At 38.9% G+C, this 57,671-nt stretch carries 43 protein-coding genes (1 of these 43 only partly in view); 15 read left to right on the forward strand and 28 right to left on the reverse strand.

Going from position 1 to position 57,671, the window contains the following annotated elements; translation table 11 throughout:
* Positions 1–149: 149 nt before the first annotated feature.
* Entirely contained in the window at positions 150–731 is a 582-nt protein-coding gene (locus ACFSR0_RS07135; protein WP_379981319.1) for an IS1634 family transposase, read from the forward strand.
* Between the two features lie 208 nt (positions 732–939).
* Here the strand turns inward: ACFSR0_RS07135 and ACFSR0_RS07140 are convergent, their stop codons facing one another.
* The 6 genes from ACFSR0_RS07140 to ACFSR0_RS07165 all read right to left on the reverse strand — a co-directional run bounded on the left by ACFSR0_RS07140 (position 940) and on the right by ACFSR0_RS07165 (position 8,162).
* Entirely contained in the window at positions 940–1,908 is a 969-nt protein-coding gene (locus ACFSR0_RS07140) for a DHH family phosphoesterase (RefSeq protein ID WP_379981321.1), read from the reverse strand.
* A 14-nt stretch (positions 1,909–1,922) separates the two neighbouring features.
* On the reverse strand, positions 1,923–3,254 hold the full coding sequence (locus ACFSR0_RS07145; RefSeq protein WP_379981323.1) for a DRTGG domain-containing protein: 1,332 nt from the start codon (positions 3,252–3,254) through the stop codon (positions 1,923–1,925).
* A 2-nt stretch (positions 3,255–3,256) separates the two neighbouring features.
* The gene (locus tag ACFSR0_RS07150) at positions 3,257–3,940 is read right to left on the reverse strand and encodes a metal-dependent hydrolase (protein ID WP_379981325.1); all 684 of its coding nucleotides are present in this window, start codon (positions 3,938–3,940) and stop codon (positions 3,257–3,259) included.
* Positions 3,941–4,082: 142 nt separating this feature from the next.
* A complete protein-coding gene (locus ACFSR0_RS07155; RefSeq protein WP_379981327.1) occupies positions 4,083–5,762 on the reverse strand; it encodes a ribonuclease J in 1,680 nt (559 codons plus the stop codon).
* Positions 5,763–5,981: 219 nt separating this feature from the next.
* Positions 5,982–7,034, reverse strand: a complete 1,053-nt coding sequence (locus ACFSR0_RS07160; protein ID WP_379981329.1) for an aspartate-semialdehyde dehydrogenase — start codon at positions 7,032–7,034, stop codon at positions 5,982–5,984.
* A gap of 93 nt (positions 7,035–7,127) precedes the next feature.
* Positions 7,128–8,162 (reverse strand): LacI family DNA-binding transcriptional regulator, encoded by a 1,035-nt coding sequence (locus ACFSR0_RS07165; protein WP_379981331.1) that lies wholly within the window; start codon positions 8,160–8,162, stop codon positions 7,128–7,130.
* A gap of 308 nt (positions 8,163–8,470) precedes the next feature.
* Between ACFSR0_RS07165 and ACFSR0_RS07170 the strand changes: the two genes are divergently transcribed.
* Together ACFSR0_RS07170 and pgmB are read left to right on the forward strand one after the other, a co-directional pair.
* Entirely contained in the window at positions 8,471–10,768 is a 2,298-nt protein-coding gene (locus ACFSR0_RS07170; RefSeq protein ID WP_379981333.1) for a glycoside hydrolase family 65 protein, read from the forward strand.
* Positions 10,761–11,441 (forward strand): beta-phosphoglucomutase, encoded by a 681-nt coding sequence (gene pgmB / locus ACFSR0_RS07175; protein ID WP_379981335.1) that lies wholly within the window; start codon positions 10,761–10,763, stop codon positions 11,439–11,441. Before ACFSR0_RS07170 ends, pgmB begins: the two co-directional genes overlap by 8 nt.
* 53 nt (positions 11,442–11,494) lie before the next feature.
* On the opposite strand, the gene ACFSR0_RS07180 is transcribed toward pgmB, so the two are convergent.
* Both ACFSR0_RS07180 and ACFSR0_RS07185 read right to left on the reverse strand, forming a co-directional pair.
* A complete protein-coding gene (locus ACFSR0_RS07180) occupies positions 11,495–13,135 on the reverse strand; it encodes a glycoside hydrolase family 13 protein (protein WP_379981337.1) in 1,641 nt (546 codons plus the stop codon).
* Between the two features lie 108 nt (positions 13,136–13,243).
* Positions 13,244–15,022: a glycoside hydrolase family 13 protein gene (locus ACFSR0_RS07185; protein ID WP_379981339.1), complete on the reverse strand. Its 1,779-nt coding sequence runs from the start codon at positions 15,020–15,022 to the stop codon at positions 13,244–13,246.
* Between the two features lie 289 nt (positions 15,023–15,311).
* On the opposite strand from ACFSR0_RS07185, the gene ACFSR0_RS07190 reads away from it, so the two are divergent.
* The 4 genes from ACFSR0_RS07190 to ACFSR0_RS07205 all read left to right on the forward strand — a co-directional run bounded on the left by ACFSR0_RS07190 (position 15,312) and on the right by ACFSR0_RS07205 (position 21,397).
* Positions 15,312–16,580 carry an extracellular solute-binding protein gene (locus ACFSR0_RS07190; protein WP_379981341.1) on the forward strand — a complete coding sequence of 423 codons (1,269 nt, stop codon included), beginning with the start codon at positions 15,312–15,314 and terminating at the stop codon, positions 16,578–16,580.
* Positions 16,581–16,681: 101 nt separating this feature from the next.
* Entirely contained in the window at positions 16,682–18,031 is a 1,350-nt protein-coding gene (locus tag ACFSR0_RS07195) for a carbohydrate ABC transporter permease (protein ID WP_379981343.1), read from the forward strand.
* 5 nt (positions 18,032–18,036) lie between these two features.
* The gene (locus tag ACFSR0_RS07200) at positions 18,037–18,900 is read left to right on the forward strand and encodes a sugar ABC transporter permease (RefSeq protein WP_379981345.1); all 864 of its coding nucleotides are present in this window, start codon (positions 18,037–18,039) and stop codon (positions 18,898–18,900) included.
* 166 nt (positions 18,901–19,066) lie between these two features.
* A complete protein-coding gene (locus ACFSR0_RS07205; protein WP_379981347.1) occupies positions 19,067–21,397 on the forward strand; it encodes an ABC transporter ATP-binding protein/permease in 2,331 nt (776 codons plus the stop codon).
* Positions 21,398–21,589: 192 nt separating this feature from the next.
* On the opposite strand, the gene ACFSR0_RS07210 is transcribed toward ACFSR0_RS07205, so the two are convergent.
* From ACFSR0_RS07210 to ACFSR0_RS07230, 5 genes are all read right to left on the reverse strand, one after another.
* Positions 21,590–22,816, reverse strand: a complete 1,227-nt coding sequence (locus ACFSR0_RS07210) for a DUF1015 domain-containing protein (RefSeq protein ID WP_379981349.1) — start codon at positions 22,814–22,816, stop codon at positions 21,590–21,592.
* A complete protein-coding gene (locus ACFSR0_RS07215) occupies positions 22,816–24,000 on the reverse strand; it encodes a phosphoglycerate dehydrogenase (RefSeq protein WP_379981351.1) in 1,185 nt (394 codons plus the stop codon). The genes ACFSR0_RS07210 and ACFSR0_RS07215 overlap by 1 nt, the downstream gene beginning before the upstream one ends.
* Entirely contained in the window at positions 24,001–25,086 is a 1,086-nt protein-coding gene (gene serC / locus ACFSR0_RS07220) for a 3-phosphoserine/phosphohydroxythreonine transaminase (RefSeq protein ID WP_379981353.1), read from the reverse strand. It lies immediately after the preceding gene.
* Between the two features lie 112 nt (positions 25,087–25,198).
* Positions 25,199–26,077, reverse strand: coding sequence for a fructokinase ScrK (scrK, locus tag ACFSR0_RS07225; protein WP_379981355.1), 879 nt, complete (start codon positions 26,075–26,077; stop codon positions 25,199–25,201).
* A 33-nt stretch (positions 26,078–26,110) separates the two neighbouring features.
* On the reverse strand, positions 26,111–28,060 hold the full coding sequence (locus ACFSR0_RS07230) for a sucrose-specific PTS transporter subunit IIBC (RefSeq protein WP_379981357.1): 1,950 nt from the start codon (positions 28,058–28,060) through the stop codon (positions 26,111–26,113).
* Between the two features lie 222 nt (positions 28,061–28,282).
* Between ACFSR0_RS07230 and ACFSR0_RS07235 the strand changes: the two genes are divergently transcribed.
* Entirely contained in the window at positions 28,283–29,773 is a 1,491-nt protein-coding gene (locus tag ACFSR0_RS07235) for a sucrose-6-phosphate hydrolase (protein WP_379981359.1), read from the forward strand.
* A 6-nt stretch (positions 29,774–29,779) separates the two neighbouring features.
* The gene (locus ACFSR0_RS07240; RefSeq protein ID WP_379981662.1) at positions 29,780–30,763 is read left to right on the forward strand and encodes a LacI family DNA-binding transcriptional regulator; all 984 of its coding nucleotides are present in this window, start codon (positions 29,780–29,782) and stop codon (positions 30,761–30,763) included.
* Between the two features lie 145 nt (positions 30,764–30,908).
* On the opposite strand, the gene ACFSR0_RS07245 is transcribed toward ACFSR0_RS07240, so the two are convergent.
* The 11 genes from ACFSR0_RS07245 to ACFSR0_RS07295 form a co-directional block, all read right to left on the reverse strand.
* Positions 30,909–31,391, reverse strand: a complete 483-nt coding sequence (locus ACFSR0_RS07245) for an LURP-one-related/scramblase family protein (RefSeq protein ID WP_379981361.1) — start codon at positions 31,389–31,391, stop codon at positions 30,909–30,911.
* Entirely contained in the window at positions 31,388–32,272 is an 885-nt protein-coding gene (locus ACFSR0_RS07250) for an SPFH domain-containing protein (protein ID WP_379981363.1), read from the reverse strand. Before ACFSR0_RS07250 ends, ACFSR0_RS07245 begins: the two co-directional genes overlap by 4 nt.
* Before the next feature lie 195 nt (positions 32,273–32,467).
* Positions 32,468–33,421 (reverse strand): oxygen-dependent tRNA uridine(34) hydroxylase TrhO, encoded by a 954-nt coding sequence (trhO, locus tag ACFSR0_RS07255; RefSeq protein ID WP_379981365.1) that lies wholly within the window; start codon positions 33,419–33,421, stop codon positions 32,468–32,470.
* A gap of 102 nt (positions 33,422–33,523) precedes the next feature.
* On the reverse strand, positions 33,524–34,273 hold the full coding sequence (locus tag ACFSR0_RS07260; protein WP_379981367.1) for an alpha/beta fold hydrolase: 750 nt from the start codon (positions 34,271–34,273) through the stop codon (positions 33,524–33,526).
* Positions 34,245–34,895, reverse strand: a complete 651-nt coding sequence (locus tag ACFSR0_RS07265) for an NAD(P)H-binding protein (RefSeq protein ID WP_379981369.1) — start codon at positions 34,893–34,895, stop codon at positions 34,245–34,247. Before ACFSR0_RS07265 ends, ACFSR0_RS07260 begins: the two co-directional genes overlap by 29 nt.
* A gap of 332 nt (positions 34,896–35,227) precedes the next feature.
* Positions 35,228–36,277: a 2,3-butanediol dehydrogenase gene (locus ACFSR0_RS07270; protein WP_379981371.1), complete on the reverse strand. Its 1,050-nt coding sequence runs from the start codon at positions 36,275–36,277 to the stop codon at positions 35,228–35,230.
* A 423-nt stretch (positions 36,278–36,700) separates the two neighbouring features.
* Positions 36,701–37,930, reverse strand: a complete 1,230-nt coding sequence (locus ACFSR0_RS07275) for a dihydrolipoamide acetyltransferase family protein (protein WP_379981373.1) — start codon at positions 37,928–37,930, stop codon at positions 36,701–36,703.
* 17 nt (positions 37,931–37,947) lie between these two features.
* Positions 37,948–38,979: an alpha-ketoacid dehydrogenase subunit beta gene (locus ACFSR0_RS07280; protein WP_379981375.1), complete on the reverse strand. Its 1,032-nt coding sequence runs from the start codon at positions 38,977–38,979 to the stop codon at positions 37,948–37,950.
* A gap of 24 nt (positions 38,980–39,003) precedes the next feature.
* Positions 39,004–39,996: a thiamine pyrophosphate-dependent dehydrogenase E1 component subunit alpha gene (locus ACFSR0_RS07285; protein WP_379981664.1), complete on the reverse strand. Its 993-nt coding sequence runs from the start codon at positions 39,994–39,996 to the stop codon at positions 39,004–39,006.
* The gene (gene lpdA, locus ACFSR0_RS07290; protein WP_379981377.1) at positions 39,989–41,341 is read right to left on the reverse strand and encodes a dihydrolipoyl dehydrogenase; all 1,353 of its coding nucleotides are present in this window, start codon (positions 41,339–41,341) and stop codon (positions 39,989–39,991) included. The genes ACFSR0_RS07285 and lpdA overlap by 8 nt, the downstream gene beginning before the upstream one ends.
* Before the next feature lie 390 nt (positions 41,342–41,731).
* The gene (locus ACFSR0_RS07295) at positions 41,732–43,525 is read right to left on the reverse strand and encodes a sigma-54-dependent Fis family transcriptional regulator (RefSeq protein WP_379981379.1); all 1,794 of its coding nucleotides are present in this window, start codon (positions 43,523–43,525) and stop codon (positions 41,732–41,734) included.
* Positions 43,526–43,927: 402 nt separating this feature from the next.
* Between ACFSR0_RS07295 and ACFSR0_RS07300 the strand changes: the two genes are divergently transcribed.
* A complete protein-coding gene (locus tag ACFSR0_RS07300; protein ID WP_379981381.1) occupies positions 43,928–45,100 on the forward strand; it encodes an AI-2E family transporter in 1,173 nt (390 codons plus the stop codon).
* Positions 45,101–45,173: 73 nt separating this feature from the next.
* Here the strand turns inward: ACFSR0_RS07300 and ACFSR0_RS07305 are convergent, their stop codons facing one another.
* Positions 45,174–46,973: a heavy metal translocating P-type ATPase gene (locus tag ACFSR0_RS07305; RefSeq protein WP_379981383.1), complete on the reverse strand. Its 1,800-nt coding sequence runs from the start codon at positions 46,971–46,973 to the stop codon at positions 45,174–45,176.
* Positions 46,974–47,297: 324 nt separating this feature from the next.
* Between ACFSR0_RS07305 and ACFSR0_RS07310 the strand changes: the two genes are divergently transcribed.
* Positions 47,298–48,842 carry an Nramp family divalent metal transporter gene (locus ACFSR0_RS07310; RefSeq protein ID WP_379981666.1) on the forward strand — a complete coding sequence of 515 codons (1,545 nt, stop codon included), beginning with the start codon at positions 47,298–47,300 and terminating at the stop codon, positions 48,840–48,842.
* Positions 48,843–48,853: 11 nt separating this feature from the next.
* Positions 48,854–49,291 carry a universal stress protein gene (locus ACFSR0_RS07315; protein WP_379981385.1) on the forward strand — a complete coding sequence of 146 codons (438 nt, stop codon included), beginning with the start codon at positions 48,854–48,856 and terminating at the stop codon, positions 49,289–49,291.
* A gap of 67 nt (positions 49,292–49,358) precedes the next feature.
* Here the strand turns inward: ACFSR0_RS07315 and ACFSR0_RS07320 are convergent, their stop codons facing one another.
* Positions 49,359–49,613 carry a hypothetical protein gene (locus ACFSR0_RS07320; protein ID WP_379981387.1) on the reverse strand — a complete coding sequence of 85 codons (255 nt, stop codon included), beginning with the start codon at positions 49,611–49,613 and terminating at the stop codon, positions 49,359–49,361.
* A gap of 126 nt (positions 49,614–49,739) precedes the next feature.
* On the opposite strand from ACFSR0_RS07320, the gene ACFSR0_RS07325 reads away from it, so the two are divergent.
* A complete protein-coding gene (locus ACFSR0_RS07325; RefSeq protein WP_379981389.1) occupies positions 49,740–50,213 on the forward strand; it encodes an Rrf2 family transcriptional regulator in 474 nt (157 codons plus the stop codon).
* Between the two features lie 16 nt (positions 50,214–50,229).
* A complete protein-coding gene (locus tag ACFSR0_RS07330; protein ID WP_379981391.1) occupies positions 50,230–53,229 on the forward strand; it encodes a YhgE/Pip family protein in 3,000 nt (999 codons plus the stop codon).
* Positions 53,230–53,279: 50 nt separating this feature from the next.
* Here ACFSR0_RS07330 and ACFSR0_RS07335 read toward each other — a convergent pair whose 3' ends face one another.
* Together ACFSR0_RS07335 and ACFSR0_RS07340 are read right to left on the reverse strand one after the other, a co-directional pair.
* Positions 53,280–54,539: a CapA family protein gene (locus ACFSR0_RS07335; protein WP_379981393.1), complete on the reverse strand. Its 1,260-nt coding sequence runs from the start codon at positions 54,537–54,539 to the stop codon at positions 53,280–53,282.
* 189 nt (positions 54,540–54,728) lie between these two features.
* Positions 54,729–56,303: a flavocytochrome c gene (locus tag ACFSR0_RS07340; RefSeq protein WP_379981395.1), complete on the reverse strand. Its 1,575-nt coding sequence runs from the start codon at positions 56,301–56,303 to the stop codon at positions 54,729–54,731.
* Positions 56,304–56,658: 355 nt separating this feature from the next.
* Here ACFSR0_RS07340 and ACFSR0_RS07345 point away from each other — a divergent pair, with 355 nt between their 5' ends.
* Positions 56,659–57,671: the 5' portion of an APC family permease gene (locus ACFSR0_RS07345; protein ID WP_379981397.1), read on the forward strand. Its footprint extends 811 nt past the window's final position; 1,013 of the gene's 1,824 nt are visible here — the first part of the coding sequence; its start codon is at positions 56,659–56,661; its stop codon lies off the right edge, out of view.

The following is a 57,671-nucleotide window of genomic DNA, read 5'->3' on the forward strand; positions in this document are numbered from 1 at the left end:
TAAACGTATTGAAAATTGGCTGAATCAATTACCAAGGAAAGTCTTAGGCTATAAAACACCAAGGCAAGCTTTCCTTGACGAAACCGCTAGTCTATTAGCTGATTGACATCGAGCCTCTCGCGGTGTGTTCACTGTCTGGGAAGCCTGGCATGAGCCAGCCTGTCCAGTTCAGACTAACACACCACGCTCAATGTCAATCAGCACGAAGCTTTATCAATAACATGCTTTATTTCGCTAGGTGGCTAACTTGTACTTGCAATTTGTCTGAGGGAGAAATAGCTGAAACAGAACATTTATCTATAAATGAAACGGTCATTGAATCAGAGGCTATGTATGACGGCTTTTACGCAGTATGTACAAATCTCGAAGACTCTGTTGAAACAATCGTTTCAATTAATCACAAACGATGGGAAATTGAGGAAACCTTTCGGATTATGAAAAGCGAATTTAAAGCACGGCTTGTGCATCTTAGTCGTGATGATAGGATAAAAGCTCATTTCATTACTTGTTTTCTATCGATTACTATTTTTAGAATACTAGAAAAGCTTTTACAAGAGGAATTTACTACACACGAAATCATAACAACTCTTAAAGGAATGAACTTTAACAAAATAAACGGAGAAGGCTTTATACCAACGTATACTCGCACAGAGTTAACAGATAAGTTGCATGCGCAAGCGGGATTCAATACGGACTATCAATTACTATCACAAAAAAAAAAAAGATATTAAAACTGATTGAATGAGAAAAAAGTACGCAGTTTTCCCAATAAGAAGAAGCCCAATAAACGTTAATATGTCAACGTTTATTGGACTTTTTTGTTTTTAAACTGTCAAACTTGGGATAAACAATCGGCACTTTAAGCACCTTTCTGACATCCAACGCGGAAAATTAGAACAAAAGGCGAAATGTGGCACCTTTAGGAAGTCACACCTTTAACTACAGCATCTTCCCATTTTCTGCCATGTAACTTTGACACAATGCTTGAATTTCTTGATAAATCTCTTGGACTTCAGCTAAATCAGCCGCATTGGCTCCGCTAGCTAATGGATGACCGCCTCCATGATGTTGTTTGGCCAATTCATTAATAATTGGTCCTTTTGACCGTAATCGAACTCGATAGGAGCCATCAGGTTGTTGGACGAAAATAGCCCAAGCCAGTATTTCTTCAATATTTCCAGGTAAGGAAACCACACTAGCTGTTTCTGAATCACTCACTCCATATTGCGCCATCAATTCCTTGCTAAAAATGACTTTGGCCGCACCATTTTTATCTGCGTCAATTTGTTGATAGACATAACCAGATAAACGAGCAACTTTTAACGGCATTTGTGAAATTTGACGATTCAATTTTGATGCATCAAAATTGAATGTTCGTAATTTTGCTGCTAAAGAAAGAGTTGTCGAAGAAGTTGCTGGATACAAAAAGCGCCCCGTATCACCTACAATCCCGCCATAAAGCAAACGGGCTGCATTGGAAGTCATTTGCAAACGATTGGGAAATAATTGCCAAAATGCGGCAATCATTTCACTACAACTGCTGGCATTCGTATCTACCCATACAAGATCCCCATACGGTTCATCATTCGGATGATGATCGATTTTAATTACTTTTTGCCCTGTTGAGAAGCGTTGATCACTTACACGTGGTGCATTGGCCGTGTCCGTCACAATGACTAAAGCACCTTGATACATGTCATTGCTCACTTCTTGCATCTCTGCTAGAAAATCCAACCCTTCGACTGGACCACCCACTTGATAAATTTCTTTTTCTGGATAAGAAGCACGCAATAACTCCGCTAAACCGACTTGTGAGCCAAGCGCATCTGGATCAGGTCGCATATGACGGTGAATAATAATTTTTGAATACGTTTCAATCGTTTCGATAATTTCTAACTGGATATTCATTTCTTTTCCTCTTCCTAAGGTCGTTCCATTAATTGACAAACCACCATTGCTTTGGCAACAAGTGAGTTTTCAATATAGACTTCCATATCAATTTTGGCAGATCGACGGCCAAGTTCTAAGATGCGTGTTTTTAGCACAAATTCACTTTCCAATTGAATCAAGCGGAAATAGTGGGTACTTACTTGTTCAATCCACACATTTTTTCGTTGGTTCACTTTCATCGTTTGCTTGGCCGCATGCGCAATCACTTCGCTCAATACACCAAATGAAATCGTCCCCATTTCATCCACCATTTGTGGTGAAACAGAAAAACGAAATGTTGGCTCTTCAAAACGACCATCAATTGATTGGTTTTCACTCATTTGAATTTGTCCGGAAATTTGATCTGAAATCGTATCTGAAACTTGTGGCTGTCTTTGGACAAGCTGCATAGCTTTCATAATATCCTGACGCGTCACAATGCCAATCAAGGTCAAATCATCTGCAACAACTGGCATGACTTCTAAGCCATCCCAGATCATTTGATGACTAACAGAAGCCACACTCATTTCCTTTTTGACCACTCTTGGTTCTTTTGTCATCATGCGTTCGATGGATTGTGTCTCGCTTTTGCCTAAGATATCTTTCGCGGTAACAATGCCAACCACCCGCATATTTTTATTGACTACCGGAAAACGCGAATGTTTGGTTTCTTCAGCGATTCGGTTATAATCCGCAACCGTTGCAGCAATGGTTAAGTAGCGTGTTTTTTCAAGCGACATATAAATATCACTTACTAATAAAATATCTTTTTTAATTAATTGATCACTCAATGCGCGGTTAATCATGGTTGCGACCGTGAACGTGTCATACGTTGTTCGTAATACCGGCAAGGACAATTGATCAGCCAATTCCGCAATTTCGGGCACAGTATCGAAGCCACCAGTGATGAGCACTGCAGCGCCATCTTCCAAAGCTAACTTTTGAGCATTGACACGATTCCCAACAATCATTAAGGAACCTGGAGTAACGTACCGCTCCATCGCACTGACTTGCATGGCACCAATCACAAATTTATTCAGATCTTTGTCCAATCCACTTGCCCCACCAAGCACGTCAGCTTCAGTGATTTGGACGACTTCGCTAAAGGTCAGTCGCTCAATATGTTTTTTAAGTTTACGTTCAATACGAATCGTTCCAACACGTTGAATCGTTGAGACCAAACCAATATTTTCGGCATCTTTAATCGCTCGATAGGCGGTGCCTTCACTAACGGATAAATCTTTGGCAATTCCTCGAACAGAGATTCGATCGCCCACTGGTAAACTCTCAATATGCGATAAGATTAAATCATGTTTCGTTGCCATCCTTACACCTCAATTGTTTCCCCAACAGTCATGACTTTTCCCACTCCTTCTGGAAGAAGCGCGACAAAAGCTGCTGGATCTTGTTTAATTTGTGGAAAAGTATTGTAATGAATTGGGATCACTTTTTTTGCCTGTAAGCGAGCAGCGGCTTTGGCTGCATCTTGGGGTCCCATGGTGAAATTGTCACCGATTGGTAAAAAGGCCACATCTAGTTGGTACTTCTCACCAATTAACGCTAAATCACTAAAATCGGCTGTATCACCAGCATGGTAAATTGTTTTTCCCTCTGCTTCAATGGCGACTCCAGCTGGTTCACCCAAATAAATCGTTTGCCCATTTTCCTGAATACTGGAACTATGTATGGCAGGAGTCAATGATACTCGTCCAAATGGGAAAGTGTAACCACCACCAATATTTAAACCGTGGGTATTGGCCACACCTTTTCTTGCCAGGTATTGAGCAATTTCAACAATACTGATGACCGTTGCTTGATTGTGTTTCGCAATCTCAATCGTATCCCCTAAATGATCACTATGACCGTGAGTCACAATAATCCATTTTGCCGTTACGTCCATTGGTTCTTTTTTGGTTAATGGATTATTTTTTAGGAATGGATCAATAATCACGTGCGTTCCATCACTCATTGTTATTTCTACAACTGAATGTCCTAGGTAAGTAATATTCATTGACAATCCCTTCTCTCGTTCTACTTATTTTGTAACAGGCATCCATACACAGTATAACAGATAAACTCCCTTTGGAAAACACAGGTCGTTTTTCAACAAAAATAAAAAAGCCGAGTATTACTTCACTCGACTTTCTAACTTTTTAACGACGGCGATTTCGACCACTGGCCTCCATAATCACAGGTAAAACAACCGGTCTCCGCTTCGTTTGTTCAAATAAATAGCGACTAATTTGATCGCGAATATCTTGTTTTAATTTTCCCCATTCAAATTCTTCATCATGCAAATGCTTTTCCACAATGTCAGTAACCATTTCGCCACTTTCCCGAATGAGGTCACGGCTTGCCTTTACATATACAAATCCTCGAGAAGTAATCTGAGGTTTTGAAACAATACGCTTTTCGCGACGATTGATGGTCACCACCGTGATGAAAATACCATCTTCGGATAACACTTTGCGGTCTCGTAGAACAATATTTCCTATGTCTCCCACACCGATACCATCAATCATAATATTATCAGCAGGGACGGTCCCAGACAGCTGCATTTCTCCATTGTGATAAACTAAAACATCGCCTTTTGCAAGCAAATAGATATGATTATCCGGTATGCCAACTTCTTTTGCCAAATCAGCATGAGCGACCATTTGCCGAAATTCCCCCTGAACAGGTAGGAAATACTTTGGCTTCAACAAATTCATCATCAACTGCAGGTCCGTTGGATTCGCATGACCAGAAACACGGAAATTATCAGATATATTTTTGACATTGCCGCCTGCTCGATAAACCATATCTTCCGTTTTCGCTACCACCGTTTCCATAGCAATTGTTGGTGTAGTGGTAATATATACCAAATCGCCCTCTTGAATGCGCAGTGTGCGGTGCGTTCCATTTGCCATTTTTTGCAAGGATTTAATAGGTTCCCCCATGCGACCCGTTTCTAAAATAAGCAATTGATTGGCCTCATAATTTTTCATTTCTTTTTGCGTAATAATCAAATCTTCTTGTGGGAGATGCAAACGCCCTAATTTCATCGCAGTCCGAATAATTTTGCCAAAGTCTTGGCCCGTTAATACAACTTTTCGCCCCGCGATTGCAGAACCATCAAGAATCTGCTGAACACGTTGCAAGTTGCTTGCTACACAGGCAACGATGATCCGACCTTCCCAATATTTGATTGTATCAGTTACTTCGTCAGCAATTTTTGCCTCAGAAACCACTTGAGCAGGATTTTCTGCGTTGCTCGACGTACTTAGCAAAGCCAACACGCCTTCTTTGCCAATTTCAGCCAAACGTGAAAAATCCGTTTGATACATAGGCAATGCTGCCTGATCAAATTTAAAATCACCTGTATAAACAATGTTTCCTGCTTCTGTTTTGAGACTAATGCCTACTGATTCGGGAATCGAATGGGTTGTACGGAAAAAGCTGACCGTTGTGCCACCAAAATCAATTTCCGTATGCTCATCAACCACATGAAATTCTTTGTATTTTTTTGTTGCTTCATTTCGATGGACATTCAATTTTGCCAATTCAATTGTCAATTTTGTGCCGAAAACGGGCACAGGTACTTTTTCGAGCAAGTAAGGCAACGCGCCAATGGCATCTGCGTGACCATGAGTCAAAAAGATACCCGCAACTCGTTCTGCATTCTCCTCTAAATATGAAAAATTAGGAATAACTGTATCAATTCCCAATAATTCATTTTCTGGATAGCGTAATCCGCAATCCAATACAAATAAATCTTCTCCCACTTCTGCCACGTACAAATTCTTTCCATTTTCTCGTACGCCACCAAGTGGAATTAGTTTGATATCGTCCAAAAAATTCACCTCTTCTTTACTTTTCTTATTCATTGATTCCTTGTGAATTACTCACTGGAATTGCACTATCATACTTAGAATTATAATGATTATAGCATCTATTGTGTCAGTTTTCGAGACACCTGCGGCAACCCTCACACCCAACGGTATTCATCAACTTTCATTATACAACAAAAAAAAGAAAAGCGTGGGTTTCCCCAAACTTTTCTTAAAAATCTATTAGATATGAAGCAAATCCATCTCGTGCAATGTTTCTGCAATTTGCACCGAATTCCAAGCGGCTCCCTTTAATAAATTATCAGAAACAACCCAAAGATGAAGCCCAGTTTCTATGTCTAAATCCTTCCGAATACGACCAACAAACGTTTCTTTTTTGTCAATTGATTGAATGGCCTGAGGATAAATTTGCTGACTTGGATCATCCTCTACGATAACACCGGGCGCTTGTGCCAAAATTTCTCGCACAGTTGCAACGCTAATTGGTGTTTCAGTTTCAACATATACAGACTCTGAATGGCCACTTGCCACTGGAATACGAACGCAAGTTGCCGCCACCTTAATTGTAGAATCTTCCATGATTTTCTTTGTTTCATTGACCATTTTCCATTCTTCAAATGTATAGTCCTCTTCCGCAAATTTATCAATTTGAGGCAGCGCATTGAATGCAATTGGATAATGCTTTTTGTCACCACCACAAGGAAGAATTTCCGGATGCCAATCAGCAACAGCTACATTATCCAAATAAGCCTGTGCTTCTCTTTTTAATTCTTCAATTGCTCGCGCACCTGCACCCGACACAGCCTGATAAGTTGAAACAATGATTCGATTCAGCCCTGCTTGCTTGCGGATGGGTTCTAACGCCACCATCATTTGGATAGTAGAACAATTCGGATTAGCAATAATGCCTTTATGGCGCTTCAATGCTTCTTTATTAACTTCAGGAACAACTAAGGGAACCTCAGGATCCATCCGAAAATGGCTGGTGTTATCAACGACGACCGCCCCGCGTTTGACTGCTTCTGGCGCAAACTTTGCAGAAATGCCACCACCAGCACTAAATAAAGCTAAGTCAATGCCTTCAAATGATTCTGGCACCAATTCCTCAACCGTTAGCGAAGCCCCTTTAAATTGCAATGTTTTGCCGGCGGAACGTTTTGAAGCTAACAAAATGACTTTTTTCAATGGCAATGTTGTTTGCTCTAGCATTTGGATCATTTTTGTTCCTACTGCACCTGTTGCACCTACAACTGCAACATTGTACCCGTTACCCATTCACGAACAACTCCTCATTATTAAAACTTTTTCATCATTTTATCACATTTTTCTTAATGATAAAGGAGTTTTTTCACTTTTTCATCGTTATCTTTATTCTTTTGGAATATCAATAACCGTTTCCCTTTCAATTAATTGATGTTGAATAAATACCTTTTGTTGAAGAGAGTGCTTATTATTCAACTGACGAATAAACTGTTGCACCGCTACTCTCCCCAATTCTTCAGTATGAATATCAATCGATGTAATATACGGATGAATCAGAGTTGAAAAAATAGAATTATTAAAACTAACAATTGAAATGTCATCTGGCACACGGTATCCCAACAAATTACACAATTGAATAATTCGTAAAGCAAACATGTCATCAATTACTATCAATGCTGTGGGTTTCTCTGTCTCCATTAGTTCGGTAAATAAATTGTAGTCTTCAGGCTTCTTTAAAACTACATGCGAGTATAAAGGAAGTTTGTTATCTGAAATAGCTTTTTGGTACCCATAAAACCGTTCTTGGAAAACATTTTCTCTTTCAACATGCGTAATAAAAAAAATTTTCTTGTGCCCTCTATCCACTAAGTACTGTGTTGCTGATCTTCCCAATAATTGATTATCATTGTCAACGATGTTTGTCGTACTAGTATACGAATACGGTTGACCAATGACAGTATGAGCAATGGCATTACTTTCTAAATATGCCAAAATTGGGTCATCCCTCTTAGTGTATAGTAAGATGAAGCCATCTACTCTTTTTTGTTTGTACATCAGTTGGACATTGTCAAGGAGTTCCTTCTCGCTTTCTCCTGATGCGATAGCTAACGTAACGTCGTATTTACTAGCCTCTTGGTTCATTGCCATAATCGCGTCCATATAAAAAGGATTGCTCTTCCGATCTCTCAGTGAAAGAAATGGCATGACCACCCCAATGGTATTTGCATATTTTTTTGCTAGGTTACGAGCCGCAACATTGGGAACATAGCCCAATTTATCCATCGCTTTACGTACTTTTTCTTTTGTTTCCTCAGATATGCTTGAATGATTCTGTAGCGTTCTGGATACAGTTGAAGGTGCTACGCCAACTTCTGAGGCTACATCCTTAATAGTTACTGCTCTTTTGGGTTCCTTATTCATGGCTATTCCCTCTTATTCATTTTATTCCATCACTTTCATAAGCAAGCATAAGGATATTCCTTTATTTTGTCAATTTTCTCCTATGATTGATAAATGAACTTCTGCCTTAAATCATTCACTTATCTTTATGCAACCGATTCCAGTAAAACCAAAATGAAAGCTTAACATTTTTTTAGCTTATTGCTAATGAAAGTAGATAAAAATACTTATCTTTGCCATTTTTATCTTGATTTAAAAAAGTATTGACAACGAAACCGTTTGCGTATATTGTTGTCTTATACATAAGACTATATAAAGGGGTAATGGACATGAAGAAGCTAACAAGACTTTTTGACATCGATCCTTGGAAACTAAAAACCGCTACATTACATCGGAAAAATTTTAGGTTGCAAGAATCTCTGACAAGCATTGGAAATGGTTATATGGGGATGAGAGGAAATTTTGAAGAAGGTTATGGAGGAGATCATCACCAAGGTACCTATTTGGCTGGTGTATGGTATCCGGATAAAACACGAGTAGGTTGGTGGAAAATTGGGTACCCAGATTATTTTGGGAAAGTAATCAACGCGCTAGATTTTCTCGCACTAAAAATTAAAATTAATCAAACTACCCTAGATTTAGCACAGCTGGAACCTATAAATTTCTACCAAGAGCTAGATATGAAAAACGGACTGCTATCACGCCACTATACAGTTGAAATTGATAGCGCAGTCATCACAATTTCATTTAAACGATTCTTAAGTTTGCAAACCAAACAATTAGCTTGGATGAAGGTGGATATAACTGTTGATGCCGGCGAAGCGACAGTTACACTTACTTCCTCTTTAGATAGTGATGTCCAAAATGAGGATAGTAATTATAATGAACATTTTTGGGAAAGCGTCTCGCTGTGCAACGAACAAAATTCTCAAAATTTCATTACAGTTCGAACCATTCCCAATGATTTTGGTATTGAACAATTTACAGTTACAGCTATGATGGATCATTCTTTATCAACCGAAACAGAAAGCACCCGATCTCATTCACCACTATCAATTTCCGAGACTTTTGCATCCCATTTGCAGAAGGGTGAGACAATCTCTTTAACAAAACGAGCGGTCATTTTGACAAGTCGAGATGTACCAGAAGGGAAACAAGTTGAACAAGCGGCACTTATTTTAAAATCATCTGATTGCCTTTCCTTTGAAGATGCTTTAGAAGGACAAACCAAAGCTTGGGATGAACGATGGAAACTTGCTGACGTTGTCATCGACGGTGATGAAGAAGCCCAACAAGGTATTCGTTTTAATTTATTTCAGCTTTTCTCAACTTACTACGGAGAGGATGAACGTTTAAACATAGGTCCAAAAGGTTTTACAGGTGAAAAATATGGTGGTGCAACTTATTGGGATACCGAGGCTTATGCCGTTCCATTATATCTAGCATTGGCAGAGCCATCCATCACAAAAAATTTACTTATGTATCGCTACAATCAACTAGAACAAGCAAAAATCAACGCTCAGCGTCAAGGCCTTGCCGGCGCACTTTATCCTATGGTGACTTTTACCGGTATTGAATGCCATAATGAGTGGGAAATAACCTTTGAAGAAATTCATCGAAATGGTGCTATGGCATACGCCATTTACAACTACACAAATTATACCGGGGATACTAGTTATTTATCAACTCACGGATTAGAAGTGCTAGCTGAAATCTCACGCTTTTGGGCATCACGAGTTCATTTTTCAAAAAGAAATAAATGCTATATGATTCATGGCGTGACTGGTCCAAACGAGTATGAAAATAACATAAACAACAATTGGTACACAAATACGTTGGCAGTTTGGGTGTTACGGTATACTATTGCTAGTTATCGATGCTATCACGCTTCAACCAAAGCACATATTTCAGAACAAGAAATCGCATATTGGCAGGATATAATCGACAACATGTACTTACCAGAAGATGAAGAATTGGGCATTTTTGTACAGCATGATACTTTTTTGGAGAAAGATTTAATGCCAGTTAGTAAACTCTCTCCAACAGAACTACCTTTGAACCAACATTGGTCATGGGATAAAATTTTACGTTCTTGCTTCATCAAACAGGCAGATGTTTTACAAGGAATTTACTTTTTCAGCGATGAGTATTCATTAGAACAAAAAAAGAAAAATTTTGAATTTTATGAACCAATGACCGTTCATGAATCATCACTTTCACCTAGCATTCATGCTATTTTAGCTACCGAATTAGGCAAAGAAGAGAAAGCGGTTGAAATGTATCGGCGGACTGCTCGTTTGGATCTCGATAACTATAACAACGATACAGAAGACGGTTTGCATATTACCTCCATGACAGGTAGCTGGTTAGCAATTGTTCAAGGTTTTGCACAAATGAAAACAAGTCGAGCAACACTTAGTTTTGCACCATTCTTACCTAAAAATTGGAATCGTTATGCATTCCACATAACCTATCGCCAACGTCTACTCTCAATTGATGTCCATGATTACATCACAATTTCTCTTTTAGAAGGTCAATCTTTACCAATCAAATTATATGGACAAGACTACTTATTAGAAGATCAACTTGTAGTTCCAATTTCCAAAAAGGATGATGATAATGTTTAGAGGTGTGTTATTTGATTTAGATGGTGTCATCACAGACACTGCTGAATATCATTTTTTAGCATGGAAAGCCTTAGCAGACGATCTTGGTATTTCTATTGATCGACAGCTCAATGAAAAATTAAAAGGCGTGAGCCGAGAAGACTCCCTTAAAACCATATTAAAATTTGGGAATAAAGAAAACAGCTTTTCGTCGGAAGAATTCGCCGCTCTTATGAAAAGAAAAAATGATTTATATGTAACTATGATTCAACATGTATCACCAACCGATGTTTACCCTGGAATACAATCCCTACTGGATGAACTGCACCATCATAAGATAAAAATAGCTTTAGCCTCGGCCAGTAAGAATGGACCTACTTTATTGAAGAAAATGGAAATCGAGCATTACTTTGATACAGTTGTTGATCCAAGCTCATTAAAAGCTGGGAAACCTGCACCTGATATTTTCATTGCTGCTGCCAATCAGTTACATATCCCAGTCAGTGAATGTATTGGGATTGAAGATTCCTTAGCAGGTATTCAAGCAATCAAAGCCAGTGGTGCATTCCCAATCGGTGTTGGCGATTCAGAAAATCTTGGCAAAGATATTACATTAGTGAAACGAACTTCATATCTATCTTTTGACTTTCTTTCACAGACATGGAAAAAAAACGCCGCAACCGCTAAAAATTAGTGATTTACATTAAGAAAACTGGACAATCATCAAAAGATGAGCATCCAGTTTCTTTACTTTTTAGGATTAACATAACGAATCACTGCAGCTTCGTATGGTAATAATTCTATTCGAGAGGTAAATACTTTTTCTTCGGTGTAATTTTTCAACAATATTGTTTTCTGATTACTGATAATCCATTTAGGTAAATCTACTTTCTGTTTCTTTTCGCTTAAGTTCACAACCACAAGAGCACCTAGCCGTTGAAACTCACGGGTATAACAAATAACATAAGGATGTTTTTTTAAGTAAAAAGTAATGGATCCCTTTGTAAACTCGACTATCTTTTTTCTAAGGGAAATTAGTTCTTGATAAAAAAGCAACAGACTCCCTTGTCGATTTTTTTCATTTTCCACATTTACCTGTCTATAATTAGGATGAACCGGTAGCCATGAAGCAACTTCTGAGAAACCCGCTTGGCAATCAGCTGACCATTGCATTGGTGTGCGGGAGTGATCTCTACTCCAATTAAGTGCGAGTTTTAACGCCTTCTTTTCCGATATCCCTTGATTTAATAATGAGTAGTAGAAATATTTGGTATCTTCTCCATCGACTTCCTCAATGGTACGAAAAGGATAATTAGCCATCCCGATTTCTTGCCCTTGATAAATAAAAGGCGTTCCTCTCATCAAAAAATAAGCTATTGCTATAGCTTTTGCTGATTCAATCGTCCCATTTCCCATTGTAGAGATGCTTCTTGGTAAATCGTGGTTCTCAATATATAATGCTTGCCATCCACCTTTTAACAGATCCATTTGCCACCGTTGCATGACCTTCTTAAACCCAATAATTGAGGTCTTCTCTTCACCTGGATTTCCAATCTTGACATTGTGTTCTAACTCAAAAATCATATCTAAAAAACCATGATTTCCTGTCCATTTTATGGCTTCATGGCTAGTCACTCCACTTGCTTCACCAACTGTCATAACTTGGTATTCACGAAAAATAGTACTGAGCTCGGCCATATAGTTTTCAATGCCGGATACATTCATAAAAGGCGCCCATGGATTACTCGTAATTTTAAAATCCCATGATTCTTTTTGAATATGACTAATTGCATCTAACCGAAATCCATCAACTCCTAGTTCCAACCACCAGCGAATCATCTGATAGATTTCTTCACGAACCTTTGGATTTGTCCAATTTAAATCTGGTTGTTCTTTAGCAAAGACATGAAAATAGGCTTGTTCGGTATGCTCATCGTAGGTCCAAGTAGATCCTCCGAAAAAACTTTGCCAGTTATTGGGCATTTTTTCTGGAGTTGCTTCCGCCCAATGGTAATACTCTCGGTAAGGATTATCTTTTGATTTTTTCGATTCTAGGAACCAAGGATGTTGATCTGATGTGTGATTAACAACTAAATCTACCAACACTTTTATCCCCATTTGATGGGCAGCATCCAAGAGCTCAATAAATTCATCCAAATTCCCAAATTCTGGGTTCAGCTTATAAAAATCCGAAATATCGTACCCGTTATCAATATTTGGTGATTGATACATGGGATTTATCCATAAAAAATCAACTCCTAACTCTTTCAAATAGGGAAGTCTCTTTCGGATTCCTTGAATATCTCCTATCCCATCATAATTTGTATCTTGAAAACTTCTTGGATATAGTTGATAACCAACTGCATTTTCCCACCATTTGCTTTCCATTGTATCCCTCTTTTCGTTTCAAAAAGTGAATGAACCGATTGAATTTATCCGTATGTAAAACAAGATACATTCAATCGGTCAAATGAGCGTCAAGCTATCTAATAATTCCTAACTATTTTCCACAGAGACAAGTACAAATCCTTTTGGTTCAATAATAAAATTCGTTTTTTCTTCATTAACTAGCTCACTTATTTCGACAGTCTGATCCAAGTTTCTTTGCACCCGTTGTGGCAAATCACCACTATTAAAATGTGCAATAAGCGTAAAATCGTCTAGGCGGCGTTTTAATGTTAACAGTCCTGTTTTTTCATCCATCGTTAGCCACTCCCATGAACCTCTCGATAGTAAATCTGCCCATTTTTTTCTGATAGCTATCATCCTAATGAAAAATGCCCTGAGCGATAAATCTTGATATTCTTCTTCCCAAATCATACATTTACGACAATCCGGATCCATTTCTCCGTCCATGCCTATTTCATCACCATAGTAAACACAAGGTATTCCAGGCTGAAGATAGGTAAACGCGATAACTTGGCGTAATAATTGTTTGTCTCCATGGGCTTCTGTCAATAACCTCGGTGTATCATGTGAATCTAGCACATTTAATTGCATTTGATTTGTTTGGTCTCTGTATAGCATTAATTGGTTGGTCATATCGGAAATCATTTTTCCCATCCCAATTTGCTTCTTTACAAAATAATGCATGATTGCATCTGTATACGCGTAGTTCATCACTGCATCAAATTCATCGCCTTGTAGCCAGCTTTGAGAAGAATGCCAGATTTCACCTAAAATATAAAGATCTGGCTTCACTTCCAAACAAGCTTTTCGGAATTTTTTCCAAAAATGATGGTCAACTTCATTAGCTACGTCTAGTCGCCAAGCATCAATATCAAACGTTTTAATCCAGTATGTTGCTATTTCTAGCAAATACGCTTGGACTTCTGGATTTGCAGTATTTAATTTAGGCATATGTGGCGTAAACGCAAAAACATCATAAGTTAGTTCTTGGGCATCTTCGAAATCACCCGTAGTTTGATAACTGGCTGGAAACTGATTAACATGGAACCAATCAGCAAATTTTGAATCTTCACCATATTTTAAAACATCCTGCCATTGTGATGAAGTATCACCCATATGGTTAAACACAGCATCAAACATCACTTTCATTCCTCGGTCATGACAAGAATCGATAAGGGTGTGTAAGGTTTCATCCGTACCAAATGCAGGATCCACTTTAAAATAATCGATTGTATCATATTTATGGTTTGAATATGCTTTAAATATTGGACATAAATAGATACCATTTATTCCTAATTCTTGTAAATAATCCAAATGATCAATAATTCCTTGCAAATCTCCACCAAAAAAGTCTTGTCGATCCGGATCTTTACTACCCCAAGCTAATGTTCCAACAGGATCATTCTCTCGATTGCCATTCGCAAAACGTTCTGGAAAGATTTGATACCATACAGTTTTTGTAACCCAATCGCGTGTTTGAACACGATCAATTTCATGAAAGTATGGAAGGCGAAAATAATTATTAGCCATCTGTAAGTATCGATCCTCGAATGGAAAAACACCATGGTCACCATAAAAAGCTTTAATTCCAACGATACTTTCCACTACAAATGCATAACTCAATCGTTTATATGGTGCTTCCTTGGCAATCCACCAATAATCATACAAATCAGTAGAAGCAATTTTCTTCATCTGTTCACATTGCCCGAACTGCTCTTCCTTATGAAATAAATAAGGATCTCCAGATACAAGTGAGACTTGCTTCATGTCTCCTTTCGCTGTTCGCAATCGTATATGCATGGTATTTTTATCATACAAATAAGCATACTCACTTTCTGGTCGATGATAAAGTGCTGCTATGTTCATTTTTTTCACTCCTTTGCATCATATCTTCTTTATTATGTCATATATACCATAAAAATTCAACCTAAAAAAACAAACGATTGCGTAGATTTTTTTTAGATAACTCTTTTATAAAAAATGGATATTTCTGTTCGTTTTCAGGAAAAATTGTCTTTTAATTCGCTATATTTCTCATTTTTTCAAAAAATATTATTGTATTATTTTTATTCCCTTCGTTTTTCCCTTGACTATTTTCGCAAACGATTGCATAATTATCATGTACAATAAAATTATTTCATGGAGGTAAAATGAAATGAAAAAAAATAGGAAAAAATGGAAAAAACTGTTATCAAGTGGTGTTGTTTTAAGCGCAGCTGCATTATTACTAGCAGCATGTGGAAATTCCTCATCGAAGGAGGAGACAAAAACTACGAAAAGCAGTGAATCGACTAAAGTAACCGGGGATATCAAATTATGGGTCGATACGGAACAAGTCGATATGTTCAAAAAAATTGTTACTGATTTTGAAAAAAAATACCCAGATGTGAAAGTTGAAGTCACTGCAGGTTCTTCTGCTGACGCAAAGACGGATGTTTCAAAAGACCCTTCTGCTGCTGGTGATGTTTTCATGATGCCCCATGATCAAGTTGGACAAATGGCTGATGCAGGTCTTTTGTATCCATTTACAGAAACAAAATTTGCTAAAACCGTCAAAAAAGAAAATGTTGCTTCAGCTATTGAAGGAGCTACTTGGAAAAAGGAACTATACGGCTTCCCTTATGGGGTAGAATCACAAGTATTGTATTACAATAAATCAAAACTTTCTGCCGACGATGTGAAAACTTGGAAGGATTTGACTTCAAAAGGAAAATTAGGAACCAACTTTGGTGATGCGAGTGCCAACTATATTTTCGGCCCATTGTTTATGAGTAATGGTGATTTACTTTATGGGGAAAACGGAGAAGATGTAAAGGGAACCAACTTTAATAACGAAAAAGGTGTAGAGGTACTGAAATGGATTGCTTCACAAAAAAGCAATAGTGGTGTAATTCAATCTTCAACCGAAGCACTTGCTAATTTAACTTCAGGTACAACAGATGCTTTCTTATCCGGCCCTTGGTCAAAAAATGATGTGAAGAAAGCATTAGGTGATAATATGGCCGTTGCTGCTTATCCAACCGTTGATTTTGGTAGTGGTGAAACACCTATGAAGGCCTTTTTAGGGGTAAAACTATTTGCGGTAAATCAACAAACAAAATCACCGCTAGCAGCCTTAACACTAGCAAGCTATTTATCTAATGAATCTTCTCAATTAAAAGAATTTGAAGAAATTGGAACAGTTCCATCCAATAAATCACTTCAAGAAAATGAAAAAGTTACCTCAGACGAAGTTGCGAAAGCTGTGATGCAAATGTCTGATACGGATCATTCAGTTGTTATGCCAAAATTACCAGAAATGACTTCTTTCTGGCCAGCAATGGATGCATTGATAAATGATACCTATAAAGGAAACATCAAAGAAAATCAATATCAAGACAAATTGGACAAGTTAGTTTCTGATATGTCGAAAACGACTGAATAATTTTTAAGTTTTCTAACAATCAGACGGACTTCGAAGCATATCTTTCGAAGTCCGTTTACTATTCTTTTATACATATGAAGTAGAAAGCGAGTTGATGGGCAATGTTCCACAAAAAACATTATGAAGAGCACATTACCTTTCGAGAGTTATTTAAATCTGGTAACTTACCAATCAAGTTATCCTTTTTAATAATGGGTACTGCTAATTTGGCAAATCGACAATTTTTAAAAGGAATTATTTTTTTAGGAGCACAAATTGGCTTTCTTTATTGGTTAATTAGAAACGGCTTACACGCTCTTTCCATGTTAGCAACTTTAGGTACCAAAAAACAAGGGTTAGTTTTCGATGAATCACTTGGAATACGCGTTCTTCAAGAAGGCGATAATTCGATGCTTCTATTATTATTTGGCATTGCTGCTATCTTGGTTTGCCTAATGATACTCATTTTATACATCGTGAATCTCAAAAGTGCTCGCAATCTATATGAGTTAAAAAGGGATAACAAAGCCATTCCAACAACAATGGAAGATTTAAAGTCACTGCTAGATGAACGTTTCCATGCAACTTTGATGACAATACCATTGATAGGAGTTTTATTCTTCACTATTTTACCTTTGCTGTATATGATCTCAATAGCCTTTACCAATTATGACCACAAGCATTTGCCTCCTAAAAATTTATTCAGTTGGGTGGGATTAAAAAATTTTGGCAATGTTATTTCTGGTGATATGGCTAGTACTTTTTTCCCTGTCCTAGCGTGGACATTGATTTGGGCTGTTGTAGCGACTGTCACTTGTTTCTTTTTTGGTATAATTTTAGCTCTTTTGATTAACACAAAGGGCTTGAAATTCAAAAAAGTTTGGCGGACAATTTTTATCTTAACCATGGCCGTTCCTCAATTTATTTCATTATTAATTGTTCGAAACTTATTAAATGGAGCAGGTCCAATAAACTCTACCTTACTGAGATGGGGCTGGATTCATTCGGCAATTCCTTTTTTAACCGATCCAACTTTAGCTAAGATTAGTATCATTTTTGTCAACATGTGGATAGGTATTCCAGCCACTATGTTAGTATCAACAAGTATCATTCAAAATCTACCAGAAGATCAAATTGAAGCTGCACGGATAGATGGTGCAAACAAATGGCAAGTCTTCCGAAATATTACATTTCCACAAATTTTATTCATTATGACTCCTTCATTGATCCAACAATTTATCGGGAATATAAATAACTTTAATGTTATTTATTTGTTAACTGGTGGAGGCCCATCCAACTCAAACTATTATGGTGCGGGATCAACAGATTTACTAGTCACTTGGCTATACAATTTGACTGTAAATACAATGGATTATAATCTTGCCTCCGTTATCGGTATTTTAATTTTTGTTCTTTCTGCCGTATTTAGTTTACTAGCCTACACTCGTACAAATTCATTTAAGGAGGCCTGAAAATAATGAAAAAAGCAAAAAGTTATCATAAACAACAAAAAATTACTCTAGCCTTTGTTTATACTGTCTTAGCAATAATGGCAATTGTTTGGCTTTTTCCGATTATTTGGATTGTTTTAACAAGTTTTCGTTCAGAGGGTGGGGCTTTTGTTCCCTACATCATTCCAAAAGAATTTACTTTAGACAATTATAAAACCTTGCTACAAAATACAACTGGCAATTTTCCTTTTGTCCGTTGGTTTTTAAATACACTCTTTGTCTCGGTTGTCAGTTGTATTTTATCTACTTTTATTACCATCGCCATGGCGTATGCACTCTCAAGACTGCGTTTCAAATTAAGAAAGCCTTTTCTAAAAGTGGCTTTAGTACTAAATATGTTTCCTGGATTTATGAGTATGATTGCAATTTATTACATTTTAAAAGCTATCAATTTAACAGGAAGTTTATTTGCACTAATTCTCGTTTATTCTTCAGGAGCGGCTTTAGGATTTTATATTGCCAAAGGATTCTTTGATACCATTCCGATAGCATTAGATGAATCAGCAATGATTGATGGCGCAAATAAATGGCAAATATTTACTAAAATTACCCTTCCCCTTTCTAAACCAATTATTGTTTTTACTTCGTTAGGAGCATTTATGGGACCCTGGATGGACTTCATTTTTGCTAAAATAATTATGGGAGATAATGTCAAAAACTATACGATTGCCATTGGTTTATTTACAATGATGACAAAATCAACAGCGAATTCATTGTTTATGGCTTTCACAGCCGGTTGTGTCCTTATTGCAATTCCTATTACCTTACTCTTTATTTATCTTCAACGTTTCTATGTTGAAGGAATCACATCTGGATCAGTTAAAGGCTAACGAAAGTGACTGACCATCCCTTTAATAAATAAAATACATGGCCCAAGATTTGTTATCATCTTGGGTCATGTATTATTTTTCTTTAAGCCTCAGCCCATTCTTTGCAAACCAATAGGCATTTCGATACAATAAACGTATGTTTAACAATAAAGGAGATTAACCCTACATGCTAACATTAAAACAGTTAAAAAAATATTATACTGTAGGTGGGACGGTAACCAAAGCACTGGATGGTGTGAGTGTTTCTTTCCGCAAGCAAGAATTTGTCGCAATCCTTGGACCCAGCGGCTCAGGAAAAACAACTTTATTAAATGTAATCGGTGGCTTAGATCAATACGATGAAGGAGATTTAATCATCAATGGGCAATCAACCAAACATTTTAAACCGAATGACTGGGATGCGTATCGTAACAACTCGATTGGTTTTGTCTTTCAAAGCTACAACTTAATTGGACATCAAGGGATTTTGGACAATGTCGAATTAGGAATGACATTAAGCGGTTTATCGAAAGAACAACGTCGGAAACAAGCAACAGAAGCGTTAGAACGCGTTGGTCTGAAAGAACATATGAACAAACGACCCAATCAACTTTCTGGAGGACAGATGCAGCGCGTAGCCATTGCACGAGCACTAGCCAACAATCCTGAAATTCTGTTGTGTGATGAACCAACAGGGGCCCTCGATTCTGAAACAAGCATCCAAATTATGGAGCTGATTAAAGAAGTTTCAAAGGAAAAATTGGTGATTATGGTAACCCATAATCCTGAGCTAGCCCATCAATATGCTGATCGTATCATTGAATTTTCTGATGGCCAAATCGTAACCGATTCGAACCCTTATAAAGAAGATCAAGTAGATGATACCTTCCATCTTACACATACAAAAATGTCCTTTTTTACCGCTTTACGCCTTTCCTTTAATAACATTCGAACCAAAAAGGGACGAACATTTTTAACCTCATTTGCTTCAAGTATTGGGATCATTGGGATTGCGATTGTTTTGTCTTTGTCCAATGGATTCCAGAAACAAATTGATCAGACGCAAGCCGAAACATTGGCCAAATTTCCAGTGACCATTTCACAATTAACAACAGATAGTCGAGAATTGGCAAAAGATTCAAACAAAAAAAAGACAAGTAATAGCAATCAAACGGGCGTTATTGCACAGACAAGTTCACAAGATCTTGCCACACATACGAATAAGCTCGACGCAAACTACCTTGCTTACGTTCAGAAAATCAACCCTGAATGGAGCAATAATATAGGCTACAGTCGAATCACCAATCTCAATTTATTACGCGAAATCAATGGAACAATCAAGCCGGTCCAACTCTCCAATCAAAAAGCAGACCAACAGGCTACCAACTCTTTCGCCAGCTCAACAGGTGTCGGAATATCCGTTTTTCCAGATCAACTTGATGCTTCAAAAGGAAATTTTCTAAAGGAAAACTATGAAATAGTCGATGGAAATTATCCAACTAAAGCAACGGATATTGTCCTAATTATGGATGAAGATGGGACCACAAATATTAATGCCCTCACAAATCTAGGCTTTGATGTAAAAAATGGTGCGACGGTGCCTTATGACGAAATCGTTGGCACGACAATGAAATTGATTGCCAATGATCAATATTACCAAAAATTACCAACTGGAAATTTTCTACCAAACCAAGATTTACAATCTGTATACGATCAACAACAGAACAAATCCGTGACAATTGTGGGGATTTTAAAAGCAAAAAGCTCTTCTACCATGGATTTATTGGCACCCGGGATTGCGTATAGCGATAATTTGACTCAAGAAGTCATTAAAGCTAATAAAAACTCGGCTATCGTTCAGGCACAAGAAAATCAAATGAACAATGTACTAACTGGTGAAGCCTTGACAAATGAAACCAAAGATACAACTTTGACCTATTTGGGAGCGAATGCGACGCCAAGCAGTATTTATATCTATCCAAACAACTTCAAATCAAAGGAAAAAGTGCTTACCTATTTAGATGACTATAATAAAGGAAAGAGCAAGGCTGACAAAATTTTATATACTGACTTAGCTGGCACAATGACCCAGTTGACGGGCGGTTTAATGGATGCTATCACTTATGTCCTAATTGCTTTTGCTGGTATATCACTTATTACAAGTATGATTATGATTGGTATCTTAACCTATACCTCTGTCTTGGAGCGAACCAAAGAAATCGGTGTGTTAAAAGCCTTAGGTGCACGCAAGAAAGACATCACACGCGTATTCGACGCAGAAACAGCTATCCTAGGTGTTAGTTCAGGTGTACTGGGTGTTGTCATTGCTTATGCAGCTACATTCCCGATTAATCACCTATTAGAAAACCTGACGGACTTAAAAAACGTGGCACAATTAGACCCGGTGCACGCCGGAGTATTAATTATTATTAGCACGATTTTGACGATGCTCGGAGGTCATATCCCTGCTCGTATGGCTGCCAAGAAAGATGCAGCTATCGCGTTAAGAGCAGAATAACCCTTTCATCAAAAAAAGAAATCAACGAACACTTCAGAGGCTGTCCGTTGATTTCTTTTTGATTTTTTTTGCTATAACTTCAGCACATTCCTGCGCTTGGCCCTTTGTCAATTGATTATTGCTATGAAATACAAAGCAAGATTGATCCTGTTTCATCCTCTTTACCGCATTTCAAAAAAGAGCCGTCAATAATTATTCTGTCTTTAAGTCGTACACAAACAAACCGCTAAGTAATTTGGGTTCAAACCAAGTAGATTTGGGTGGCATAATTTGATTGGCATCTGCCACGTTTAATAAATCTGCCATTTGCGTGGGATAGAGTTCAAAGGCAAGTTGCCACGCTCCTGAATCCACACGTTTCACGAGTTCTTCCGCACCTCGAATGCCCCCTACGAAATCGATGCGTTTATCCGTCCGAACATCGGTAATCCCAAAAATTGGTGCAATCACGTACTCCTGTAATAAGGAAACATCTAGTCCCGCGACAGGATCATCCGACTGAATACTTTCCTTGACAGTCAAGCGATACCATTGGTTTTCATGGTAGCAATTGATTTGACCTTTCTGTTGCGGTTTTTGATACTCAATCTTTTCAACTGTAAAGGCTGGCGCCAATTGTTCCATGAAGTTTTCAGGGATGGGAACATTTATGACGCGGTTGTATTCATAAATTGCTAATTCTTCATCCGGAAAGAGAATAGCCAAAAACTGTTCACTTTCTGGCGTTGCTGTACCATTTGCTCGTTTTTCTAAGCCAATCTTCACCGCTGATTCCGTTCGGTGGTGTCCATCCGCAATATACAAAGCTGGCACCTTTTCAAATGCTGATTGCAAGGTCTGGATGACTGTTGGATCATCTATTTGCCACACCCGATGGCGAACATCGTATATGTGAGTAAAATCATACAAGGTCGCATGCGTGTGTTTCCAATGCTCAATGAGCTGTTTAATGGAATCTTGTTGGCGATAACTCAAAAAAATCGGACTTGTATCCGCATCGCAGGCGCGGATATGATTCATGCGATCCTGTTCTTTTTCTGGCCGCGTGAATTCATGCTTTTTGATTTTTCCATCTAAGTATTCTTGAATGGCGGTTGTTGCTACGATACCTGTTTGACTGCGACCGTTCATGGTTAATTCATAAAGGTAGTACGTGGCTTCTTTGTCCTCTACCAACCAACCGGCTTGTAAAAATCGTTTCAAATTTTCCGCCGCTTTAACATATACCTTTGGATCATAAACAGAATCAAGATTGGGCAAATCAATTTCCGCACGATCAATCCGAAAATAACTATAGGGATTGTCTTTTGCAAAAGCTGCCGCTTCCTGAGTATCAACCACATCATATGGTAAAACCGCCATTTTCGCTGCGAAATCGGGTTTCGGATGAATCACTCGAAATGGATGAACGCTGACCATTAATACGTCACCTCCGGATTTTGGATGACTCGAACACGTACAATGGCCTCTGTTTGTTTCAATTGGTCTGCTACGGCTTGCAATTTGTCTGCATCCTGCTCCGCTACATCCACTAGCGTATAGGCAAAATCATCGCGACCACGGTTAACCATGTTATCGATATTAATTCCAAATTCTGCAATCGTAGAAGAAATGGTTCCAAGCATATTTGGCACGTTTCGATGAATAACGGTCAATCTATTTGGTGAACGAAAAGACATCTCAACCGTCGGAAAATTCACGGAATATTTGATAATGCCTGTTTCTAAATAGCGTTTAAGCGTGCGTGCAGCCATCTTGGCACAATTTATTTCTGCTTCTTCAGTCGAGGCACCTAGATGTGGCAATACCAAAATATCTGGATGGTGCAACAGTTCCTCTTGCGCAAAGTCGGTCGTAAAGCCCGCTATTTCTTTCTTCTCGACGGCTTGGATGACTGCATTCGTATCGACAATCTCTCCTCGCGCAAAGTTAAAGAGACGTGCAGTTGGTTTCATCAGCGCCAGTTCTTTCGTGCTAATTAAGTTTCTGGTAGAATCTAACAACGGCACATGAATCGTAATAAAATCACACGTTGTCAAAACTTCTGCCATTTCTTGAGCACGTTTCACCCGCCGAGAAATGCTCCATGCGGTATCTACAGAAACGTATGGATCGTAACCGATAACCTCCATGCCAAGACGATATGCGTCATTGGCCACCATTGCCCCGATTGAGCCTAACCCAATCACCCCTAATTTCTTACCAATTAATTCATGCCCTGCAAATTGTTTTTTATTAGCTTCAACTTTTTCTTCCAAGTCTTGACCATCTTGTTCTTGTAACCAAGTCACACTTTGAAGAATCGGTCTAACATTTAATAGTAAACTTGCCAAAACCAATTCCTTCACTGCATTGGCATTTGCGCCCGGCGTATTGAAGACAACAATGCCCTTTTCTGTACATTCATTCACAGGAATATTATTGGTTCCAGCACCGGCACGGGCTACTGCCAACACACTTGGCGGAAAGGCATAATCATGCAACTTTTGGCTTCGTAAAATAATGCCCTCTGGTTGTTCTCGTTCATTGATAGCATACCGTTCTTTTTCAAACCGCTCCATTCCTTCCGGTGCAATTGCATTAAATGTTTTAATTTGAAACATTTAGTTTTCCCCCTGTTCTTTTTCAAATGCTTCCATGAACGCAACGAGTGCTTGGACTCCTTCTAGCGGAAAAGCATTATAGATGCTAGCACGCATGCCGCCTACAGAACGATGGCCTTTAATGTTTTCAAAGCCAGCAGCAGTTGCTTGTTTGATAAAGGCTTTGTCCAACTCTGCATTCCCAGTGACAAAAGGAATATTAGTTAATGATCGATTTTCTTTAGCTACTGGACTTGAAAAAAGTGAAGATTGTTCAATGGCTTCATATAGTAATGCAGCTTTTTGTTGATTTCGTTTGACAATTTCTGGTACACCGCCCAACTCTTTTACCCATTCAAGTACTAACTTAGCAACATAGATAGCGAAGGTTGGAGGGGTATTGTACATAGATTGGTTTTCGGCTTGTACACGATAATCAAGCATGGCTGAAAAAACATCTTCCTTATTCAGAAAATCATCTCGAATAATCACCACGGTTAAGCCGGACGGTCCTAGATTTTTTTGGGCACCGGCATAAATCATCGCAAAATCTTCTACCCGATAGTCATTACTTAAAAAGTTCGAAGACATATCTGCCACCAAGGGAAGTGATCCTGTTTGCGGAATTTGATGGTAGGTGACTCCGCCAATTGTTTCATTGGTCGTAATGTGCAGGTAGGCTGCCACTGCATCTAATTGTGCAACATCAATGGTCGGCACGGTCGTATATTGGGTGTCTTCACTAGATGCCACCACTTCTACTTCTACATTAGGAACTTTTTTTGCCGCAGCGATTGCTTTTTTTGCCCATGAACCAGTGTTGACATAGAGGGCTTTTTTTCCTTGTGCAACATTCAGTGGCAACATGGAAAATTGGAGACTTGCTCCGCCTTGCATGAAAAGCACACGATAATTTTCAGGAATTTTCATTAATTCTCGTAACAATTGTTCACATTCTTCAATAACCGCTAAGAATAAGGAGGACCGATGACTCAGCTCCAAAATGGACATGCCACTTCCTTGGTAATCCACTAAGGAAGATTGTGCTTGCTCCAAAACTTTTTTTGGTAAAACGGCAGGACCAGCTGAAAAATTATAAACTGTCATATCATGATTCGCTCCTTTTCTTATATGTGAAAATCATTATAACAAATTAAAATAAAATTAGAAACCTTTCATTTAATAAAAAAAGAAGTTTTCCGAAGAAAACTTCTTTTTTTTATTTTTCTGTCGAACAAGCAACTTTTTGTGCCAATGCCAAGCAACCCATTGTACCAGCGTTATCTTCAAGTGCCGGCGTCACAATATACGTTGCTAGAGGGGGAGTTTGAACATAGCCTTGCATTAGTTTCGTAAAGGCTTTTCGGACTTTTTCAAGCATATGTGTTTGCTTCATGACCCCTCCGCCTAGAATGATTACGTCTGGCGAAAGCATTAATGTCGTATTATACACGCATTGCGCAATGTACTCTGCTTCAATCAACCAAAAAGGATCTGTTTCTGGAACATCCGCTCCTTTTTTGCCAAGTCGCTTCTCAATTGCTGGTCCAGCAGCCATGCCCTCTAGACAATTCCCGTGAAAAGGACAATTGCCCTTGTAGGAATCATCCACGTGAGGAACAACGAGCATATGCCCCATTTCAGGATGACTAAAGCCTTCCACAAATCGTCCTTTTTGAATGGCACCTCCACCAACACCCGTTCCTATCGTGTAATACACTACACTATCTACATCCTGTCCATGACCAAAACGATATTCTCCGTAAGCAGCCGCATTCACATCGGTTGTCCAAGCAATCGGCACGGAAAATTCTCTTTTCATCATCCCGACAAAATCAAAATTTTGCCACGCTACCTTTGGAGTCGAAGTGATAAAACCATAGGTCGGTGAATCCTCGTGAATATCAATTGGTCCAAATGAGCCAATTCCGATTCCGGCCATTTGCTCTTCATATGGTTTAAAAAAAGCAACGACATCCTTCATTGTTTGTTCTGGATTTGTCGTTGGAAAACTTTCACGATGAAGAATTTCTAACGTTTCATCCCCAACTGCACAGACAAATTTTGTTCCACCAGCTTCGATTGATCCATATAACATGCATTGTCCTTCTTTCTACATCATCACGTATTTTTACTGATTAGTTGCTTTTGTTAAGGCTAGTATACCATCAGAATGAGTGACTGTTCCATGAGAAATAACAGTAACCTCAGAATAAGCAGGTGTATTCGTAATAATCTGCATGACGGTTGTATCGTAGCCAGCTTCAGCTATTTTTTTGCGGTCAAACGTACCTAAAATATCACCTTGCTTGACGATTTCTCCTTGCTTGCGATTCGAAGAAAAATGAGCCCCTTCAAGATTTACTGTATCAATCCCAATATGCAACAATACCTCCGCGCCATCATCAGATTGAATCCCAAATGCGTGTTTTGTCTCATAGACAACAGACAACACCCCACTAACTGGTGCATAAATCGTGTCATCAGCTGGAATGATACCAATTCCTTTTCCCATTAATTCAGAAGAGAAAACGGGATCAGATACATCTTTTAGATTAACGACCTCACCAGAAACAGCCGCTTGAATCACTTCATCCGCTGCATTTGCCTTCTCTGGAGCAGAATTAATTGCAACTGCTACATCATCTGTTGCTTCTACTAAAGGTTCATTCATTTTTTTACGACCATAGACATAAGTTAAGCCAAATGCTACAACAAAACTAATCACTGCAGAAATGGCGAATCCTTTGTATCCACCGCTCGCAATTGAAATAAAGCCAATGACACCTGCTGAACCTAACGCAGCTGCTAAAACATGGAAAAAACCAATAAATGCACTAGCAATTCCTGAAGCAATCATTGCACAGAAAAATGGAAATTTCAGTTTTAAGTTAATCCCAAAGATAGCTGGCTCCGTAATTCCAAGTAAGGCAGAAACACTAGCCGTGGATGCTAAAGCCTTTTGTTTTTCATTCTTGGTTAACAAGAATACTGCAAAGGCAGCTGCACCTTGAGCGATATTTGCCATCGAAGCAACTGGGAAAATGAAGGTTCCTCCTGTTTTGGCGATATCAGCAATCAAGGTTGTTTCAATTGCTGGAAAACTTTGATGCAATCCAGTTATCACAATTGGCGAATAAAACAGACCAAGTACCGCTAATCCCAGTGGTCCAGCTGTATTGTACAACCAAACCAAGCCAGTTGTTAAACCGTCACCGACTCCTCGCATGATTGGTCCAACCACGATAAATGTTAAAAACCCGGTCACAATAATAGCTAGCATAGGCGTAAATGTAAAATCAAGGACCGTTGGAATTTTTTTATGAAGAAATTTTTCGATGGTTGCTAAAATATATGCCACTGCAAGAACTGGCAAAACTGATCCTTGATAGCCAGCTTGGGCAACATTTAGACCAAATACATGCCAATATGGCATCGTACCTTCAGCAATTGTGTTGGCAACATTATACCCATTGACCAATGATGGCATTACCATGGCCATTGCCATCGCTGCACCAAGATACGCATTGCCACCAAAACGTTTGGTTGCTGAGAAGCCCACCAAAATTGGCAAGAAGGCAAACGGTGCAGAAGCTAACAAATTAATAATCGATGCAACGTCAGTTATTGCGGGATACATTTGGACTAACGATTGCGGACCAAACAGTTTTTCAGCTGTTAAAACATTGTTGATGGCCATTAACAAACCACCAGCTACTAACGCTGGCATCAAAGGAACAAAAATATCTGACAGCACTTTCACAAAATTCATTAACGGATTTTGTTTTTTTCCTTGTTGAACGACGGCCTTTAAATCTTCCGTTGAGGCTTCTTTGACTCCCACCAATGTGACAAGTTCATGATAGACTTTATCAACATCTCCCGGACCAATAATAATTTGGTATTGCCCATTTGTTTCAAACGTTCCTTTTACATCTGCATTTTCATCCAAGGCTTGTTGATTCACTTTACTGGAATCTTTCAATACGAGACGTAATCTTGTCGCACAATGCGCAGCCGCGATAAAATTTTCTTTTCCAACTGCTTCAGCTACTTGCCGAGCCACTTCTTTATGATTCATTTGAACTCCTCCTTTGAAAACGTTTTTTCATCATTATCATACCTGATTTTTCAAAAATGTCAAACGTTTATCAAAAATATTTTTTATTTTCTTTTAAAAAAGGTAAAATCCTTTATTATAAATAAATTTATTAAATGAATATTTGTGTTACGTTTGACATTTCACTCATTTAAAGCTATTCTAATAACAAAAGAATGCGGTTTCTATTTTTAGGAGGAAAGTATGAAGAAAACGATTGAATGGACAGATGAATTGCGCTATCAAGCTTATGCCAAGTGGCCCGCAGACTATCTACCTAACTTAAAAAAACAACAGCAGAATTCTCATTGGCGATTGCACTACCATATCCAACCAGAAACTGGGTTATTAAACGACCCAAATGGCTTTTCTTACTTTGATGGAAAGTGGCATCTGTTTTATCAAGCTTATCCGTATGGACCTGTTCACGGATTAAAATCATGGTATCATCTGTCTTCGACAAATTTAGTTGATTGGCAACGGGATCAATTACGTCTTCTTCCTGATACAAGCTATGATAGTCATGGGGTTTACTCCGGATCTGCCATCCCCGTGGGTGACCACCTTTTCTTAGCCTTTACTGGCAATGTTCGAGACCAACAGTGGGCGCGTCATGCTTATCAGTTGGGGGCTTGGATGGACAAGGATTTCCACGTAACAAAACAAGCCACCCCTCTTATTGCAAATCCACCAGAAGGATATACGCAACATTTTCGCGATCCCCAACTTTTTCGTTATCAGGATCAGTATTACCTATTGATTGGGGCTCAAACAGAAAATGAAGAAGGGAAAATCCTTTTGTATAAAGGTGATACACTGAATCATTGGGAGCTTGTGCATGAAGTGCTGTTTTCAAACGAACAAATGGGCTACATGATTGAATGTCCAAATTTAGTTTTTCTTGAGGACAAACCTGTACTCATTTTTTGTCCCCAAGGCCTAGCAAAGTCGACAGTGGCCTATCAAAATATTTATCCTAATCTGTATATCACTGCAGACCACTTTGATGCAGAAACAGCAACGCTTCTCCACCCATCTTCCCTTCAAAATCTAGACGACGGTTTTGATCTTTATGCTATCCAAGCATTTCAAGCACCAGATGGACGCGTTTTAAGCATTGGCTGGGTGGGATTGCCTGATGTAAGCTACCCTTCTGATAAGGAAGGATGGGCACATTGTCTCTCTTTGGTACGTGAACTCCATCTAATCGATGGGCAGTTGTATCAAAAACCTGTTACTGAATTGGCCCTACTTCGCCAAGCTCCTTTAGCCAGTCATGAACGAAAGGGCGAGGTACTTTTTCAACCTGATACAAATAGCTACGAATTAGAGATGACGATTCCTACTGATAAACAAAGTGTCTTAACTTTATTTTCATCTGCCAATCAAAACAAAGGATTTGATCTTCATTGTGATGCAAAAAATGGTATGATTATTCTAGATCGAGGTCGAATGGCCAAAGAAGTAAATCCTGAATTCGGAACAAAAAGAAGCGTCCAAGTATCCCCTCACCTTCCGATACATCTGCGCATATTTGTCGATAGTTCCGTTTGCGAAATCTTTATCAATGATGGGCAAAAAGTATTGACCAGTCGTGTTTTTCCAGATAAAACAGACACGACTATTTTGTTGAAAGGTGCACAGGCTGAAAACATTACTTTATGGCCACTACGTTCGATTCATTTAGATGACTAAAGGAGCCTGATTATGAAACTAACTGATGTTGCCGAACGTGCGGGTGTCTCACCAACCACGGTTTCCCGCGTGATTAACAATTATGGATCACTCAGTCAAAAAACAATCGATAAAGTCCATGCCGCCATGAAAGAATTAAACTATCAACCCAATGCCGCTGCACGTTCATTGCAGGGGAAGAACACGCAATTGATTGGGTTGCTGTTTCCATCTGTGGCTCATCCTTTTTTTGGAGAATTAGTGGATCTCCTTGAAACCAAATTATTCGCACGTGGCTACAAGACATTGCTCTGTGATTGTGCCAGTAACAGCGAAAAAGAACGGAGCTATTTAAAAATGCTTGCGGCCAATAAAGTGGATGGGATTATCGCTGGAGCTCATAATCTTGGAATCCAAGAATACGAACAAATTCATTTACCCATTCTATCCTTTGACCGTCAATTAGCCACCTCCATTCCGATTGTGGGTAGCGATAACTTTCAAGGCGGCTACATGGCAACCGAGGCCTTGTATCAAAAAGGAGCCAAAGAAATTGCCATTATTACTGGTAGTCTGGCATCGAATTCCCCTACGAACAATCGGTTACAAGGCTATTGTGCTTTTTTGCAAGAACACCAATTAACGGAACACATTTTTTCGTTCGCTTCATTTGAGCATTCCTATGTGCTGAAAAAAAGAAAGATTCAACAAATTTTGAAAGATCGTTCATTTGATGGACTGTTTTGTACAGATGACTTGACGGCTATCCTTGTATGGAATAGTTGCCAAGAATTAGGCATCTCTTTGCCTGACGAACTAAAATTAATTGGTTATGATGGAACGGAATTTGTCCAAAATTTTTTCCCTCAGTTAGCGACTATCAAACAACCTTTGGATGAGATTAGTGATTTACTCATCGACTTATTACTGTGCCGTATTGACTCACCAGAAAAAGAACTTGATGCAACTTATGAACTTCCTGGAACAATCATAAATGGGCAAAGCATGTAAAAATGCCAAAAAAAAGCCAAACAAATGAGAATTTACAGCAACCTATGTTAGCTAACATAGGCTGTCTCTGCCAGTTTCATTGGCAGAGAACCTTCTCATTCGTTTGGGCTTTTTTCTTTTTAGATCATTTTTACCGTTTTCCTACTTAGCTATTATTCCGTTCAGCCGCCTTTACACAGTCAATCGCTACAACCAACGAAACAATGGTTTGCTCAAACGCTTCATCCATCATTTTGATGGCATACGTATCTCCCCAGCTGACCCATTTCTTTTCAATGGTTGCTATCGTTTTTTGATCCTTAGTAACCTGAAAATTCATATCCCACCAATCACCAGTAACGTGAAGGTCTTTCATTGAGATTGTATATTTGGGTTTAATAAAGGTTAGTTCTTTTTTTATTTCAATTGTTTGACGATCCGCCAATTCGACGTAAAATGTTGGCAAGAACGAAAAAACCTTTTTCTGAATACGAGCAACCGATTGTCCGTCGGTTGTTGTGATGCGAAATTCTTTTGGGATTTTCAAGAAACTCCCCTCAATTGCATATAGCGGACGTTGGTATTCATCTGTGACCGAGAATTTTTCCCCAATCGAAAAGACCTTCTGTTTCATGTAAAGAGTTTTCACCCATCACTCCTCCGATCACTTTGGACATCTCCAGTGTTAATAACTGGTTGCGTTCCCTTGTCTGTGATAATCGAGACAAGCAAATTATTAATCAATTGTACTTTGCGATCATCCGTAAATGTAATGTCTTGGCCATCTTGAATTTGTTGTAATGCCATCTGAGTCATGGTAACAGCTCCTTCAACAATGGTTTGACGTGCAGATAATATGGCGCGCGCTTGTTGTCTTTGTAGCATCGCACTCGCAATTTCAGTCGCATAGGCCAAATGGTTTAACCTTGTTTCAATAACTTCGACTCCCGCAACCTGCAATCTTTCCTGTAACTCCTCTGCCAGCTTTTCCGATACTTCATTGGTATTGCCTCGCAAAGTTAAATCATCTTCATTAAATGTATCATACGGATATTGAGAAGCGATATGCCGAATCGCCGTTTCACTTTGGATTTCCACGAATTCCTGATAATAGTCAACATCGAACAACGCCTTGGCTGTATCAACTACTTTAAAAACGACCACCGCAGAAATCTCAATTGGGTTACCATCTAAATCGTTGACTTTCAGTGTCGTACTGTTAAAATTTCGTACCTTTAATGAAACATTCATTTTTTGAGTAAGTGGTGTCGTAATAAATAACCCATTTGACTTGATTGTCCCTAAATATTGGCCAAAAAAGAGAATAGCTTTTGCTTGGTTTGGACTGACAATCGTCAATGAACTCAAAAATAGCAATGCCACCATCGTCACAAGAATACTCAAAACCACTTGCCAGAAACTTTCATTCACAATCCCCAAATAAAATAAATAACAATCTCCTATTATAATGATAAAAAGCGCTAGCAAGCCGATATACCCATTGATATGAAATGTCTTTTTTTCTTCCATATTCTCATCTCCTTTCAATTAATTATCGCACAAATTGATTAAAATGACACTTTCAAAAAAAAAAGGAATTGTACCTTAAGCGATACAACAGGTTAAACCATCCAGATGATAAAAATGAAGATTCATCAATCTTAGTCGGATAATCCACTTGTTAACACTTAAGCTCCAATTCCTTTACTAATCTTTTGTTTTTTTTTAAGCCATTACACTTGGCGCAATGGCTGCTAAACGAGTAGCTCGCTCTTCAGCTGAAAGATGGTGTTTGATTACGTAACGATTGTTCCCACTGGCTGCACAGTCGTAGCAACAAGCCCCTAAATGGTTGTGCTCATTTTCTTCGGAACACAAAATTTGCCGATTGCATTCTGGATTGGCACAATTAATGTATCGCTCACAAGGCGTTCCATCAAACCAGTCTTTCCCAATAACTTTTTTGTCAACATGATTGATTTCAACACTGATACGATCATCAAATACGTACATTTTTCCGTCCCATAATTCGCCCTGAACTTCCGGGTCCTTGCCGTACATCGCAATGCCTCCATGTAATTGGGAAACATCTTCAAAGCCTTCTTTTAATAACCAACCAGAAAACTTTTCACAGCGAATACCACCTGTACAATATGTAACCACTTTTTTGTCCATAAATTTTTCTTTATTGTCTTGAATCCACTGTGGCAACTCTCTGAAGTTGCGAATATCCGGACGAATCGCTCCACGAAAATGTCCCAAATCATATTCATAATCATTGCGCGCATCAATGACTACTGTCTCTTCATCAAGCAAAGCTTCCTTGAATTCCTTTGGCTCTAAATACTTGCCGGTAATTTGATGCGGATCAACGTCCTCCGCTAAGTGCAAGGCCACCAATTCTTGTCGTGGTCGCACAAACATTTTACGGAAAGCATGTCCTTCCGCTTCATCAATTTTAAACATTGTATCCGCAAAACGATCGTCAGCTAACATATGTGCCATGTAGGCATCTGTTTCTGCTACTGTCCCGGAAACAGTCCCATTAATTCCTTCTTTTGCTACTAAAATACGTCCTTTCAAACCCAAGGATTTACAAAAAGCTAAATGCTCTTTTGCAAAACTTTCAGGATCTTCAATTTGCGTATAATTGTAGTATAGTAAAACACGATAGTCCATATATTGTGTCTCCTCCTTAAATTCATACGCAAGAATTATAAAAAAAACTCGAAAAAAAAACGAGTTTTTTGCTTGCTCACTTATGCTCATATTCTCTGGAACTCATAAAAGAAGTTGTTCCTTAAAAAAAGCGGCTACTAAATCCATTGTAGGCCCTTTGACAAGATGTTTTTCACGTTCTTTCACAAAGGTTACCTGTTCTTCTGGATGCTGCTTTACAAATTGTTCCACATGGCTGATGGGGATTTTTTCATCCGCTGTTCCATGCCAAAAGAATAACGGGCGCTTTCCTAATTTCTGCGGATGCTGTGCCAAATCATAAAGATTGGTCCAGCTCAACAACGCTTGGTAATCCTGCGGCAAAAACAAGTGGAACATACGTGCATGTCCTTGCAAACGATCTTTGTATGCTTGTAAATCGGGCGACCCCATGATACATGCGGCAGCTTGGATTTCAGGATGATGGGTCAACAATGCACACGTCGTCATCCCCCCCATTGAGACTCCCCCAACGCCAATCCGACCATCAATTAACTGTAAATTCTCAAAATAGTTAAGAATAAACTCAAACTCAAACAAATTCGTATGGATACTTTGCCAAAACGTCAAAGAAGGGATGGCTGATTTATCCATTTTTCGTTCACCATGGTTAAACGCATCAGGTAGTACCACCCGGAATCCTTCTTTGGCAATTTTTCGCGCCTGCGTCAATACTAGCTCCTTTGATGTCTGCCACCCATGATAGTAGACAATAAATGGGAGCGGCTCATAAATTTTCTCTTGATTAACCACTTCTAAAATGGGAATTGTCCCAATCATTCTTCTACGAATGGCTAGTTTCTCTTTTGGCATCATCTTTCCCCTCCAACGACTCTTCGATTGTTTCTACGATATTTTTTGCCAGCAAATCTACTGATGTAGGCTGAATAACAACAAAAAAAGCACGAAGAAAAGGGAGTTTCTTGAGCCCTTTTATTGCCTTAGCCATTGTTCTTGAGTACTTTCGCCCCGTTCCATATAACAAACTTGGGCGAAAGATACTAACCGGAAACGATTGCATTGCCAAAAAGTCCTCGGCTTGTTTTTTCCAATACAAGTACCCCTTAAAAAAGGGCAAGCCATGTGCAGCAGAAATATACACAAATAAAGAAGGTGTTTTTTGATTTAGTTGTTCAACGACTAAGCGGACTAATTCATAATGGTAGTTCTGATAAGTTTGCTTTTTTGCTTTTGATTCTGTCAGGATGCCAATTGCATCAACCACAACATCGCCACTCATGAGCTGATCTTGCCATTCTGCTGGCTCAAAGACATCTGCAGCCACCCATTTCACCTGATCCATCCAGCTGTCATATTGCTTGGGTCGCCCTCCCCTCGATATACTAATCACTTGAAAATTTTTTCTCACTGCTTGGTTAACAATGCTTTGACCAACGAATCCACTGCCTCCAAAAACGACCAATCGCTTATTCATAAATGGATTCCTCCTTCTTTTATGAGTGCTTCCTACAACCAGTTTCCGATCCAAACCAATTGATATGAAACCTCTGTTGTCATCTTACCATAAGCAGCAGTCCCTCGCTTCTCCAGACAATCATGATCGTTCATTTCATCGTACTTAGCGCTGTCTATGTGTTTAATCATTTTTTCTCGTCGTTCGAGCTGATTCCATCCCATCTCGATTCATACCTACAAAAAAATGATTGGCCCGCTTCTTATGCATTGAAAACATAAGAAACGATACCAATCATTTCTAGATAGGATGACCAGCTACTCAATATCCTGTGGTCATCACACGAAATACGTTTAATTTCTCTTTTGAATGTCTACTAAAATTTTGGATTGGGATTTATCTTTGGTTAGTTGGACAAATCCTTCTTCAACAATATCTTCTAGTACAATCTTTTTCGTAATTACCGGATCAACAGTTAGTTGACCACTAGCAATTGCTTGGATTGTTTGTTCGAATGTTGTACGCGTATAAGCGATGGTTGAAGTAATCTTTACCCCAGAATTAATTAATTGCATTGGGTGCCATGAAATTTCATGAGCAAAAATCGACACAATAACCATCATGCCCCGTGCTCTGGTTACATCAATCGCTTGCTTCACTGTGATTTCAACACCGGCTACTTCAAAAGCAACATCCACACCACCGTTTGTCATTTTGCGAATTTCTTCTACAACATTCACTTTTCCTGAGTTAAGAGTGACGGTTGCCCCTAATTCTTTGGCTTTTTCCAAGCGTTCTTCAGATAAATCGCAAACGATAATTTCAACTGCTCCCGCAGCCTTTGCAGCCGCAGCTACCAAACAACCAATCGGACCTGCACCAAAAATTGCGACTTTGTCACCAAACTTCACGCCACCTTCTTTACAAGCTTGAACCGCAACCGCAGTTGGTTCGACAAGGGCGCCTTCTTCAAACGTCATTTCATCTGGCAATTTATACACATAATGTTCAGGTACTGTGCAATATTCAGCAAAGCCACCATCTCTTGCTAGACCAATAAAGTTGTAGCCATCATACAAATCAACGTCTTCGGGTTTTTGTTCACCAGAAACGGTCGGATAAATAGCAACACGATCCCCTACTTTGACGTTTTGCACATTGGGTCCCACTTCTTCAATTGTTCCTGAAAATTCATGCCCCATCGTTAATGGTGCTTGCCCTTTGGTAAAAGGATCTGGTTGGTCAACAGGAATAAAAATTGGACCATCTAAATACTCATGTAAGTCTGAACCACAAATTCCCGTGTAAGCTACCTTCACACGAACTTCATCAGGTTCACACGCTTTGATTTCTACATCTTCTACTCGGACATCTTTTTGTCCATACCATACAGCTGCTTTCATTTGACATACCTCCATGCATCGAATCATTCTTTGTGTTTTTCTAAACACAAAGCAATTGGTTATTAAGCAAAAAACATGCCAAATTTTAAAAGGTTGATTTTAAGCATTTCATGAAACAAACAAGATTTTTTTCTCACAAAAATGAAACAATATGTAACAAAATGTATCATGTTGTTTCGGGTATTGGAAAACGATTAGTGAAACTTTGTAAAATATGGGTCAAATTCACCTAACTACGCAAAAAACAGGAAATCCATCTCCACGAAAAACGTGTAAACGGACGTCCTGTTTTTTTCTAGCTTTTTTACCCAATCTTTGACTTGGGCATCATCTTTCTATGCTATCCTTGCTGATTATAGACAAAGGTCAAAGTATTCATGTGAAAGTAGGTATACATTACCATTCAGGGTAGCTTAGACTGATTTAAAATACTAAACTGTACGGATTTTCTAGGTAGAAAATAATACGACCTAAAAATTCTGCTGCAGGTGAACCATCAACGATTTGATGATCAAATGTTAAACTTAATGGTAATTTCTTCAACTCAACAACTTCATGGTTGTCATCAAATGCAAGTTGACTTTGCATTGAACCCACACCTAGGATACCAATTTCTGGCGAGTTAATAATCGGTGTAAAGTATTCTGCCCCACTCTTACCTAGGTTGCTAATTGTAAATGTCGATCCAGTATAATGTTGACCAGCCAGTGAACCATTACGAGCTTCTGCAATTCGACTGTTTAAAGTTTTACCTAATTCAGTTAACGTCATACGATCAGCGTTTTCTACCACAGGTACAACCAAACCATCTGCTACTGCAACTGCCATACCTAGATGAACGGCTTCTTGTTTTTCGTAAGCTCCATCATGATACCAAGCATTCATTTCTGGTGTTTCTTTCAAAGCTAGAATAACAGCTTTTGAAAGCAATGTTGTGATACTCAATTGACCGTCTTTCAAAGCAACACTTGATTTTGCTTGAATTTCTTTCTTGAACGCTAGTAAATTGGTAATATCCGCTTTTTGCTGAATGGTTACTTGTGCGGTTGTTTGTAGACTGTGCATCATGCGTTCAGCAATTGTCTTACGCATACCCTTCAATCCTGCACCAACAGTAGATGGTGCCACAGCTGCTGCAACTGGTGCTGCTGTTGGTTGATGGCGTTCTACATCTCGACGCGTAATACGTCCATTTCCACCTGAACCATTAATTTGTGCAATATCATACCCTTTTTCCGCCGCCAATTTACGAGCTAAAGGCGTAATGAAGATGCGTTCGCCTGCTTTTCGTTCTGGAGCTGGGGCTGCTTGAGGGGCTGGGGCTGGTTTTGCTGCTTCAGTTTCTGGTGCTTCCCATTCAGCTGTTAAGCTGGCTGACGAAGTTGCATCAGTGGTTGTTTCGCCCACTTGTTCGCCTGCATCCCCAATCAAACCGATTGGTGCAGTACATTCAGCGTCGTCACCTTCTGCAACCAAAATTTTGATTAGTGTTCCATCAATTGGAGATTCTACATCATAGCTCAATTTTTCTGAACTAATCGTACAAACGACTTCACCTTTAGCGACTGCATCGCCTTCTTTTTTCGCCCAATTATCGACGGTTCCTTCTGTCATTGTAAGCCCTAATTTAGGCATTGTAATTTCTGTTGCCATTCACTATCCACCTCCTCTTATTTCTTTAAGTCCGCGATTAATTCATTTGCTGTTTCTAATACGCGATCAGCATTTGGTAAATACAATTGTTCTAAGTTTGTCGCAAATGGTACTGGTGTATTTGGTGCACATACGCATTTGATTGGTCCATCCAAGTAATCGAATGCTTTGTCACTGATAACTGATGCAATATCTGTCGCAGTATTGTTATGTGGGTTTGCTTCATCAATTACAATCAAACGGCCTGTCTTTTTAACAGAGTTAATAATTGTTTCTTGATCCCATGGTGCTACAGTAACTAAGTCTATGACTTCGACAGAAATACCATCTTTAGCTAATTTGTCAGCAACTTCTAATGCAACATATAGCATTTTACCAATCGTAACGATCGTTAAATCCGTACCTTCTTGTTTCACTTTTGCTTTTCCAATTTCAACTGTGTAGTATTCTTCAGGAACTTCCCCTTTTAATCCATAAAGCGTCTTGTCTTCAGAGAAAATAACGATGTTGTCGTCTTCAATAGCAGCGTTTAGCAAGCCTTTTGCATCGTAAGGGTTTGAAGGAACAACCACTTTTACTGCTGGAATTGAACCAAAGATTCCATAATAAGAACCTGAGTGTTGTGCAGCGGCACTTGCACCGGCACCATGACATGTACGAACTGTCATCGGAATTTTCGCTTTTCCACCAAACATGTAGCGCATTTTCGAACCTTGAGCCAAAATGGTATCAAAACAGAAACCGATAAAGTCGTTAAACATTAATTCAGGTACTGGACGTAAACCAGTTGCTGCCGCACCGACTGCAGCACCCATGTAACCCATTTCAGAAATTGGTGTATCAATAACACGTTCACGACCAAATTTTGGCATTAATCCTTTTGTCACACCAAACACGCCGCCCCATGCATCTTCATTTTTTTCTTCTAAATGTGGTACTTTTGCTCCTCCGGCAATATCTTCACCAAGTAAAATAACGCGGTCGTCACGTTCCATTGATTGTTCTAAGGCTTCATTAATAGCTTTCATAAAAGTAATTTTTCTAGTCATGTTTCTTCTCTCCTTTTTCTCTGATTAGTCTACGAATACATCTTCATATAATGCTTCTGGACGAGGAACAGGGCTTTCTTCTGCAAATTTCGTTGCATGTTGAATATCTGAAGTTGATGTTGATGAAATATCATCTGCTTCTTTTTTCGTCAATAATTTTTTCGCAATCGCTTTTTCGATGAACTCAGGGATGCAGTCACGATCTTGGCGGATTTTTTCATCGCCATCACCATTTTTGTATTTTTGTTCGTCCCCTTCAAAGTGGCCATAATTACGATATGTTACACATTCAATAAGTGTAGGGCCTTCTCCTTTGCGTGCTCGATCAATGGCTTCACCAGCTGCTTCATAAACAGCAAACAAGTCGTCACCATCTACACGTACACCAGGAATTCCATAGGCAGCTGCACGTTCAGCAATCGTTTTTGAACCTGAAGAGTACCATTGAGGCGTTGCTTCTGCGAATGAATTGTTTTCATTGACAAATATAACTGGTAATTTCCAAATAGAAGCCATGTTAATTCCTTCATGGAAGGTTCCTTCGTTTGCGGCACCATCACCAAAGAAACAAATTGCTACGTCGTCAGTTTTTAAATATTTGTTCCGTAATCCTGCACCGACAGCGATTGGGAAGCCACCACCAACCATACCGTTAGCGCCTAGCATTCCTTTATCAACGTCCGCGATGTGCATTGATCCGCCTTTACCTTTGTTTAACCCAGTTTCTTTCCCGTAAATTTCAGCCATCATGCCATCCAAATCACAGCCTTTTGCAATACAGTGACCATGACCACGGTGCGTACTAGTGATAAAGTCATCATCTGTCAAGTGCGCACACACACCAGTTGCAATAGCTTCTTCACCCGCGTATAAATGAACGAAACCAGGAATTTCACCGGTTGTAAAAATATCATGCACTTGATTTTCAAAATTACGGATATCATACATTGTTTTTAGGATCCATTTAGCTTGATCTTTTGTCATTTTTGTCATTTTTTTTTCCTCCTTATTAACCATGAATTGCTCGACCAAATAATGAGTTGCTTGTTTCACCAATCACTTCAGAAAGAGTTGGATGAGCAAAAATCATTTCATCGATTTCATCAATTGTTCCTTCTGCTTCTTTTACTGCCAAAATTGTGTGAATCATCTCAGTTGCATGACTACCCACAATGACTGCTCCTAAGATTTGATGGTATTGTTTTTCACTAATAATTTTTACAAAGCCATCTGTTTCCATCGAGGCAATCGCCTTACCGTTACCAGAGAAAGCCATTGATTTCACAACTACGTCATCAAATTGTTCTTTTGCTTCTTCTTCTGATAAACCAAAACTTGCAACTTCTGGACTTGTATACAGGCAACGTGGTACTGACGTTTTGTCTACTGGGAACTTAGCTGTGCCAAACATTGCTTCCACAGCACGAATGCCTTCGTGACTGGCAACGTGTGCTAATTGATAGCCTCCAATTACATCTCCAATGGCATAGACTGTTGGTACGCTCGTTTGATAGTGATCATTTACTTGAATAAACCGTTTTGCTTCATCCAATTCAATTGCTAGTTGACCTGCTAACGTCAAATCTGGTTTACGACCTGCCGCTACTAACAAGCGATCATACGGGAAGGTTTTCCCATCTACAATGACTGCTTTTTCAGTAACTTGATCAATTTTGGCAGAAGTCGTAATAGAAATACCCATCTTTGTTAGTTTCTTTTTAATAATTTTGCGTGCTTCAGGGTCCTCAGTTAAGAGAATATCCTTCGCTACTTCTACTAAAGTAACATCTACTCCAAGTGGTTTCATTGCAAATGCTAATTCAACGGCGATAATTCCGCCCCCAATAACAACCAATTTTTCAGGTAATTCTGTTATTGAGAAGAATGTATCCGTAGTATCATAGTGCGCATTTTCAATGCCATTAATTGGCGGTACAAATGGTTTGCCACCTGTTGCCAATAAAACTTTGTCTGCGGCAATTTGCTTTCCGCTAACTTCAAGTGTTGTTGGAGAAACGAATGATGCTTCACCTTCAATGTAGTCAATCTTATTACTAGAAAATAAATGATGAATACCCGATTGCAACGTTTGAACGACACCATTTTTTCGATCAACCATTTTAGGAAAATCAATCGCATTGAGTGTTGTATCAACTCCATGCTTCTTTCCTTCTTCTAATGACAGTAACCAATGGGCGTGTTGAAGATAACTTTTAGAAGGTATACAGCCTACGTTTAAGCAAGTTCCTCCTATTTTGTTCTTTTCGACCACTGCCACTTTTTTGCCAAGCTGTGCGGCTTTGATTGCTGCAACATAACCACCAGGCCCAGCGCCAATGACAATTAAGTCATAGTTTGTCATGAATTGTCCCTCCTTTATGCTTTCGCTTACACTTTAGTAATAAGCAAGACCCATGCCAATTTTTTTTGTGAAAAAAGAAAAGACAATACTTTGTTCATAAAACCTTGATATATGACTGATTTCACTTGTTATATTACAAACCAAAAAAATTCATTTTGAGATATTTCGTTAGCAAAAAAGAAACCGCTTACTTTTTTGATACAAAAATGAGACATTTTGTTGAAACAATTTGTCTCATTTTTATGAATGTGAAACAGATTTACCTGAATGTGAACAAAAAAGAAAGAGGAGCAAGCTCCTCTTTCTTTTGAAATGCTTCAATTATCTCTTGGTGAGATGCAATGCAGTAAACTGCAAATAAATCGAAAATTTATTTTTTTCACAAATTTTTTAAACAGAAAGTTCGTATTTTTTCATTTTACGATACAATGTTGCCCGTGAAATATTCAACGTTTCCGCTGCTTTGGTCATATTATAATGACTGACTACCAACGCATCTTCTATTTTTTGCTTTTCCGTCTTTATTCCATCGTTTTGTGTACTCAAGTCCAATTGATTCAACGGTTCTTGACTCACATGAACACTACCTGTTTGAATCAATGTTTCAAGTTCTTCTTTCTCAGGCTCATTTTGTGGATAGAATATTGCTACGCGCGAAAGAAAATTGTTAAACTCACGAATATTTCCATACCAAGGATAATTCATCGCTACTTTTTCTAACTTACTTTCCCATTTGATCGACCAGTTATTCTTTTCCATAAATCGTTCGATTAACGGTTGTATGTCTTCCATTCTTTCTCTTAATGGCGGGATACGAACAGTACAGACAAATAATCGGTAAAATAAATCTTCCCGAAACTTTCCTTCTTGAACTAATTTTCGCAAATCTTTGTTGCTTGCTGTAACCAATCGAAAATCAGTTGGCACAGGTTTCCCACTGATTGGCGTAACCATCTTATCTTCCAATACACGTAATAGTGACTGTTGCATTTTTTCGGGCATGCTATCAATTTCATCTAAGAATAAAGTTCCACCATTGGCTTGCGATAATTTCCCTTCGAATCCTTTGGCGTTAGCACCGGTAAACGCACCGGGTGCATACCCAAATAACTCACTTTCTAATAAGTTTTCGCTAACTGCACCACAGTTAATAGCAATCAACGGACCATCTTTTTGCAGGCTATTGCGATGAATCGTTTGCGAGATGATTTCCTTCCCACTACCAGATTCCCCATATATATGAATAGGAACAGCAGTGGATGACACTTTTATCACTTGATCCAAAAACTTTTGATAACTGCTACTTCTAGTAGGAACTCCTGGATAATAAGGTTTGGCTTCTTTCTCTTTTCCAACTTGGTAGAGCTTGTATTTATACCCAATTAATTGGCGATTTTGGACAATGGATTCTTGGTCATAAATCATGGATTGACTGACAACCTTTCGAATGTCCTCCCCAATATGAAATTGATCAGCGAGACCAATCGGAACTTGAATGATACGGAAATGAGAATCACAAAAGATTACTTCTTCGAGAAAATTTTTCGCATATTCTAAGAGCTCGTTGCGTCGTTTAATGTGTTGCTTCATCAGTTGATTGGAAATTTTTTGAGTCAACATGGTCAACAATAGGAAAGAGTCCTTCGCTGTTGAATTCTGATAGGTCGAGATATCTAACACACCTACAATTTCATTGTTTTCATCAAGAATTGGCGACGCTGAACAACTCCATTTCCTTGAAGCCGCCGAATAGTGTTCTTCCAATGCTAAACACTCATCTTCTTTTGAGCGAATGGCTAAACCAATTGCATTTGTCCCTACTTCCAACTCCGACCAATTGCTTCCTTCACGAAAGGCAATCTCATTTGCAAAATCTCTTGCTTGGTAATTCCCCGTCCGCCAAATAATATTGGCTTCACTATCCGTTAAAATAAACAATTGGCTTTCCAAATGGAAACGTTTATCTACACGGTTCAATTCATTTTTAACAACCTGAATCAGGTCACGATTTTCTTGTTGTTTTGCTGCTAAATCGCCTTGTGTTAACATTTTTGGTGGTTTCACTAAAAAAGGATCAACATGGTTTTGTAAACAAAATTGCCAAGAATTAGCTATTTTGGATGGAAGTTGTGTTAATACGCGTGTTTCCCCATTAACAAATTGCTTCCAAATTTGTTTTTCCATCTTATCATCTCCTCTAAACCTCTTCAGCCTTATTATACAAAAGATTGTGAAATTTAAAAAGCAATTCAAGCTATGTTCTTTGCAACTTATTCTTTCTTTAAAGACCCCTCTTATAAAACCGGGCATCCCTCAGTTGTTTGCTTCAACATGCAAAAATATTTTTAATTACCTTTTTCACAAATTAAACTATGAAATTGATTAGGTGTCAAGAAAGAAATGGAAACCTACTATTTTTTAACAATTCCACTACTGAGTCTTTTTTTTGTGCCGCTGATTTTTTTGTTAAGCTGATTTTTCTCATACTATAGGCTGATTTTTGGTATATTTCAGGCTGATTCGTGGGTATTTTTTTACATCTTTCTTAAAAACCGCTATACTTTTTTTAGATGAGGGGGAATTGATTTGGAAGAAAAAAAACAGCGATGGATTGAATTTTTAGGAGGGAAAAATTTTATTTTTACTTGCTCTGCCTTCTTATTACTTGGCTCTTGTGTTTGGCTCTTATCCAAAATAGCGTTTATTTTTACACCATTAGCCATTATTTTATTTGCTATTTTACCACCAGCCATTTTTGCCATTGTTCTCTACTATATGTTTAATCCCTTAGTAAATTGGTGTCAAAACTATCTTCCGCGTATTTGGGCGGTCTCGTTATTGTTTCTTTTCGTCATTGGCTTGTTCGTTTTAGGAGGGGTATTAATCTTTCCGAGTGTACAAGAACAACTGCATCAGTTGATTGAAGAATTTCCAACAATTTTTTCAGATGTGCAACAACTTGTTCAAAGCTTTTTTGCAAAAACACCTTTTGCGGACGCCATTCATCAGTCGCAAAGCTCTTTAAATGAAGTTTGGTCCAAAATAGGTTCCTTTTTGGAAAACTATCTTCAAAACGGGGCAAAAGGGGTTGGCAGTGTTTTCTCAGCTTTGTCCACTACAGTAATCACTTTAGTCACAGGACCTATTATTGCTTTCTTTTTACTCAAAGACAATGACCGTTTTTATCAGTCAAGTAAAAAAATACTCCCTCCTGTGATGAGAAGAGATGCGGAAGAAATTGCCCAGATTGTAAACCAACAAATCGGTGACTATTTGAAAGGACAGGTTGTCTCATCGATTATTCTTGGAATCATGTACTGGCCGTTTTTCTTATTAATCGGACTTCCTTTTTCAGGAATTTTGGCAATTGCTGCTGGCATTCTCTGCATTATTCCGTATATTGGTCCATTTGTTGTCTTTATTCCTGGCCTAATTATTGCTTTACAGGTATCTTGGATGATGGCCGTCAAATTTTTAATTGTCTGGTTCGTTATTCAGGCGATTCATGGACATTTAGTTGTCCCCCGAGTCATGGGAGATAAATTGCAAATGCATCCTGTAACGATCATTTTTGTCTTATTGGTCATGGCGGAACTCTTTGGCTTGATTGGAGTCATTTTTGGAATTCCCATTTATTGTTTTGTAAAAGTCCTAGTAATCTACTTTTTCCGCCGTTTCAAACGCCGATACAATCGTTTCTATGGTGAAAAAGGTCGCTATGAAGATACCGATTTTTCTAAGAGTGACTATCTGCAATAACAGCTTTTTTGAATAAAAGAAAAACAGTGTCTGCTCACATGGTATTGACTGTGGGCAAACACTGTTTCTCTGTCTAGCGCGAATCTTTTCGTGCACGCAATGCTGACAAAATTGCGACAGTATCAATCAGTTCTTGTAAAGCAGCACCTAAGAGGGTTGGAATAATGCCAAAACTTGCGATAAGCATCAAAATACAACAAATGGCAATACCAATCAAAACAGATTGTTTCGCAACCACCATTGTCCGTTTTGAAATTTGCACTGCTTGCGCCACTTTTGATAAATCATCTTTTAAAATGACCACATCAGCACTCTCACTGGCTGCAGTTGAACCATGCGCACCCATGGCAATACCGACATCGGCGATTGAAAGTGCGGGTGCATCATTGACACCATCACCAACCATCACCGTTGGTCGCTCATTGGCTTTGATTTCTTTTATAAACTGAATTTTCTCTTGGGGTAAGCAATCTGCATGAACAACATCAATTCCTACCCGCTGAGCAATTTCGTTCGCGACCGCTTTTTTATCACCTGTTAACAGATGGATGCTTTGCACACCTTCTGCCCGTAATTCATCCATTGTGGTCCGAGCTTCTTTCCGTAATTGATCTTTCATGGTTAAATGACCAACAAAAATTCCATCCACCGCGACAAAAACCGCAACTTCATTCTCTAACCGTCGAACATCTTTTTTCCCAATAAAAGTTGATTTTCCTACCTTTACTTCTTTCCCGTCTATCGTACATACCACACCTTGACCGGTAAATTCTTCTAAGTTGGTCACCGGCAGCAAAGTTAGTTTTGCTTTCTTTGCTTCTCGTACGATGGAACGAGCAATGACATGACTAGATTCTTGTTCTGCACTTGCGACAAGTTGAAGAAATGTTTTTTCCGTATAGTCATCCGTATAGGACAGATGATCAATGTATAATTGTCCTTCTGTAATTGTTCCCGTTTTATCAAATGAAAAACTCTTAGCGGCTGCTAATTTTTCAAGTGTCGTCCCATTTTTTACCACAATTCCATTACGACTGGAACGACTCATCCCAGCAACTAAAGCTACTGGTGCTGCTAAAATTAAGGGACACGGAGATGCAACTACTAACACTTCGGAAAAACGCACAGGGTCTTTCGATAAAAACCATGCTAGGCCACCAATAAAATAAGCAATCAGCGTAAAGGGGACGGCATAACGATCTGCTAGACGAACAAACTTAGCTGGTTTTTCCGCTGATTCTTTGACCAATTTCACTAATAATTGGTATTGGCTATCTGCTGCTACTTTTGTCACTTTAAAGCGAAAGGCTTGGTCCCCATTCAAAGACCCCGACATCACTTCATCACCAATCCCTTTTTCTACTGGTAACGATTCCCCTGTTAAAGAGGATTCATCCACAGTGGTGCGACCTTCTTTAATGACACCGTCGACTGGTACAAGTTCCCCTGGTTTTACCAACACGATATCATGAATCTGAACATCTTCAGACTTGCAATCCCTAATTTCTGTTCCTCGAACAACATGCGCCAGTTGTGGGGAGTGGCTAAGCAAAGCCTGTAATTCTTTGCTTGCTTGGCGACTAGCATAATCTTCTAAGCTATCGCCACCGGTTAACATAATCAAGACAACGAGACTCGCCCAATATTGTCCAACGGCTAACGTAGCAACAATTGCTGTAATCGCTAAGATATCCACACCATATTTTCCGGAACGTAAGGTTTCAATCATGCCAATAAACATTTGTATTGCAATAATTCCTCCCGTAATGGCAATGATATAAAAAGCAATTGTGGCACTATGAAAAACAAATTGGGCGGCCAGTGCTGTGAACCCAATTGCTAATGTAAGTAGAAATCGTTGATAATTCTTCATTTTCATCCCCCTTATTCTTTCGTTACATAGTATAGCACCGTCCTCAAACAAATGATAAAGAAAATAGCTAATTGATAACGATAATCAGACGCATTCGAAATTAATCTATCTTTAATTTATATTTATTACAATTTAAAATTTAGCTAAACGATAAAATTCATGCATAGTTAAGTTGGATAATTGATGTGCCTATTATATTTTTTAGGTATTCCGAAAAAAATCCTTTATTTTTTATTAAGAGAGGAGTAAACTAGCTTTGAAAAGAATAGAAAGGTGGTTATCCACTTGAGTAAAAATGAAAATCACACCTATAAACACAAGTTGATGGAACATGCTAACGGTCCCTCGCTTGAAGAAATAAACGGGACGGTGGTCGTACCAAAAGGAATGGGCTTCTGGAAAACCTTATTTGCTTATTCTGGACCAGGTGCACTCGTAGCGGTTGGCTACATGGATCCAGGAAATTGGTCGACTTCCATTACCGGTGGGCAGAATTTCCAATACCTACTTATGTCTGTCATTTTAATGTCCAGTTTAATTGCGATGCTTTTACAATACATGGCCGCAAAACTTGGGATTGTCACCCAAATGGATCTAGCGCAGGCCATCCGCGCTCGAACAAGTAAATCCCTTGGTATTATTTTATGGATTTTAACGGAACTGGCCATCATGGCAACCGATATTGCCGAAGTCATTGGAGCCGCAATTGCCTTGTATTTACTATTTGATATTCCGCTATTATATGCTGTTTTTATTACAGTATTTGATGTATTGCTACTACTATTATTGACAAAAGTTGGTTTTAGAAAGATTGAAGCGATTGTTGTTTGTTTGATTTTTGTTATTCTTTTTGTCTTCGTCTACCAAGTTGCTTTATCTAACCCAGATTGGGCCGCGGTAATGAAAGGCTTTATCCCAACAAGCGAAACGTTTTCTTCTTCTAAAAGCATTGGTGGTCAAACACCACTTACTGGTGCATTAGGAATTATTGGTGCCACTGTTATGCCCCATAATTTATACTTACACTCTGCAGTCTCACAAACACGTGCCATCGATCATAGTGATGAAGACGACGTAGCCGAAGCCGTTCGTTTCACAACATGGGATTCCAATATCCAATTGACTATGGCCTTCTTTGTTAACTCGCTTCTATTAATCATGGGTGTGGCTGTCTTTAAAACAGGTGCAGTAAAGGATCCTTCTTTCTTTGGTTTATATGAAGCATTATCTGATCCTTCTACTTTAAGCAATGGAATTTTAGTTCAAGTAGCAAAATCTGGTTTGCTTTCGACGCTCTTTGCTGTTGCCTTATTGGCATCTGGACAAAATTCGACCATTACAGGTACCCTAACTGGGCAAGTTATTATGGAAGGTTTTATTCATATGAAAATGCCAATCTGGTTGCGTCGACTTGTTACGCGGCTCATTTCTGTCGTTCCTGTGTTGATTTGTGTTGCTTTAACAAGTGGAAAATCAGCCATTGAAGAACACACCGCTTTGAATACTTTGATGAATAACTCACAAGTTTTTCTGGCCTTCGCTTTACCTTTTTCGATGGTCCCTCTATTAATGATGACCGACAGTCATTTAGAAATGGGCAATCGTTTCAAAAATTCTTGGATAATTCGTATATTAGGATGGATTTCAGTAATTGGCTTAACGTATCTAAACTTGATTGGCTTGCCTGGTCAGATTGAAGCATTCTTTGGTGACAACGCAAGTGACGCTCAAATTCTTTTTGCCGATACGCTTGCCTACATCACAATTGCTGCCGTTCTTTTGCTGTTAGCCTGGACAGTTTATGATTTGTACAAAGGAAATAAAAAATTAAATGAACGAATTCATTTCAATGAAATGGATGCAAAGTAGGAGGAATTGATGTGAAAACAGATTATTCATTTAAACGAATATTGGTAGGAGTGGAAAATTCTGAGGATGCTTTAAAAGCCTTCCATTATGCTGTTCACCGTGCAAAATTAGAAAAATCTTCTTTAACTTTGGCACTGGTCTTAGAAGATGAAGACATCAATACTTACGAAATTCTCGACAAAGATTTTCTCAAGGCCGCCCGTGACAATCTTGCCAAGCAAGCGGAGGACTATCGTCAATACGCCCTAGATCAAGGAGTGAAGACAGTCGACATCTTAATCAGCCAAGGAAATCCCGGCGAGGTCATTGTCAAAGAATTTATTCCTGCATCAAATGCCGATTTATTGATTATCGGAGCCAAATCCCGCAGTCGGATACGCCATTACTTTGGAACACAAGCAAGTTATATGGCAAAAAATGCGGAAATTGCGGTATTAGTCTATCGCTAACAATCCCCAATAAAAAAGCAAACCTGTAGCTAATGCGCCTTTCGATGCCACTAGCTACAGGTTTTTGTTATTGAAGATACACATACAAACGGATACGCAAATGGTTGCCAAAAGAGAATGCACCACCTATTCCTAACATTCCTAAAATAAGGCGTTTTGCAAGTGCCCCTCCCATCACCAATGCCCCAATAAAAAAGTACATACTCACAAAGAAACACACAAGATCAAGTAAAAAAAGGAGGAAACGGATGCTTTTCGTCTCTGCTATCACCCGCTCAACCTTCTGTTCTTGCCAGTACTCTCGCTCTATTCTCGTTTTCATCTGAACACTTCCTTAAAATTTACACTTTTTAGTTGCTCTTTTTCTGAAAATAGTATACTATGCATTGTGGATATAAAAAGTCTATAAAAGATATTGTACATCCATTATATAGTGGGAGGTGATTGAATGCAACTAACAAAAGCATTTGAACAAGGTGTTTGTGTAATGGCCATGTTAACAACTCAGCTGCCAAGTATTCCGGTAGCGTCAGCAACGATTCACCAACGATTAGGTACTTCACCAACCTATACGCAAAAAATCGTTCGTAAATTGGTAGTTTCTGGTTTAGCTACCTCTGTATCTGGCCAAGGCGGTGGTTTTTGCTTGGCAAGAGCATCAAAGGATATCTCTTGTCTAGATGTTGTGGAAGCCATTGAGGGAAAAGTTGTTACCTTTCCTGATTCACAATTGCTCCATCATACCTTTGCAAACTCCAGTCGCTTGGCGAATCTAGCTACGGCAAATTCCGTTGTTTACCAAGCATTTGCAAAAGCCGATGATCAATGGCGCAATGCTTTAGCGAATGTATCGATTGCCGATATTATCCACGATTCCTTACATGGGGAAAAATTAACCTTTGTAAATTGGAATGATTTATAAGAATTTTAGGGGGCGCATGTTTTTGATAAAGAAAGAATTTAAGAAAATTTGGCAAAACAAACTTTTATTTGTAACTGTAATTGTTGTCTCGTTGATTCCAATTCTCTATGCGAGTGTCTTTTTAAAGTCGATTTGGGATCCCTATGGCAACATGGGTGAACTTCCTGTTGCTGTGGTCAACTTGGACCAGTCCGTTGATTTTCAAGGAAAGACGTTAAGTGTCGGTAGTGAACTAGTCGACAACTTGAAGAAAAATGATGATTTGGGATGGCATTTTGTTTCGAAGGATGCTGCAAAACAAGGGTTAAAAGACCGTAAATATTATATGGTTGTCACAATACCAAAGGATTTCTCTAAAAATGCTTCCACCGTTTTAGATAGCGATCCGGAAAAAATGAATTTAAAATATGAAACAAACGCTGGTGTCAACTATCTTGGTGAAGTAGTTAGTGACAATGCAATGAAACAACTCAAAGCACAAGTTAGTGAAAAAGTAACCAAGTCTTATGCTACGGCTATAATTTCTACTATTAATGAATTAGGAAAAGGAATGAATACAGCAGCTGAAGGCTCAGAAAAATTAAATGATGGGGCCAATCAGGTGAATACTGGTGTTGGTACATTAGCTGAGAGCGTACCAACCTTGGCAGATGGTGTCAGCCAACTCGATAACGGCGCCGGCTCGTTAAAATCTGGTGTTAGTCAATACACAGCTGGTGTAGCCCAAGTTGCAGATGGTAGCAATCAATTGAATAACGGTGTTGGTCAACTAACTAGCCAACTACCAACTTTAACAAATGGCTTGAGTGCATTAGGTACTGGTGCAAATAGCTTGTCAGCTGGTTTAACCCAATATACCGGTGGCGTTGCCCAAGTTGCGAATGGTAGCACCCAATTAAACAATGGCGTTGGACAATTAGCTAGCCAACTGCCAACATTGACAAATGGCTTAGGTGCATTGGGTACAGGAGCCAACACTCTAACTAGCGGTTTAAAAACTTATACGGACGGTGTGACAAAGATAGCAGCTGGCAATCAACAATTAGCTGATAACGTACCAGAAATAGTTAAAGGAATTTCGCAGTTGACGGATGGAGCCAATAAACTATCAGCTAGTTTAGGCCAAGTAAGCTTGTCAGAAACAGACAAAAATAATCTCTTAGCCTATGTAAACGGCGTTCAAACATATCTCACATCAGTCAACAGTTCATTAGAAAATATCGATTTATCGCAGTTGGCAAATATTGGTCAATTAGAAGATGCATTTACCAGTGTAGCATCAGATTTAACGAATGTTGGTAACAATTTACTTGCGATTAAAAATAATCTTACATCCGCAACTACAGCAGATGTACAATCCAATACAACCGCTGTAGTAACATCTCTTGCTCAAAATGGTGTGACTTTAACAGGAGCACAACAAGCAGCCGTTGCAAAATCATTAGAAAACAATGTAGCAAATAGTCAAGTACTTGCTCTAGTAAATAATCAACTGACGGAAGCGAACACAAACTTAACTAGTGTCAAGGAAACATTAACAGCAATTCAAGCATCTTTTGGTACAATTGATACCTCTTCACTTAATCAATTAAGTACCTTAAAAGAAAAAACAAGTATATTAGCTGAAAATACCGATGCTGCTTCTGTAGGATTAACTAAAACAATCTCAGGAATTTATACAGTTGCTAACGAAGGTGTACCAGCTATTAACAAACTTGCTGCTGGATTAACTCAACTGAATAGTCAAACTCCAAGTTTAACTGCTGCAGTTGACAACCTATCCGCTGGCGGCAAACAACTAGTCGCTAATTCATCAAAATTAACAAGTGGGGCCAACCAATTGGCGAGTGGCTTAAAAGAAGTTAACGCCAAAACACCAACCTTAACTAACGGTGTCTCTCAATTAGCTGATGGTCTCTCACAAGTTGCTACAGGTGCAAACACACTTAACAATAATTCAGCTCAATTAACAAGTGGGGCCAATCAGTTAGCGAATGGGTTAAACACAGTCAATGAAAAGACGCCTGCACTAGCTTCAGGTGTAAACCAATTGGCGAACGGTGTCTCAACCTTGGCGAATGGTGCAAACACGTTAAACAGTAAATCAGGCGAATTAAATGATGGTACTGCTAAACTTGCCGATGGTTTAGATACATTGAATGGTAAAATTCCATCACTTTCTTCTGGTGTATTAAAACTAAAAGATGGTACGGGTCAATTAGCAGATGGTACCAATGAATTAGCAACCAAATTAAAAGATGGTTCAGCGAAAATCAATGATCTTTCACTTGGCGACAAAAATGCAGAAATGATTGCAAATCCAGATAAAGAAACACAAACGAAATATAGTAGCGTGCCAAACTATGGTCATGCCTTAGCACCATATTTTATGAGCGTTTCACTCTTTGTAGGATCTTTAGTCTTCAACTTTGTTTACCCAATTCGTAAAATTGCTGATCGCAAAGGTGCAACTGCTAGTCAATGGTATCGCAGTAAAGTAACGATTGGCGGAATTGTTTCAACAACAATGGCATTGATTATTGGTACCGTCATGCAAATGATTGGTTTAGATGTCGCAAATCAACTGCAATTCTATGGAATTCTGCTTGCTACTGCATGGGTTAATATGTTCTTAATCATGTTCTTAGCAATGAGTTTTGATAATCCAGGCCGTTTCATCGCCGTTTTATTACTAGTTGTTCAATTAGGTTCGGCTGGTGGTGTCTTCCCAATGGAAATTACAAGTCATTTCTATAACGCTGTTCATCCATATATACCGATGACCTATTCAATTTATGGCTTACGTCAAGCAATCTCCACTGGTTTAGGTACCCACACCTATGTCCAATCATTGACAATCTTACTTGTCTTAGTGGTTGCGTTACTTGCTCTTTTACGTTTGTCGATGCAAATTCTCTTCAAACGTGGCTTAGTGGGTTACTCACAATTACACAATACGCAAAAACTTTTGGATGATGATTACGTAAACAAACGCGAAAAATATACTTTATGGTAAAAAAAAAACTCCGATTAGCATTCATGCTAGTCGGAGCTTTTTTATTTTATTCAAAATTTGATATTTAATCGGTCCATTACTTCGTGGTAGCCTTGCTCAATGCGTTGTTGTTTCTCTGCTGAAACCTGATTGGCATACTTACCACCAGTGAGGTAGTCTTCGGCAAGAAACACTTGATAGTCGTATGCTTGATAGCCGGAAAAGGTTCGATTAATAGGCTCACGTGACACCCAAGTTGGATGGGCTTCTACTTTTGTTAACTGCGTTTGCTTTCCTTTCTTTTGAACCTCAACTGCCATAATGACGCCTCTTTCAGTCCAATAGTTTTCGACCGTTTCATATCGTTGGTTGGAAAGTAAATTTCCCATTGAATAAATGATAAATTTTTTCTCGCCATCTTTCGTGATTGTTTCCGTTGGTTCGACAACATGCGGGTGGCCGCCAAAAACGATATCCGCTCCCCAATCAACCATCTGACGATAGGTCGTTTGTTGCTCTTCTGTCGGTTCTAAGTTGTATTCGACACCGGCTTGCGGCATAACGATTGTCAGGTCCGCGAGCTGTTCTGCTTTTTTGATGTCCTTTTCTACCTTTGCCATCGTCAAATCTTTTAGGTAATAATCATAATCTTTTTGGCTAATTGTGGCCTCAATTCCATTAAAACCATAACTAAAACCTAAGATTGCTACCTTGATTCCATTCACGTTTTTAACAAGAATTTCGTCTTTGTCGGTTGTATTTACGCCGAAAGGATCAAGGCCTGCTTTTTTAAAGACATTATACGTATAAACTAACCCTTCAATCCCGGTATCCAAAATATGATTATGTGCCAGATCAATCGCATCATACCCCGCATTTTTGATACTTTCAACGACCGCTTCGGGAGCGTTAAAGATTGGGTATCCTGCTAATTCTCGATTTGGATTAATTGTTCCCTCAAAATCCCCAAGTGCCAAATCGGCGGAAGAAATGAGCGGCGTAATTTGCTCATAATCATTGGCAAAATCATATTTTTCACCATCAAAGGCACTTCCATAAACGCCATCATGGTACAACATGTCGCCACTTGCCATAATAGTGATTGACTGAGTTTGCTCGCTCTGATTGTCTTTGCCTGTTGTTTTTTTAGTTGTAGGTGTACGCTTTGTTGTCGCCGTTGCTTGTGGCTGGTTTGTTTTCTTCGTTGGTTGATTGGTCACCAACAAATAGCTACCAAAAACACTGGCAACTACCCCTCCTGTGAGAATAATGAGAAGCATTTTCTGTCTTTTTTTCTTTTGTTGCCGTTGTGTAAATTCCTTTCGATTCATCCCTTTCCCCCCAAATTCTTTTTGAAACTGAGTGACGCCTCAAACCTAGTTACGTTCCTTCTATCTATTTAGTATACCAGTTCTTAGTGGTTTACTACCAAGAAATCCAGTAAAAATGAATTGTTGCCAATCAAAAGCCCCCACTCTACAAACATGTAGAGTGGGGGCTTGATATATAGGAAGCCTTGCTTATTTTTGTTCTTTTGCGTATGCTGCGGCTTGTTGTCCAGCTTGACGACCGAAAATAACGATTTCAGCTACTGAATTCCCGCCGATTCGATTTTGTCCATGTAATCCGCCGGTCACCTCTCCAGCAGCATAGAGACCAGTGATTGGTTTGTTTTCCTTATTTATGACTTGAGTCTTCGTATTAATCTTCACACCACCCATTGTATAGTGGATTCCTGGTGCAATCTTAATCGCATAATAGTTAGCTTGGTCCAATGGATGGTCCATTCCTGTTGTCCGTTGGAAAGCTGTATCTTGTTTGGTTGCAACTGCTTGATTCCAAGAGGTTACGGCATTTTCTAAATTACTAGCAGAAACGTTTATTTTGTTGGCTAGCTCTTTAATCGTTGCCCCTTCAGTTACATAGCCTTGTTTCGCATAAAACTCAATGGCTGTTGCACGTGATCGAACACCTTGATCAAAAATAAGGTACGCATATTTGCCTGATTGTTCATTGATGGCATTTGAAACCTTGTCACGGGTATCCAATTCATTGACAAAGCGGTTGCCTTCGCCATTCACAAGAATTGCTCCTTCTCCTCGGACTGCTTCACCAATCAAAATACCTTTATCTTGTTGTACGGTTGGATGAATTTGGATTTGATCCATATCCACCGTTTGGCCTCCAAGCTTTTCAATCATCTTGATACCATCGCCAGTGCTACCAACTTGATTCGTTGTCACATAATTTTTTAGGTCTGGTCGATATTTTTCAATTAATTCTTTGCTTGCTCCAAACCCACCTGTTGTAACTACGACAGCTTTGCCTTTAATGGTGCGTGCTTTTTCACCTTGAACCTGTGCAGTCACTCCATTAACCACACCATCTTTTTCGTGAATTTTTGTTACATCGGTGTTTACGAAAATAGGAATGTCACGTTTCGCAACGTTTTCCATCAATCCCTTAACTAAATAGCCCCCAATTGCGGAACCATCTGAAGGACGATGCGTACGTTTGACACTCATCCCACCCGTGATTGTTAAGTTGTCTAATTTAATGCCAATCCCATCTAACCAATCAATCGCATCCGCTGAATGGTCAACAAAATAACGTAGCATTTCTTTATCGTTTGTTCCATGACCCCCTTTTAGCGTTTCTTCATAAAAGGCATCATTACTATCAGTAATTCCTTGTTCTTTTTGGAATTTTGTATTGGAAGCATTCATTCCACTTGATGATTTTGAAGTATTTCCCCCTGCAATGGGCATTTTTTCTAGAATAACTGGATTTAAACCAGCATCTTTTGCCTCAATCGCCGCTGTCATTCCTGCGCCCCCTGCGCCAATGATAACAACATCATAAGAGCTTTTTAATTTGCTAGGATCTGTGTAAGGGGTACTTTCTTCTGATGCGCCCGCTGATTCCCCTGATTCTTTTTTGGACGCGCTCGAAGTAACGTCTTCTTCGCCTTTTTTGGTTTCCTCTGTTTTTTGTCGCTCTCCTCTTGGTGCATCGGCTTTAAAAACTGCACAACCAGAAACACCTAGACCCAATAACGCCAATGTTACCAAACTTAAAATTTTTTTCTTTTTCATTTATCTCTACCCTTTCCTTCCCTATAATTTTCCCACTGCTACTGTATCAAAGAGATTGTGAAATTTCAATCAATTTTATAGCATTATGATAGAAAAATGAAAAGAAAAACCAATAAAACGCTTCATTTTAATTGTGATTTAATAAACTTTTCAATCAATTGCTTGCTTTTATTCTTCTCAAGTTGGCCTTCGAATAAAAGGATTTTATGCAAAAGAACGAAATTGTCTAACCATCAAAAGAAAACGGCTGAATTTAGTTGACTTTTTTATCTTTGAGCACTAATATACAATTCTGATTGGCCTTTTTTGCAATCGATTTTGAAAGATTGCTCTTTCATCTGGGAGGAATGTTTTTGTGAATATGTTAAAAAGGTTATTGGTGGGTAAACCCCTAAAATCAGCAGAAAACGATGGTCAAAAACTGAATCGTTTTGCTGCATTAGCTCTGTTATCTTCTGATGCCTTGTCTTCAATTGCTTATGGAACAGAACAAATTGTCGTCGTCTTAGTGGCTTTGTCGTCAGCGGCGATTTGGTATTCATTGCCAATTGCGGCTTTTGTAATTATTTTATTGATTTCTTTGACCTTATCTTACCGACAAATCATCCACGCTTACCCACATGGTGGCGGCGCCTATGTTGTTAGTAGTGAAAACTTAGGAAAAAATGCTGGTTTAGTTGCTGGTGGTTCCTTATTAGTCGACTATATGCTGACTGTAGCTGTTTCGGTTTCAGCTGGAGCTGAAGCGATTATTTCTGCCATCCCGGCATTGTCAGCTCATCAGGTGGCAATATCTGTCGTCATTGTTTTATTGATTATGATGATGAATTTACGAGGTTTGAGGGAGTCTGCTAGTTTGTTGATGATTCCTGTCTACACGTTTATTACAATCATTACGTTGTTGATTGTTTTTGGCTTCTTCAAAATTTTGACTGGGGCTGCGCCGTTCCATGCTACTGCAGTCGTAGGTACAGCCGTTCCGGGTGTGACGATTGCGTTGATTCTACGTGCCTTTTCATCAGGTTCCTCTTCATTAACTGGGGTTGAGGCCATTAGCAATGCCGTTCCTTTCTTTAAACGACCACGTGCCAAAAATGCAGCAAGTACCTTGGCAATGATGGCTACAATCTTAGGGTTCTTCTTTGTCGGCATCACCTTTATCAACTATTGGTACGGAATTATTCCAGAAGCCGAGGTCACCGTCCTTTCTCAAATTGGGAAAGCTGTCTTTGGATCAGGATTTATGTTTTATCTATTGCAATTCTCGACTGCTTTGATTTTAGCTGTAGCAGCGAACACTGGCTTCTCTGCCTTTCCTGTTTTGGCTTACAATTTATCCAAAGATAAATTCATGCCCCACATGTACCA

The sequence above is a fragment of the Enterococcus camelliae genome, assembly GCF_042685105.1.
Lineage (GTDB): Bacteria > Bacillota > Bacilli > Lactobacillales > Enterococcaceae > Enterococcus_G > Enterococcus_G camelliae.

What these genes read in the sequence shown, in the direction of transcription:
- ACFSR0_RS07135 (WP_379981319.1), top strand. Translation starts at nt 150, where the DNA reads ATGAGCCAGCCTGTCCAGTTCAGACTAACACACCACGCTCAATGTCAA.
- ACFSR0_RS07140 (WP_379981321.1), bottom strand. Translation starts at nt 1,908, where the DNA reads ATGAATATCCAGTTAGAAATTATCGAAACGATTGAAACGTATTCAAAA.
- ACFSR0_RS07145 (WP_379981323.1), bottom strand. Translation starts at nt 3,254, where the DNA reads ATGGCAACGAAACATGATTTAATCTTATCGCATATTGAGAGTTTACCA.
- ACFSR0_RS07150 (WP_379981325.1), bottom strand. Translation starts at nt 3,940, where the DNA reads ATGAATATTACTTACCTAGGACATTCAGTTGTAGAAATAACAATGAGT.
- ACFSR0_RS07160 (WP_379981329.1), bottom strand. Translation starts at nt 7,034, where the DNA reads ATGGGTAACGGGTACAATGTTGCAGTTGTAGGTGCAACAGGTGCAGTA.
- ACFSR0_RS07165 (WP_379981331.1), bottom strand. Translation starts at nt 8,162, where the DNA reads ATGAATAAGGAACCCAAAAGAGCAGTAACTATTAAGGATGTAGCCTCA.
- ACFSR0_RS07170 (WP_379981333.1), top strand. Translation starts at nt 8,471, where the DNA reads ATGAAGAAGCTAACAAGACTTTTTGACATCGATCCTTGGAAACTAAAA.
- pgmB (WP_379981335.1), top strand. Translation starts at nt 10,761, where the DNA reads ATGTTTAGAGGTGTGTTATTTGATTTAGATGGTGTCATCACAGACACT.
- ACFSR0_RS07180 (WP_379981337.1), bottom strand. Translation starts at nt 13,135, where the DNA reads ATGGAAAGCAAATGGTGGGAAAATGCAGTTGGTTATCAACTATATCCA.
- ACFSR0_RS07185 (WP_379981339.1), bottom strand. Translation starts at nt 15,022, where the DNA reads ATGAACATAGCAGCACTTTATCATCGACCAGAAAGTGAGTATGCTTAT.
- ACFSR0_RS07190 (WP_379981341.1), top strand. Translation starts at nt 15,312, where the DNA reads ATGAAAAAAAATAGGAAAAAATGGAAAAAACTGTTATCAAGTGGTGTT.
- ACFSR0_RS07195 (WP_379981343.1), top strand. Translation starts at nt 16,682, where the DNA reads ATGTTCCACAAAAAACATTATGAAGAGCACATTACCTTTCGAGAGTTA.
- ACFSR0_RS07200 (WP_379981345.1), top strand. Translation starts at nt 18,037, where the DNA reads ATGAAAAAAGCAAAAAGTTATCATAAACAACAAAAAATTACTCTAGCC.
- ACFSR0_RS07205 (WP_379981347.1), top strand. Translation starts at nt 19,067, where the DNA reads ATGCTAACATTAAAACAGTTAAAAAAATATTATACTGTAGGTGGGACG.
- ACFSR0_RS07210 (WP_379981349.1), bottom strand. Translation starts at nt 22,816, where the DNA reads ATGGTCAGCGTTCATCCATTTCGAGTGATTCATCCGAAACCCGATTTC.
- ACFSR0_RS07215 (WP_379981351.1), bottom strand. Translation starts at nt 24,000, where the DNA reads ATGTTTCAAATTAAAACATTTAATGCAATTGCACCGGAAGGAATGGAG.
- serC (WP_379981353.1), bottom strand. Translation starts at nt 25,086, where the DNA reads ATGACAGTTTATAATTTTTCAGCTGGTCCTGCCGTTTTACCAAAAAAA.
- scrK (WP_379981355.1), bottom strand. Translation starts at nt 26,077, where the DNA reads ATGTTATATGGATCAATCGAAGCTGGTGGAACAAAATTTGTCTGTGCA.
- ACFSR0_RS07230 (WP_379981357.1), bottom strand. Translation starts at nt 28,060, where the DNA reads ATGAATCATAAAGAAGTGGCTCGGCAAGTAGCTGAAGCAGTTGGAAAA.
- ACFSR0_RS07235 (WP_379981359.1), top strand. Translation starts at nt 28,283, where the DNA reads ATGAAGAAAACGATTGAATGGACAGATGAATTGCGCTATCAAGCTTAT.
- ACFSR0_RS07250 (WP_379981363.1), bottom strand. Translation starts at nt 32,272, where the DNA reads ATGGAAGAAAAAAAGACATTTCATATCAATGGGTATATCGGCTTGCTA.
- trhO (WP_379981365.1), bottom strand. Translation starts at nt 33,421, where the DNA reads ATGGACTATCGTGTTTTACTATACTACAATTATACGCAAATTGAAGAT.
- ACFSR0_RS07260 (WP_379981367.1), bottom strand. Translation starts at nt 34,273, where the DNA reads ATGCCAAAAGAGAAACTAGCCATTCGTAGAAGAATGATTGGGACAATT.
- ACFSR0_RS07265 (WP_379981369.1), bottom strand. Translation starts at nt 34,895, where the DNA reads ATGAATAAGCGATTGGTCGTTTTTGGAGGCAGTGGATTCGTTGGTCAA.
- ACFSR0_RS07270 (WP_379981371.1), bottom strand. Translation starts at nt 36,277, where the DNA reads ATGAAAGCAGCTGTATGGTATGGACAAAAAGATGTCCGAGTAGAAGAT.
- ACFSR0_RS07275 (WP_379981373.1), bottom strand. Translation starts at nt 37,930, where the DNA reads ATGGCAACAGAAATTACAATGCCTAAATTAGGGCTTACAATGACAGAA.
- ACFSR0_RS07280 (WP_379981375.1), bottom strand. Translation starts at nt 38,979, where the DNA reads ATGACTAGAAAAATTACTTTTATGAAAGCTATTAATGAAGCCTTAGAA.
- ACFSR0_RS07285 (WP_379981664.1), bottom strand. Translation starts at nt 39,996, where the DNA reads ATGGTTAATAAGGAGGAAAAAAAAATGACAAAAATGACAAAAGATCAA.
- lpdA (WP_379981377.1), bottom strand. Translation starts at nt 41,341, where the DNA reads ATGACAAACTATGACTTAATTGTCATTGGCGCTGGGCCTGGTGGTTAT.
- ACFSR0_RS07295 (WP_379981379.1), bottom strand. Translation starts at nt 43,525, where the DNA reads ATGGAAAAACAAATTTGGAAGCAATTTGTTAATGGGGAAACACGCGTA.
- ACFSR0_RS07305 (WP_379981383.1), bottom strand. Translation starts at nt 46,973, where the DNA reads ATGAAGAATTATCAACGATTTCTACTTACATTAGCAATTGGGTTCACA.
- ACFSR0_RS07310 (WP_379981666.1), top strand. Translation starts at nt 47,298, where the DNA reads ATGGAACATGCTAACGGTCCCTCGCTTGAAGAAATAAACGGGACGGTG.
- ACFSR0_RS07320 (WP_379981387.1), bottom strand. Translation starts at nt 49,613, where the DNA reads ATGAAAACGAGAATAGAGCGAGAGTACTGGCAAGAACAGAAGGTTGAG.
- ACFSR0_RS07325 (WP_379981389.1), top strand. Translation starts at nt 49,740, where the DNA reads ATGCAACTAACAAAAGCATTTGAACAAGGTGTTTGTGTAATGGCCATG.
- ACFSR0_RS07330 (WP_379981391.1), top strand. Translation starts at nt 50,230, where the DNA reads ATGTTTTTGATAAAGAAAGAATTTAAGAAAATTTGGCAAAACAAACTT.
- ACFSR0_RS07335 (WP_379981393.1), bottom strand. Translation starts at nt 54,539, where the DNA reads ATGAATCGAAAGGAATTTACACAACGGCAACAAAAGAAAAAAAGACAG.
- ACFSR0_RS07340 (WP_379981395.1), bottom strand. Translation starts at nt 56,303, where the DNA reads ATGAAAAAGAAAAAAATTTTAAGTTTGGTAACATTGGCGTTATTGGGT.